This window comes from Massilia cellulosiltytica, from assembly GCF_047325105.1.
Classification (GTDB): domain Bacteria; phylum Pseudomonadota; class Gammaproteobacteria; order Burkholderiales; family Burkholderiaceae_D; genus Telluria; species Telluria orientalis.
Genome location: NZ_CP168562.1, coordinates 4749460 through 4804991, shown reverse-complemented (window position 1 = coordinate 4804991; position 55532 = coordinate 4749460). Strand labels below are relative to the sequence as shown.

The 55532-nt window shown below is 67.5% G+C and carries 54 protein-coding genes (2 of these 54 only partly in view); 26 read left to right on the top strand and 28 right to left on the bottom strand.

Features of this window, described 5'->3' with window-relative positions:
* Both ACEN9H_RS20925 and ACEN9H_RS20920 read right to left on the bottom strand, forming a co-directional pair.
* On the bottom strand, positions 1-438 hold the beginning of the coding sequence (locus ACEN9H_RS20925; RefSeq protein WP_371769996.1) for a YihY/virulence factor BrkB family protein. The gene continues 483 nt to the left of window position 1, outside the view; only the first 438 of its 921 coding nucleotides appear in the window; it begins with the start codon at positions 436-438; its stop codon lies off the left edge, out of view.
* A gap of 91 nt (positions 439-529) precedes the next feature.
* Entirely contained in the window at positions 530-1579 is a 1050-nt protein-coding gene (locus ACEN9H_RS20920; RefSeq protein ID WP_056127499.1) for an OmpA family protein, read from the bottom strand.
* A 550-nt stretch (positions 1580-2129) separates the two neighbouring features.
* On the opposite strand from ACEN9H_RS20920, the gene ACEN9H_RS20915 reads away from it, so the two are divergent.
* From ACEN9H_RS20915 to phbB, 5 genes are all read left to right on the top strand, one after another.
* A complete protein-coding gene (locus ACEN9H_RS20915; RefSeq protein WP_056127502.1) occupies positions 2130-2744 on the top strand; it encodes a winged helix-turn-helix domain-containing protein in 615 nt (204 codons plus the stop codon).
* A 167-nt stretch (positions 2745-2911) separates the two neighbouring features.
* Positions 2912-3670: a glutathione peroxidase gene (locus ACEN9H_RS20910; RefSeq protein WP_371762984.1), complete on the top strand. Its 759-nt coding sequence runs from the start codon at positions 2912-2914 to the stop codon at positions 3668-3670.
* Between the two features lie 21 nt (positions 3671-3691).
* Positions 3692-4558 carry a zinc-dependent peptidase gene (locus ACEN9H_RS20905; protein ID WP_413671943.1) on the top strand — a complete coding sequence of 289 codons (867 nt, stop codon included), beginning with the start codon at positions 3692-3694 and terminating at the stop codon, positions 4556-4558.
* Between the two features lie 84 nt (positions 4559-4642).
* Entirely contained in the window at positions 4643-5197 is a 555-nt protein-coding gene (locus tag ACEN9H_RS20900) for a hypothetical protein (RefSeq protein WP_056127511.1), read from the top strand.
* Between the two features lie 115 nt (positions 5198-5312).
* Positions 5313-6059 carry an acetoacetyl-CoA reductase gene (gene phbB, locus ACEN9H_RS20895; protein WP_413671942.1) on the top strand — a complete coding sequence of 249 codons (747 nt, stop codon included), beginning with the start codon at positions 5313-5315 and terminating at the stop codon, positions 6057-6059.
* Position 6060: 1 nt separating this feature from the next.
* Here phbB and ACEN9H_RS20890 read toward each other — a convergent pair whose 3' ends face one another.
* From ACEN9H_RS20890 to ACEN9H_RS20855, 8 genes are all read right to left on the bottom strand, one after another.
* Positions 6061-6417 (bottom strand): TraR/DksA family transcriptional regulator, encoded by a 357-nt coding sequence (locus tag ACEN9H_RS20890; protein WP_371769993.1) that lies wholly within the window; start codon positions 6415-6417, stop codon positions 6061-6063.
* A gap of 158 nt (positions 6418-6575) precedes the next feature.
* On the bottom strand, positions 6576-7094 hold the full coding sequence (locus ACEN9H_RS20885) for a hypothetical protein (protein WP_413671941.1): 519 nt from the start codon (positions 7092-7094) through the stop codon (positions 6576-6578).
* A gap of 17 nt (positions 7095-7111) precedes the next feature.
* The gene (locus tag ACEN9H_RS20880) at positions 7112-7963 is read right to left on the bottom strand and encodes a hypothetical protein (RefSeq protein WP_056127517.1); all 852 of its coding nucleotides are present in this window, start codon (positions 7961-7963) and stop codon (positions 7112-7114) included.
* 79 nt (positions 7964-8042) lie between these two features.
* A complete protein-coding gene (gene otnI / locus ACEN9H_RS20875; protein WP_371766198.1) occupies positions 8043-8819 on the bottom strand; it encodes a 2-oxo-tetronate isomerase in 777 nt (258 codons plus the stop codon).
* Positions 8820-8854: 35 nt separating this feature from the next.
* Positions 8855-10132, bottom strand: coding sequence for an MFS transporter (locus tag ACEN9H_RS20870; protein WP_413671940.1), 1278 nt, complete (start codon positions 10130-10132; stop codon positions 8855-8857).
* 75 nt (positions 10133-10207) lie between these two features.
* Positions 10208-10642 carry a MarR family winged helix-turn-helix transcriptional regulator gene (locus ACEN9H_RS20865; RefSeq protein WP_413671939.1) on the bottom strand — a complete coding sequence of 145 codons (435 nt, stop codon included), beginning with the start codon at positions 10640-10642 and terminating at the stop codon, positions 10208-10210.
* Positions 10643-11001: 359 nt separating this feature from the next.
* Complete coding sequence (locus ACEN9H_RS20860) at positions 11002-12435, bottom strand: DEAD/DEAH box helicase (RefSeq protein ID WP_056127531.1); 1434 nt, start codon at positions 12433-12435, stop codon at positions 11002-11004.
* Positions 12436-12800: 365 nt separating this feature from the next.
* Positions 12801-13580 carry an inositol monophosphatase family protein gene (locus tag ACEN9H_RS20855; protein WP_056128404.1) on the bottom strand — a complete coding sequence of 260 codons (780 nt, stop codon included), beginning with the start codon at positions 13578-13580 and terminating at the stop codon, positions 12801-12803.
* 170 nt (positions 13581-13750) lie between these two features.
* On the opposite strand from ACEN9H_RS20855, the gene ACEN9H_RS20850 reads away from it, so the two are divergent.
* The 7 genes from ACEN9H_RS20850 to ACEN9H_RS20820 all read left to right on the top strand — a co-directional run bounded on the left by ACEN9H_RS20850 (position 13751) and on the right by ACEN9H_RS20820 (position 20042).
* The gene (locus ACEN9H_RS20850) at positions 13751-14527 is read left to right on the top strand and encodes an RNA methyltransferase (RefSeq protein ID WP_413671938.1); all 777 of its coding nucleotides are present in this window, start codon (positions 13751-13753) and stop codon (positions 14525-14527) included.
* 79 nt (positions 14528-14606) lie between these two features.
* Positions 14607-15128 (top strand): twin-arginine translocation signal domain-containing protein, encoded by a 522-nt coding sequence (locus ACEN9H_RS20845; protein WP_413671937.1) that lies wholly within the window; start codon positions 14607-14609, stop codon positions 15126-15128.
* The gene (locus ACEN9H_RS20840; RefSeq protein WP_413671936.1) at positions 15125-16738 is read left to right on the top strand and encodes a GMC family oxidoreductase N-terminal domain-containing protein; all 1614 of its coding nucleotides are present in this window, start codon (positions 15125-15127) and stop codon (positions 16736-16738) included. The genes ACEN9H_RS20845 and ACEN9H_RS20840 overlap by 4 nt, the downstream gene beginning before the upstream one ends.
* A gap of 3 nt (positions 16739-16741) precedes the next feature.
* Positions 16742-17665, top strand: coding sequence for a lipase family alpha/beta hydrolase (locus tag ACEN9H_RS20835; protein ID WP_413671935.1), 924 nt, complete (start codon positions 16742-16744; stop codon positions 17663-17665).
* 50 nt (positions 17666-17715) lie between these two features.
* Positions 17716-18393 carry a TetR/AcrR family transcriptional regulator gene (locus ACEN9H_RS20830; RefSeq protein WP_056127546.1) on the top strand — a complete coding sequence of 226 codons (678 nt, stop codon included), beginning with the start codon at positions 17716-17718 and terminating at the stop codon, positions 18391-18393.
* The gene (locus ACEN9H_RS20825; RefSeq protein ID WP_413671934.1) at positions 18390-18929 is read left to right on the top strand and encodes a TIGR00730 family Rossman fold protein; all 540 of its coding nucleotides are present in this window, start codon (positions 18390-18392) and stop codon (positions 18927-18929) included. Before ACEN9H_RS20830 ends, ACEN9H_RS20825 begins: the two co-directional genes overlap by 4 nt.
* 258 nt (positions 18930-19187) lie before the next feature.
* Positions 19188-20042, top strand: a complete 855-nt coding sequence (locus tag ACEN9H_RS20820; protein ID WP_413671933.1) for a DeoR/GlpR family DNA-binding transcription regulator — start codon at positions 19188-19190, stop codon at positions 20040-20042.
* 296 nt (positions 20043-20338) lie between these two features.
* Here ACEN9H_RS20820 and ACEN9H_RS20815 read toward each other — a convergent pair whose 3' ends face one another.
* Positions 20339-22453: a hypothetical protein gene (locus tag ACEN9H_RS20815; protein WP_413671932.1), complete on the bottom strand. Its 2115-nt coding sequence runs from the start codon at positions 22451-22453 to the stop codon at positions 20339-20341.
* Between the two features lie 182 nt (positions 22454-22635).
* Between ACEN9H_RS20815 and ACEN9H_RS20810 the strand changes: the two genes are divergently transcribed.
* The 3 genes from ACEN9H_RS20810 to ACEN9H_RS20800 are packed head-to-tail and all read left to right on the top strand — an operon-like array spanning position 22636 to position 28786.
* Positions 22636-25695 carry a TonB-dependent receptor domain-containing protein gene (locus ACEN9H_RS20810; RefSeq protein ID WP_413671931.1) on the top strand — a complete coding sequence of 1020 codons (3060 nt, stop codon included), beginning with the start codon at positions 22636-22638 and terminating at the stop codon, positions 25693-25695.
* A gap of 14 nt (positions 25696-25709) precedes the next feature.
* A complete protein-coding gene (locus tag ACEN9H_RS20805) occupies positions 25710-27188 on the top strand; it encodes a glycoside hydrolase family 28 protein (RefSeq protein ID WP_413671930.1) in 1479 nt (492 codons plus the stop codon).
* Positions 27185-28786: a glycoside hydrolase 43 family protein gene (locus ACEN9H_RS20800; protein WP_413671929.1), complete on the top strand. Its 1602-nt coding sequence runs from the start codon at positions 27185-27187 to the stop codon at positions 28784-28786. Before ACEN9H_RS20805 ends, ACEN9H_RS20800 begins: the two co-directional genes overlap by 4 nt.
* A gap of 5 nt (positions 28787-28791) precedes the next feature.
* Here the strand turns inward: ACEN9H_RS20800 and ACEN9H_RS20795 are convergent, their stop codons facing one another.
* The 7 genes from ACEN9H_RS20795 to ACEN9H_RS20765 form a co-directional block, all read right to left on the bottom strand.
* Positions 28792-29892, bottom strand: a complete 1101-nt coding sequence (locus tag ACEN9H_RS20795; protein ID WP_413671928.1) for a diguanylate cyclase domain-containing protein — start codon at positions 29890-29892, stop codon at positions 28792-28794.
* Entirely contained in the window at positions 29889-32633 is a 2745-nt protein-coding gene (locus ACEN9H_RS20790; protein ID WP_413671927.1) for an EAL domain-containing protein, read from the bottom strand. The genes ACEN9H_RS20795 and ACEN9H_RS20790 overlap by 4 nt, the downstream gene beginning before the upstream one ends.
* Positions 32633-33073 carry a phosphate ABC transporter substrate-binding protein gene (locus ACEN9H_RS20785; protein ID WP_413671926.1) on the bottom strand — a complete coding sequence of 147 codons (441 nt, stop codon included), beginning with the start codon at positions 33071-33073 and terminating at the stop codon, positions 32633-32635. The genes ACEN9H_RS20790 and ACEN9H_RS20785 overlap by 1 nt, the downstream gene beginning before the upstream one ends.
* 1 nt (position 33074) lies before the next feature.
* The gene (locus ACEN9H_RS20780; RefSeq protein WP_413671925.1) at positions 33075-34313 is read right to left on the bottom strand and encodes a porin; all 1239 of its coding nucleotides are present in this window, start codon (positions 34311-34313) and stop codon (positions 33075-33077) included.
* A 234-nt stretch (positions 34314-34547) separates the two neighbouring features.
* Positions 34548-35066 carry a YgjP-like metallopeptidase domain-containing protein gene (locus ACEN9H_RS20775; protein WP_056127573.1) on the bottom strand — a complete coding sequence of 173 codons (519 nt, stop codon included), beginning with the start codon at positions 35064-35066 and terminating at the stop codon, positions 34548-34550.
* A 124-nt stretch (positions 35067-35190) separates the two neighbouring features.
* Complete coding sequence (locus tag ACEN9H_RS20770) at positions 35191-35553, bottom strand: KGG domain-containing protein (RefSeq protein ID WP_056127576.1); 363 nt, start codon at positions 35551-35553, stop codon at positions 35191-35193.
* A 100-nt stretch (positions 35554-35653) separates the two neighbouring features.
* Positions 35654-36685: an NADP-dependent oxidoreductase gene (locus ACEN9H_RS20765; protein WP_413671924.1), complete on the bottom strand. Its 1032-nt coding sequence runs from the start codon at positions 36683-36685 to the stop codon at positions 35654-35656.
* A gap of 146 nt (positions 36686-36831) precedes the next feature.
* On the opposite strand from ACEN9H_RS20765, the gene purU reads away from it, so the two are divergent.
* The 6 genes from purU (at position 36832) to ACEN9H_RS20735 (ending at position 41950) form a co-directional block, all read left to right on the top strand.
* Entirely contained in the window at positions 36832-37698 is an 867-nt protein-coding gene (gene purU / locus ACEN9H_RS20760; protein ID WP_413671923.1) for a formyltetrahydrofolate deformylase, read from the top strand.
* Positions 37699-37726: 28 nt separating this feature from the next.
* Positions 37727-38269, top strand: a complete 543-nt coding sequence (locus ACEN9H_RS20755; RefSeq protein ID WP_413671922.1) for a YaeQ family protein — start codon at positions 37727-37729, stop codon at positions 38267-38269.
* A 90-nt stretch (positions 38270-38359) separates the two neighbouring features.
* Complete coding sequence (locus ACEN9H_RS20750; RefSeq protein ID WP_413671921.1) at positions 38360-38734, top strand: DUF2946 domain-containing protein; 375 nt, start codon at positions 38360-38362, stop codon at positions 38732-38734.
* Between the two features lie 40 nt (positions 38735-38774).
* Positions 38775-39221: a copper chaperone PCu(A)C gene (locus ACEN9H_RS20745; RefSeq protein ID WP_413671920.1), complete on the top strand. Its 447-nt coding sequence runs from the start codon at positions 38775-38777 to the stop codon at positions 39219-39221.
* 10 nt (positions 39222-39231) lie between these two features.
* Positions 39232-39672, top strand: a complete 441-nt coding sequence (locus ACEN9H_RS20740; protein WP_371766217.1) for a YcnI family protein — start codon at positions 39232-39234, stop codon at positions 39670-39672.
* Between the two features lie 7 nt (positions 39673-39679).
* On the top strand, positions 39680-41950 hold the full coding sequence (locus ACEN9H_RS20735) for a TonB-dependent receptor (RefSeq protein WP_413671919.1): 2271 nt from the start codon (positions 39680-39682) through the stop codon (positions 41948-41950).
* Here the strand turns inward: ACEN9H_RS20735 and ACEN9H_RS20730 are convergent, their stop codons facing one another.
* Both ACEN9H_RS20730 and ACEN9H_RS20725 read right to left on the bottom strand, forming a co-directional pair.
* Entirely contained in the window at positions 41951-42721 is a 771-nt protein-coding gene (locus ACEN9H_RS20730; RefSeq protein ID WP_371769972.1) for a head GIN domain-containing protein, read from the bottom strand. It abuts the gene before it with no gap.
* A 556-nt stretch (positions 42722-43277) separates the two neighbouring features.
* Positions 43278-45875, bottom strand: coding sequence for a glycoside hydrolase family 3 C-terminal domain-containing protein (locus ACEN9H_RS20725; RefSeq protein WP_413671918.1), 2598 nt, complete (start codon positions 45873-45875; stop codon positions 43278-43280).
* 195 nt (positions 45876-46070) lie between these two features.
* Here ACEN9H_RS20725 and ACEN9H_RS20720 point away from each other — a divergent pair, with 195 nt between their 5' ends.
* Positions 46071-47192, top strand: coding sequence for a type IV pilus twitching motility protein PilT (locus ACEN9H_RS20720; protein ID WP_413675614.1), 1122 nt, complete (start codon positions 46071-46073; stop codon positions 47190-47192).
* 6 nt (positions 47193-47198) lie between these two features.
* Here ACEN9H_RS20720 and ACEN9H_RS20715 read toward each other — a convergent pair whose 3' ends face one another.
* A complete protein-coding gene (locus tag ACEN9H_RS20715) occupies positions 47199-48047 on the bottom strand; it encodes a LysR substrate-binding domain-containing protein (RefSeq protein WP_413671917.1) in 849 nt (282 codons plus the stop codon).
* 99 nt (positions 48048-48146) lie between these two features.
* Here ACEN9H_RS20715 and ACEN9H_RS20710 point away from each other — a divergent pair, with 99 nt between their 5' ends.
* The 3 genes from ACEN9H_RS20710 to ACEN9H_RS20700 are packed head-to-tail and all read left to right on the top strand — an operon-like array spanning position 48147 to position 49394.
* On the top strand, positions 48147-48455 hold the full coding sequence (locus ACEN9H_RS20710) for a carboxymuconolactone decarboxylase family protein (RefSeq protein ID WP_056127613.1): 309 nt from the start codon (positions 48147-48149) through the stop codon (positions 48453-48455).
* A gap of 10 nt (positions 48456-48465) precedes the next feature.
* The gene (locus ACEN9H_RS20705) at positions 48466-48861 is read left to right on the top strand and encodes a tautomerase family protein (protein ID WP_413671916.1); all 396 of its coding nucleotides are present in this window, start codon (positions 48466-48468) and stop codon (positions 48859-48861) included.
* Positions 48858-49394, top strand: a complete 537-nt coding sequence (locus tag ACEN9H_RS20700; RefSeq protein WP_413671915.1) for a DUF4865 family protein — start codon at positions 48858-48860, stop codon at positions 49392-49394. Before ACEN9H_RS20705 ends, ACEN9H_RS20700 begins: the two co-directional genes overlap by 4 nt.
* Here the strand turns inward: ACEN9H_RS20700 and ACEN9H_RS20695 are convergent.
* The 7 genes from ACEN9H_RS20695 to ACEN9H_RS20665 form a co-directional block, all read right to left on the bottom strand.
* Positions 49384-49599 carry a hypothetical protein gene (locus ACEN9H_RS20695; protein ID WP_371769966.1) on the bottom strand — a complete coding sequence of 72 codons (216 nt, stop codon included), beginning with the start codon at positions 49597-49599 and terminating at the stop codon, positions 49384-49386. The genes ACEN9H_RS20700 and ACEN9H_RS20695 overlap by 11 nt on opposite strands.
* 22 nt (positions 49600-49621) lie before the next feature.
* The gene (locus ACEN9H_RS20690) at positions 49622-50632 is read right to left on the bottom strand and encodes a DUF3667 domain-containing protein (protein ID WP_413671914.1); all 1011 of its coding nucleotides are present in this window, start codon (positions 50630-50632) and stop codon (positions 49622-49624) included.
* Positions 50633-50717: 85 nt separating this feature from the next.
* Positions 50718-51989 (bottom strand): c-type cytochrome, encoded by a 1272-nt coding sequence (locus ACEN9H_RS20685; RefSeq protein WP_413671913.1) that lies wholly within the window; start codon positions 51987-51989, stop codon positions 50718-50720.
* On the bottom strand, positions 51986-52714 hold the full coding sequence (locus ACEN9H_RS20680; protein WP_413671912.1) for a c-type cytochrome: 729 nt from the start codon (positions 52712-52714) through the stop codon (positions 51986-51988). The genes ACEN9H_RS20685 and ACEN9H_RS20680 overlap by 4 nt, the downstream gene beginning before the upstream one ends.
* An 83-nt stretch (positions 52715-52797) precedes the next feature.
* Positions 52798-53163, bottom strand: coding sequence for a c-type cytochrome (locus ACEN9H_RS20675; RefSeq protein ID WP_413671911.1), 366 nt, complete (start codon positions 53161-53163; stop codon positions 52798-52800).
* Positions 53164-53165: 2 nt separating this feature from the next.
* Positions 53166-53843, bottom strand: a complete 678-nt coding sequence (locus tag ACEN9H_RS20670; RefSeq protein WP_371766231.1) for a 3'-5' exonuclease — start codon at positions 53841-53843, stop codon at positions 53166-53168.
* A gap of 13 nt (positions 53844-53856) precedes the next feature.
* Positions 53857-54360, bottom strand: a complete 504-nt coding sequence (locus tag ACEN9H_RS20665) for a ProQ/FINO family protein (RefSeq protein WP_056127639.1) — start codon at positions 54358-54360, stop codon at positions 53857-53859.
* A 590-nt stretch (positions 54361-54950) separates the two neighbouring features.
* Here ACEN9H_RS20665 and rpoD point away from each other — a divergent pair.
* On the top strand, positions 54951-55532 hold the beginning of the coding sequence (gene rpoD / locus ACEN9H_RS20660) for an RNA polymerase sigma factor RpoD (protein WP_413671910.1). Its footprint extends 2142 nt past the window's final position; 582 of the gene's 2724 nt are visible here — the first part of the coding sequence; its start codon is at positions 54951-54953; its stop codon lies beyond the right edge, outside the window.

Sequence of the window (55532 nt, the reverse complement as noted above, 5' to 3'; positions counted from 1 at the left end):
CAGCAGGCGGGTGCGGATGGTGTCCCACCAGGTGGCGTCCTTCGGCGGCGGGACGTCCCAGATTTCATCCAGGCTGTCCTTGAGTTCCGCGAACGCACTCGTCGCACCGATCAGCAGCAGCACCGTCGCGATGATCGTGGCCAGCTTGCCGCTTTCCTTGTTGCGGGCACCGGCCAGGATCGCCTGGATGGTTTCCGCGCCCTGGGTGCCGACGAGGCCGCGCAGCTCGTCCAGCAGCTGGCCTTGCGCGGCGTCGGTGCCGTAGAAGAAGCCGGCGATCGCGATGACGAGCACGAGGATGGGAGCCAGCGAGAACAGCGTGTAGAACGCGAGGGCGGCGCCTTTGCTCGATGCGCGGTGGCCCAGCCATTCGGTCACGGCGCAGCGCATCACATGGACGACCTGGCGGGAGAAGGGGATCCAGTTTTGTACTGCCATCAGGTAACCTCCAAAAAGACGAACGCGCCCGAAGGCGCGTTCAGGGGCCTACGCCCAGCGCTAGGCGGGGACGGGGCCCCGCGTTGTCGCGTTATTGCACGCGGCGCTCGATGGTGATCGGCTCCACTTCCACGCGGCGGTTCGGTGCCAGGCAGGCGATCAGCTCCGAACGTTTCTTCTGGTGGCAGTCGGTCACGACCGGGTTCTGCTCGCCCTTGCCGTAGGCCTTCAGGCGGTTGGCGTCGACGCCCTTGGCGATCAGGTACTCGCGCACGGCGTTGGCGCGGCGCTCCGACAGCTTCTGGTTGTACTTGGTCGAGCCCAGGCGGTCGGTGTAGCCGTTGATGTCCACGTCGGTGATCGACGGGTCGGCCTGCAGCGCGGCGGCGATGTCGTCCAGCTTCGGCTGCGGCGACGAGAGGGTGGCGCTGTCGAAGGCGAACAGTTCGCTGGCCGACAGGGTCACCTTCTCGAAACGTGCCGGCGGCGGCGGCGGCGGAGCGGCCGGTGCCGGGGCCGGTGCCTCGACGACCGGAGCCGGGGCAGGCGCCGGTGCCGGAGCCGGAGCCGGGCGCGGCGGCGGGTTGAAGGCGTAGTTCAGGCTGAACGTCGCGTACTTGGTGTTCGCGCGCGAGAAGCCGAACTCGTCGTCGTCGCGCAGGTGGGAACGCACGTCGCGCACGTCGGCCTGCAGGGACCACTGCTCGTTCATGCTGACCTGGAAGCCTACGCCGGCCTGGTAGTACGGCGACCAGCCGGACACGTTACGGATCGGATTGCTCACGTGGTCGCGTTCGCCGCCGACGCCGATCAGGAGGTACGGGCGGAACGTCTTACGCGACAGCATCAGCAGGGCATCGACGCCGACGAGGGTCTGGCGGTAGTTGACATTGTTATCGTCGACGCGCGCCTGGGTGGCGCCGATCTGGATGTCCCACAGAGGATGGACGGCCTTGCCGAACTTCAGCCCGCCGCCCCAGTCCTTCTTCGACGTCCCGAAATCATGGTCGGGCTTGATGCCGACGATCGTCGGGGCGATGTACCACGACGGATTGATGACCTCAGTGGTGTCCTGAGCCAGGGCCGTTCCGGCGGAGCACAGGATGGCGGCGGCCAGAGCGATCTTCTTCGTATTATTCACAGGTAACTCCCATAAGTTGTAAAGGTACTTGACATCGCATGGCTTGCAGTGATGTTGATGTCAAGCTTACAAGTCGGCCATTTTTCGGGTCAGTGCGCTAGCGCACCTAACAGCCGGTTGCTGTGGCGATTTTACAACGTAGCCATTTATGCCATGATTGCGGTTTGTTTCAGGATGTTACGAACTGCGCGATAACCGTCGCTTACTTCATGCAACGTCGCCCTTCGTGCATTCACGCTTCCTTTTATTACGGGATTGTCATGTCACGCGGTCAGGTCGATACCGCTTCGATTGCAAGCCGTACAGCCGGTTCCCGTTGAGCCTCACCAATTTGTCGCGCGTCAATACGCGATCGAGTTTCTCTTGCTTTTAGGGATGAATAACTTTTCAGAAATTTTTAGAAATGTTGGATGGCGCACAGACCGGGCATGGTGAGGCAGGCAATCTTGTACCCAGTTAAGCGGAACCGGCGTGTTGTCAGGTGGTCATACACGAATACGGCGGTCCGGGCCATACACAGAACATCGTCCTTTTCACGGAGTAAACCAATATGCATGCAGCGACTCACCACAATGCGGTACAAGGCGAACTCAACGCGGTGCACACTTCCACTAACTCTGCACTGATCGAACGCGTCCCACCGCAACCGACCGAGCGCGCTCCGATTTCGCTCGCGCCGATCGAGCGGGTGCGGTCGACGTCGGCTACCCAGCGCCGTATCGAAAACATGCAGAAGCTGATCGGCGAGCTGCAGACCCACGAGATGCTGGCCGACGAAATCGCATGGTTCCTCAAATTCTCGCCGTCGGGCGCCCGCAAATACATCCGCGACCTGCGCGAAGCCGGCGTCATCGAACTGGCCCGTTACATCGAAGGTACCGCCACCTACCTGGGCAAGGCCGTGTACCGCATTTCGCCGGATCCGGATCGCGTCAAGGCCTTCCTGGGCGCCATCTGCCAGCCCAAGCGCGAAGGCGCCGCCCCGCGCAAGGAGCGTCCGGGCCTGCGCGAGCAGAGCATGGCCGGCACCGGCCGCCACTTCCACATCCTTGCCGACGACACGCATTACGCGATCCGCGTCAACCGCAGCCCGGTGACCCGCGATCCGCTCGTCGCCGCACTGTTCGGCCCGCCTCCGAGCCAGGTCGCCAAAGAGCGCGTCTGAGCGCGCTGGCGTTGACGGCGGCCGCGTGACGTGCCGCCGTCAGCTGCGCCACCCCGCCGCGAGGCCGGGTGGCGCTGTTTTTTTGCAGGATTCCAATTGAAAAGGCGACAAGCGCGCTCATATGCCGGGTGCGGCACCCCGACCGCTTACCCCATCAAGGAGACTCCATGCTGCCGAGTGCCGAATCGCTGGAAGGCCAACCCGTTCCCCAGGTGACGTTCAAGGCGCGCCCCAATGACCAGTGGCGCGACATCACGACCGATGAACTGTTCAAGGGCAAGACCGCCGTCGTGTTCGCCTTGCCAGGCGCCTTCACGCCGACCTGTTCCTCGGCACACCTGCCGCGCTACAACGAGCTGGCACCCGCCTTCCGCGAGAACGGCGTCGATGAGATCGTCTGCATCTCCGTCAACGATGCCTTCGTGATGCAGTCCTGGCAGGCCGGGCAGGAGGCGGGCAACATCACCATGATCCCCGATGGCAACGGCGACTTCACGGAAGGCATGGGCCTGCTCGTCGACAAGCGCGACCTCGGCTTCGGCAAGCGGTCGTGGCGCTATTCGATGCTCGTCAAGGACGGCATCATCGCCAAGGTGTTCATCGAGCCGGACAAGGAAGGCGATCCGTTCGAAGTGTCGGACGCCGACACCATGCTGCGCTACCTCAACCCGGACGCCACGCCGCGCGAACCCGTCGTGATGTTTTCCAAACCCGGCTGCCCGTTCTGCGCCCGTGCCAAGGCCGTGCTGAAGGCGAACGGCATCGTCTTTACGGACATCCCGCAGGATGCGAAGATCACTACCAGCGTGCTGCGCGCCGTTTCCGGCGCCACCACGTGGCCGCAGGTCTTCATCGGCGGCAAGCTGATCGGCGATGCGGAGGCCGTCGCGGCGTATTTCGCGCCGCGCGCGCAAGAGGCCCAGTAACGCCGGTATCGGGAGAACACGATGGAAGCCGCTATCGTCTGCGCCGTGCTCGCGCTCGGCGTGCTGTTCGCCTGGCTGCTGCCGCGCTGGCGCCTGCGCCGCGTGCTGGCGCGTCCGCTCACCGCGGCCCAGCTCGGCATCATCGAGCGCAACGTCGACCAGTACCGGGGCATGCCGCCCGACCTGCGCGCGCAATTGCAGCGCCTCGTCAAGCAGTTCCTGCACCAGAAGACGTTCGTCGGCTGCGCCGGGCTCGAGGTGACGGAAGAGATGCGCGTGACGATCGCCGCGCAGGCGTGCCTGCTGCTGCTGAACCGGCCCAGCCGCGTGTATCCGGGCCTGCACGCCGTGCTCGTCTACCCGGGCGCCTTCCTCGTGCCGCGGCGCGAGCACGACGCGGCCGGCGTCGTCACGGAAACGCGCCAGGACCTGCTGGGCGAATCGTGGGGCGACGGGCGCGTCGTGCTGTCGTGGGAACACGTGCGCCGCGCCGGCCTGGCGGCCGAGGGCACGCACAACGTCGTGCTGCACGAGTTCGCGCACCAGCTCGACAGCGAATCGGGCAGCAACAACGGCGCGCCCTTCCTCGGCAGCCCGGAGCGCTACCGGAGCTGGTCGGAAACGCTGTCGCGCGATTTCGCGCTGCTGCGGCGTGACGCCTACTGGGGCCAGCGCGACGTGCTCGATCCGTACGGCGCCACGAATCCGGCCGAGTTCTTCGCCGTGGCGACGGAGAGTTTCTTCGAACAACCGTACGAGCTGGCCGCGCGCCATCCGCAACTGTATGCGGAGTTCCAGGCGTATTACCGCGTGGATCCGCGCGACTGGTTCCCCGCGCCGGCACCGGAACCGGAGCACTACGGCATGGTCTACGGACAGTGGCGCTAGCGGCTCCGCTGCGTGCGCTCGCGTACAGAGACCGAGCCCAGCGGGAGGCATCATGGCCACACCTTTATATGCAGGAGGTCATCCATGTCCACGATCATTGCAGGGCACTTCCAGCTGCAGGATGACGTCGAGCGGGCGCGCCGTGCCCTGATCGACGCCGGGTTCCCGAGCGAACGCATCAGCGGGTTCTACCTGAGCCAGCCGGGCCAGCACGACCTGACGCCGATCGGCGGCGACAACATCCACTCGCCGGGCGCCAAGGAATCGCCGGAAGGCGTGGCCCAGGGCGCCGGTGCCGGTGCGGCGGTCGGCATCGTGGCCGGCGCCGCGACGGCCCCCGTGACCGGACCGCTGGGCCCCGTGGTCGGCGGCCTCCTGGGCGCCCACGTCGGCTCGCTGTTCAGCTTTACGAAGATGAAAGATCCCGGCGAACGCGAGGAAGGCGGCCGCGCGCCGATGGAAAACCGTCCGGCCGGCATGCTCATCGCGGTCGCCTTCGACGATCCCGGCCTCGAGTCGCGCGCCGTAGATCTGCTGCGCGGCCTGGGCGCCCACCACATCGAGCGCGCCAAAGGCAATATCGTCGATGGCGACTGGGCCGATTTCGATCCGGCGTCGCCGCCCGACATGATTCACTGAGTCCGCGCCCCCGCGTCTCTTTGCGTTTCGTCAACGACGTCTTTGTCCGTCCCCCTAGACTCGATGTTTCGTGCTGCGCACCCGGCGCGGCAGGTTGATGAAGGACGACGAAACCATGCACGACAACAAAGTAGCCTTGGTGACTGGAGGGATGGGGGGACTGGGCACGGCGATCTGCCGGCGCCTGCAGGCGGAGGGGTTCCGCGTGGCGGCAACCTATTCGCCCGGCAATGCCACGCCTGACGCGTGGCTGGCCGCCCAGAGAGACGAAGGGTACCGATTCACGACGTATCGCGTCGACGTCACCGACTACGGCGACTGCGAATGGATGATGCAGAAACTGCTGGCCGAAATGGGCCGGCTGGACGTGCTGGTGAACAATGCCGGCATCACGCGCGACCGCAGCCTGCGCAAGATGACCCTGGAGGATTGGCAGGACGTCCTGCGTACCGATCTCGACAGCGTGTTCAACATGAGCAAGCAGGCGATCGAACCGATGATGGCGCAGCAATTTGGCCGCATCGTCAATATCTCGTCCGTCAACGGCCAGCAGGGCGCCTTTGGGCAGGCCAATTACTCGGCCGCCAAGGCCGGCATGCACGGCTTCACGAAGGCACTGGCGCTGGAGATGGCGCGCCACGGCGTCACCGTCAACACGGTGTCGCCCGGCTATCTGCGCACGAAGATGGTCGAGGCCGTATCGGCCGAGGTGATGAATGGCAAGATCCTGCCGCAGATCCCGATGGGGCGGCTGGGCGAGCCGGACGAGATCGCCGGCCTCGTCGCCTATCTGGTGTCGGAAGACGCCGGTTTCATGACGGGCGCGAACCTGGCCATCAACGGCGGGCAACACATGTATTGAACTAGCGCCGCTCGGCCCGCGTCTGGCAGTCGATGCACAGGCGCGCCTCCGGCCGGGCCAGCAGGCGCGACGCGCCGATCGGCTGGCCGCAGTCCTCGCAATAGCCGTAGCTGCCGTCCTCGATCCGGGCGAGCGCCTGGCGCAGCTGGCGCATCTCGGCCGAGTGATGGCCGGCCGCTTCGCGCGACAGGTCGTTCAGCAGACGGACGGTGGCGCGGTCCAGCGGCGACGTCTCCACATCTTCCACAGGCAATTCTCCCGCGTCCGGGCGCGGTTCCTCGATGCTGGACAGCGCGGCAAGACGCTGCTCCAGCATGGTCTTGAGCAGCGCCAGCTGCTCGGGTGTGAGGGGTTCCATGGTCACACGACAGCGAAGACGTGACGACAGGCGCCGGAAGCGGCGTGCGGAATGGCGTTCATGGATGTCCCCTCGTTCGTGTCGTTGGAAGCCGCGCGGCGGCGATTTCAGTGTAGCGCGGAACGAGGGGCGTGGATACCGCCGCACGGCGGCCGCATTCAGGCCGACGAGGCGGGCAGGGACGGCGCGTTGTCGATGGCGACGATGTCGAGCTGGGTCTTGAGCCCGTCGAGAGCCGCGAGGATGGGGACGACCTGGCCCGTGCTGGCGGCCGCGGCCAAGCCCAGCAGGCGCGCGACGAGCGTGATGCCGTCGCCGATGCGGGTAATGCGCTTGATCTTGTCGGCGGCGTCCACCGTCAGCTGGATCAGGTGCGCTTGCGGCTGGCCCAGCGCCGACACGACGCATGCGGCCGCCTCCGCATACAGCCGGTTGGCGCGCTGGCGCAATTCCATCTCGGCGTTCAACAGCGCGCGCGCGGCCATCTGCTCCGGTTCCGGCACGTCCTGGCCCTGGTGGCGGCGGATGTCGCGCATGACGCGCTGGTGGATGCTGTCCGCGCACGCCGACAGCTTGTCGGCCAGTTCCTCGACCTGGTGCGCGGTCGACAACGCCTCGGCCGGGCTGGGCGGCGGCGCGGCGGGCGCAGCCTGTTTCGGTTTCTCGTCGTTTGCCATGATCTCTCCTCGTGCGCTCAATCGGACAGGGCGTCGCGCAGTTTCGTCAGGTCGCGCGCATAGACGGCCAGCAACTTGCGCACTTCGTCGCCGTGCAGGTTATTCAGGTTTTCGCGCAGTTTCTGGTGGCCCAGGGCGACCTTCGTCAAACCCTGGAGGGCCAGGTCATAGCGTTTGTCGACCAGCTTGTACTCCGTCGACTTGTTGAGATAATGGACCTTGGCCAAGGTCACGAGCATGCGGTCGGACGTCTTGGTGGAGAAGGGGATTTCGACGTCGAAGATGCCGAGCACGGTCTTCTTTTCGTTGTCGTTGGTCTTCGCGTACAGGCGGGTCAGCTCGATCATGGCCTCCAGCAAGACTTGCACATCGGCGTCGCCGTCGCGCACCATCGTCTCGACGCTGCGGTTCTGGTAGCCCGATGCAATCACCCGCGTCAGCAGCCGTGTCAGGCCCGTGTACGCGGCGATCTGGCGCTGCTGCAGGCCGGATTCCGCGTTCGCCTTGAGACCATTGCCGAGGTCGTCGATGCGGTCGGACAAGTCGTAGCGTGCGTCGCCCGCCAGCACGCTCAACGTCTGCATGTACAGCACGACGGTCTTCTGGATGCTGACGAAGTCGTCGTACACGGCGCGCCGGCGCGCATCGTTTTCCTTCGCGATGCGGTCGGCGGCGGGAGAGAGGTACGGTTGTTCGCGCTCGTAGGTGTCGCGATAGCGGCGCGACAGCTCGCCATAGCCGCCCAGTTTGGCCGACGCGTCGGCGAATTGCCGCACCTCCGCCAGGCTCACGGGGCCGGTACTGGCGCAGCCGCCGAGCACCAGGGTGGCGGCGAGGACGATCAGGGTAAAACAGCGTCGCAGGTCCATGGGTCCTTTCTGGACGGCAAAAGGCCGGCCCGAAAAGCCCTCATTCTTTCAAACTGGCGGATGCTGTTATTGCCAATGCTCAAGTCAAGGCCGTGCGCCAACCCAGGCCGGCCACGGTATCGCCCAGCGGGATGTATTCGCAGCCGACCCAGCCGTCGTAACCCAGCGCGTCGAGCGTGCGGAACAGGAAGGGGAAATTGATCTCGCCGGTGCCCGGCTCATGGCGGCCCGGCACGTCGGCCAGCTGGATGTGGCGGATCAGCGGCATGCGTTCGCGCAGCGTGTTGGCAAGGTCGCCCTCCATGCGCTGCATGTGATAGATGTCGTATTGCAGGAACAGGTTCGGCGCGGCGGCTTCCGCGATGATGGCGGCGGCCTGCGCACTCTTCGTGAGGAAATAGCCGGGGATGTCGCGGTCGTTGATCGGCTCGATCAGCAGGTCGATGCCGTGCGGGGCCAGCGCGGCGGCGGCGAAGCGCAGGTTGTCGACGAACGTCGCGTGCGCGCGCTCGGGGGCGACGTTCGGCGGCAGCTTGCCCGCCAGGCAGTGCAGGCGCTTCACGCCCAGGTCGAGTGCGTATTCCAGCGCCAGCTCGACGGTGTCCTGGAATTCGCCCACGCGGCGCGGGTCGCACGCCATGCCCCGTTCGCCCGCCGCCCAGTCGCCGGCCGGAAAATTATGCAGCGCCAGTTCCAGTTGGTAGCGTTGCAGGCGGCCGGCGATCTGCTCCGCCTCGAAGGCGTAAGGAAACAGGAACTCGACGCCGTCGAAACCGGCCGCGCGGGCGGCGGCAAAGCGTTCCAGGAAGCCGAGCTCGTTGAACATCAGGCTCAGGTTGGCGGCGAAGCGGGGCATGCGAATTCCTCTTGGCGATGAAACAACCCGCTATCCTAAACCATCGTGCCGGCCGGCGCAGCGCGCAGCGCGCGCATCGGCGTGAACAGCCAGGCCAGCAGCGCGGCGCCCACGAGGAACAGGCCTGAGCCGCCGAACAGGGTCGCCAGGGAGACGCGGCTGGCGATCCAGCCGGCCGCGACGGCCGCCAGCGGCGCCAGGCCCATAAAGATGAACATGAACAGGCTCATCGTCCGGCCCAGCAGTTCGCGCGGCACGCGCTGCTGGATCCACGTGAACACGGCGACCTGCACGAACCCGCCCAGCACGCCGATGGCGACGTTGATCAGCATGCCCTGCCAACTGGCGGTGACCAGGCCCAGCGGCATCAGCAGGACGCCGGCGATGCCGTCGATCAGCAGCAGGGTCATGCCGAGGTTGCCCGCACGCCGTTTCCCGGCGATGCCACTCGCAGCCATGCCCAGCAGCGCGCCGGCGCCGTGCGCACCCATCAGCAGACCCAGCGCGGATGCACCGTGCAGGCGGCTGCTCGCCAGCAGCGGCAGCGCGACCTGCATCACGCCGCCGATCACGCAGGCGCACAGGCCCCAGTAGATGAAGCACGTGCGCATCATGGTGTCGCGCCACACGGCCGCGAGACCGTCGGCCACGGACTGCAACACCGGCTGTCTGGCGGCCGGCGCGAACGGGCGCGGCTGGACCTTGGCGAGCGTCCAGGCGGACAGGGCGAAACTGATGCAGTCGAAGCCGAACGCGAGCGCCAGGCCGCGCATGTGCTGCGGACCGTCGCTGCCGTCGCCGGCCAGCGCGAACAACAGGCCCGCCAGCAGCGGCCCGGCCAGCATCGTAATCTGCCGCAGTCCCATCATCATGCCGTTCGCGGCCTGCAGGTGCTGCGGGGCGACGGCGTGCGGCAGCATCGACGTGCCGGCCGGAATGCTGAACGCCGATGCGAGCGACAGGCCCAGCGCCAGCGCGAGCACGACGGGCAGGTGCGCCTGGCCGGTGTAGACGAGGACCGCGAGCACTGCCAGCAGCACCGTGTTGACGTGCTTGGTGAGCATCAGGATGCGCTTGGGCGAGTGGCGGTCGACGAGCGCGCCGCCGAACAGGATCAGGATGGCGCGCGGAATGCCCATCAGCGCGACTGCCATGCCCAGCGCGACGGCATCGCCCGTCAGCTTGAGCACGAGCCAGGGCAGGGCGATCAGCGTGAACTGGTCGCCGAGGGTGGAGATGACGCCGCCGCTCATCAGCCAGGTGAAATTCCGGTCGCGCAGCAGGGCGGTGCGCGGGTTCGGTGCGTCTTGCATGCTCGTCTCCTTGTCGTTTTTCGGGCGTGCGCGGGCCTGGCCGGCACGCCATCGTGTTGGTGGTACGAGGGTGGATCAGCGCTGGATGCCGGCGAGCTGCGCGAGCAGGTCGGACGTCGCGCGCAACTGGTCGCCGGACGGTGCGCCCAGCATGGCGCGGCTGATGTTGTCGACGACGGTCGTCGCGTTCGTCACCAGCTCGTCGCCGGTCGGCGTAATCAGCGCGTAGCCGACGCGGGCGTCGCGCGGGTCGCTCTGGCGCGTGACGAGGCCGATCTTTTCCAGCGGCAGCAGGGAACGCGTGACGCCGGACGCGGTCAGTCCCAACCGGTCGGCCAGGTCGACACGGCGCAAACGCCCGCCCGGTGCGCGCTGCAAGTGCAGCAGCAACTGATAATCGGCAAAGCTGATGCCGTGATGGCCGCCGAGGGCGCTGTCGAGCCGGCGCGCGAGCGTCGCCCAGGCCCGCGAGAGGCGCAGGCAGAATTCGGTGGTGAGACTGTCGGACATGATGACTCCTGGTACTTAATGGTTACTTGATTCGTCAAGTATATGGAGAATGTCGACCATTGGCAAGTACTTGAGTGCACAAATAAATTCGGGGTCAGGTCCAAATTTTTTGCAACTTCGGGGTCAGAGCTCATTTTGGTGGATGATCTTCGAAGCAAGTTCTGCCGACTGACGCCGATTTACTCATGGGCGCAACAGGCGAACCGCACGAATTCTTGGCTTGCCGGACATTGATCGAAAAAGTGCTCTGACCCCGAATTTCGGCGAAAATGTGCTCTGACCCCGAATTTGGGCTTTTGTTTGGGGTAAAAAAAGACCGGGAGCTGGTCCCGGTCTTTGTTGGTGAGCAGTGCTAAGTGTTAGCGTTCGCCGCCCGAACGCGCTGCGGATGCCGGACGCGGGCCGCGGCCCTGGCTGCGACCGCCGCCGTTGCCGCCGTTGCGGTTGCCCGGCTGGCCGGTGCGTGCGCCGCCGCCGCTGTTGCCACCATTGCCGCCGTTGCCGCCATTGCGTTGGCCCGCGCCCTGTGCGCGCGCCCCGCCCGCGCCATTGCCGGCGCCACGGTTGCCGCCTGGGCGGCCGCGGTTCGGATGGCCCGCCACGCCGCTGCGCAGCTGGATCGGTTGCGGCTTCGCCGTCGGGTCCGGTTCGAAGCCCGCGATGACCTGGCGGGGCAGCGTCTGCTTGATCAGCTTTTCGATGTCCTTGAGCATCTGGTGCTCGTCGACGCAGACGAGCGACACCGCTTCACCGGTGGCGCCGGCGCGGCCCGTGCGGCCAATGCGGTGCACGTAGTCTTCCGGCACGTTCGGCAGGTCGTAGTTCACAACGTGCGGCAGCTGGTCGATGTCGATGCCGCGCGCCGCGATGTCGGTGGCGACGAGCGCCGTCAGGCTGCCGTCCTTGAACTCGGCCAGCGCCTTGGTGCGTGCCGACTGGCTCTTGTTGCCGTGGATCGCCATCGCGCCGATGCCGTCCTTGCCCAGCTGCTCGACGAGTTTGTTGGCGCCGTGCTTGGTGCGGGTGAACACGAGCACCTGTTTCCAGCCGTGCGTCTTGATCAGGTGCGCCAGCATCGGGTGCTTCTTGTCGCGGTCGACCGGGTGGATCTTCTGGGCGATGACTTCCACGGTCGAGTTGCGCGGCGCGACCTCGATCATGGCGGGGTTGTCCAGCAGGCGGTCGGCCAGGCCCTTGATCTCGTCCGAGAACGTGGCCGAGAACAGCAGGTTCTGGCGCTTCGGCGGCAGCACGGCCAGCACTTTGCGGATGTCGTGGATGAAGCCCATGTCCAGCATGCGGTCGGCCTCGTCCAGGATCAGGATCTCGATCTTGTCGAGCTTGATCGTGCCCTGGGCGACGTGGTCGAGCAGGCGGCCCGGCGTGGCGACGAGGATGTCGACGCCGTTCGCCAGCAGCTTGATCTGCGGGTGGATGCCGACGCCGCCGAAGATCACGGCGGAGTTCAGGTTCGTGTGCTTGGCGTACATGCGCACGTTTTCCTCGACCTGGGCCGCGAGTTCGCGGGTCGGGGCGAGCACGAGGGCACGGATCGGGCGCTTGGACGTCTTGCTGGTCAGCGCGGCGCCGAACTTGTCGGTCGACAGGCGGTGCAGCACGGGCAGCGTGAAGCCGGCGGTCTTGCCGGTGCCGGTCTGGGCGCCTGCCAGCAGGTCGCCTCCGCCCAGCACGGCGGGGATCGCCTTGGCCTGGATCGGAGTCGGTGCGGTATAGCCCGCTTCAGTGACGGCGCGCACGATGGCGTCGGACAGACCGAGAGTATTGAATGACATAGTTATCTGGTAGGGATCGGCCCGTCGTTTCTCGTGTTCCCACGGAAACGCCAGTCCAGCCGATCGGTTTACACACTCAGGGCGGCCGGTACTGGTGCCGGGCGCCAAGACGCGAACGTGATGACAAACGTCAACGATCACGCGACATTATAGTTAAATATGTTTCGCTATGGAAATTTTAGCGCGGCCTGTGTCGTTTATGACAGGACCGGTGGAAGCGGGGGCGCGGCACCTCGTGGGTGCCGGAGGCAATCTTGACAGGCCGACAACGCCGCCTGCGGCGGGAAAGCCGCGCGGCCAGCAAGGCCCGCGGCATTCCCCGGACTTACACAGGGCGTATTTTACGCGAAACGGCGGGAGGCCGCTCAGGCGAAGGGCTTCAGCAGCGCGACCATGCCGGCGAAGACCTTCGGGCCGGCGGCGATGATGTCGCCCTTGTTCAGGTATTCCGACTCGCCGTCGAACTCGCCGACGATGCCGCCCGCTTCGGTCACGAGCAGCGAACCGGCGGCGATGTCCCAGATTTTCAGGTTCTTTTCGAAGTAGCCGTCGACGCGGCCGGCGGCCACGTTGGCCAGTTCCAGCGCGGCCGAGCCGCTCGAGCGCAGGCCGTGGCAGCGCGGGGCGACGACTTCGTACATGCGCAGGTATTCGGCCAGGTCGCGCGGCTCGGCGCCGTGGCCGGAGCCGATCAGGGCCTTGTTGATGCGGTCCGGATTGCGTACCCGGATGCGCTTGTCGTTCAGGTAGGCGCCGGCGCCCTTGGTGGCAGTGAACAGGTCGTTGCGGACCGGGTCGTAGATGACGGCCTGCGTGATCACGCCGCGCTGTTGCAGTGCGATCGAGATGCAGTAGTTCGGGTAGCCGTGGAGGAAGTTGGTGGTGCCGTCGATCGGATCGATGATCCAGACGTACTCGCTGTCGTCGTTCAGGTTCGCGGTCGGGCCCGATTCTTCGCCGAGGATGGCATGGTCGGGGTAGGCTTTCAGCAAGGTTTCGACGATGGCCTGTTCCGACGCCTGGTCGATGTCGGTCACGAAGTTATTGTGGCTCTTTTCGCTGACGGTGATGCGGTCGAGGTCGAACGATGCGCGGTTGATGACGGTCGCGGCGCGGCGGGCGGCCTTGATGGCCGTGTTGAGCATGGGATGCATAGAGGGCTTCCGTAAAAAAATGCTGACGCCCACCGCGCAACGGCGCCGTGAACGATCTGAACGAGAAATAATTAAAGAGCAAAGCGGTGCCGAAGCCGTTAAAATCGCGAGCTTCTTGCCCGCATTTCAACGCCCGTCACCGCGCGATGGCGTTATTTTAAATGAACCCGACCGAAACTGTCTCTTCTCTTTTCAAACGTCTACGCTTCGTGCTGGTGGAGACGAGCCGCGCCGGCAACGTCGGCTCGGTGGCGCGCGCCATGAAGACGATGGGATTTTCCGACCTCGTGCTCGTCGCCCCGCGTTGCAACGACCCGTTGCACGATCCGGAAGCGGTCGCCTTCGCCAGCGGCGCCCTCGACGTGCTCCAGGGCGCGCGGATCGTCGATTCCATCGCCGAGGCGCTGGACGGCTGCAATTTCGCGGCGGCGGTATCGGCCCGCCTGCGCGAGTTCTCGCCACCTGTATGGACGCCGCGCGAATTTTCCGCGCACGCGGCAGGGACGCAAGACCTGCAGCCAGCGCTCATCCTCGGCAACGAGCGCTTCGGCCTGCCGAACCAGATCGTCGAGCAATGCAACGTCCTGATCAACATTCCGGCCAATCCGGAGTATTCGTCCCTGAACCTGTCCCAGGCCGCGCAGGTGCTCGCATACGAATGCCGGCTGGCCGCGCAGGGCGATAATGCTCAACTGAGCCGCACGCAGGAAGGCATCGGCTTCCACGGCGAGGCGGCGAGCGTCGCGCAGATCGAGGGCATGTACGCCCATCTCGAAGAAGCACTGGTCGCGATCGGTTTCCTCAACGCGAGCAACCCGAAAAAGCTGATGCCGCGCCTGAAACGCCTGTTCGCGCGCACGCAGCTGGAGACGGAAGAAGTCAATATCCTGCGCGGCATCGCGCGCCAGGTGATGAAATCCACGGGGCGGGACTCCTAGACGGCTTGCTCTAGTCCGAATTGGTCGCCTGACCTGTTCTTTCGCTTACACTTTGAAAAAACACATACAAAGGGTAGGCATGGAGACAACCCGCAGAACCTTCCTGAAGGCCGGCCTGCTGTCGGTGGCAGTCCTGGCCGCCGGCGGCGGCTGGTACCGGCACACGCATCCGGCGCCCCCGCGCGGCTTCGTGCTCGACGGCGAGGCGCGCGCCGCGCTCGACGCCATCGTCGCCGCGATCCTGTCCGGCGCCTTGGCGGATGCCCGCGCCGACCGGGCCCGTGCCAGCGTCGCGACGACGGCGCGCGTGCACCAGACCATCCTCGGCCTGCCGCTGCCGGCCCAGCAGGAAGTGCAGGACCTGTTCGGCCTGCTCGCGCTCGGTCCGGCGCGACGCCTGCTGACGGGCATCCCGGACGGCTGGGCCGCCGCGAAGGAGGCGGACGTCGCCGCGTTCCTGCAGGACTGGCGCCTGCACCGCCTGTCCCTGCTGCGCACGGCGTACGCGGCGCTGCACGACCTCGTGCTGGGCGCCTGGTACAGCGAGCCCGCGCACTGGGACGCCATCGGCTATCCCGGCCCGCTGAAGGAGCTGGCATGAGCGCGATTCCCGATCCCATCGTGGCCGGCCTCGCGCGCGGCTGGAAGGTCATCGACGGCGCGCGCGAGGAAAGCGACCGCGCGCTGGACGCCGACGTCGTCATCGTCGGCAGCGGCGCCGGCGGCGGCGTGACGGCGGAGATCCTCGCGCTGTCCGGCCTGTCCGTGATCGTCGTGGAGGAGGGCGCACTCAAGTCATCGAGCGACTTCAGGATGCGCGAGGCGGACGCCTACCCGACGCTGTACCAGGAATCGGCCGCCCGCAAGACACGCGACAAGGGCATCAACATCCTGCAGGGCCGCACGGTGGGCGGCTCGACGACGGTGAACTGGACGTCGAGCTTCCGCACGCCGCCGGCGACGCTCGCGTTCTGGCAGCAGCGCTTCGGCCTGTCGACGTACAGCGAGGCCGGGCTGGCGCCGTGGTTCGCATTGATGGAAGCGCGGCTGCACGTGGCCGACTGGCCCGGCGCGCCGAACGAGAACAACGACCTGCTGCGGCGCGGCGCGGAGAAGCTCGGCATCCCGACGGGCCTCATCCGCCGCAACGTCAACGGCTGCTGGAACCTCGGCTATTGCGGCATGGGCTGTCCGACGAACGCGAAGCAGTCGATGCTCGTGACGACGATCCCGTCCGCGCTGGACCACGGCGCAATCCTCGTCACGCGCGCCCGCGCCGAACGCCTGGTAATCAAAGGCGACCAGGCCGACGGCCTCGATTGCACGCTGCTCGACGCGGGCGGCCTGCACGCCACCGGACGCCGGCTGCGCCTGCGCGCCCGCCACTACGTGCTCGCGGGCGGCGCCATCAACACGCCCGCGCTGCTGCTGCGCTCGAAGGCGCCCGACCCGAGCGGAAAGCTGGGCAAGCGCACGTTCCTGCATCCCACGCTCGTGTCGGCGGCGCTGTTCCCGCAGCGCGTGGACGGCTACGCGGGCGCGCCGCAGACGGTCTATTCGGACCACTTCCTGCACACCCAGGCGATCGACGGCCCGCTCGGCTTCAAGCTCGAAGCGCCGCCGCTGCACCCCGTACTGCTGGCGACGACGATGCAGGGCTTCGGCCGCGAGCACGCCGAGATGATGCGCCACTTCCCGCACCTGCAGGGGATGCTGGCGCTGCTGCGCGACGGTTTTCATCCCGAGTCGCAGGGCGGCGCCGTGGGCCTGAACGGGGACGGATCTCCGATCCTCGACTATCCGCTGAACGACCCGCTGTGGGACGGCGCCAGGCGCGCGTTGCTGACGATGGCCGAGATCCAGTTCGCGGCCGGCGCCAGCGGCGTGCAGGTCGCGCACGAACGGGCGCCGCGCTACGCCAGCTGGAACGAGGCGAAGGCCGGCATCGCCGCGCTGCCGTTCGAGCGCCACCTGACGCGCGTCGTGTCGGCGCACGTGATGGGCGGCTGCGCGATGGCGGACCGCGATGGCGTCACGGGGCCCGATGGCCGTTACCGTGGCCTGGCCAACGTGTCCGTGCACGACGGCTCGCTGTTCCCGACGTCGATCGGCGCCAATCCCCAGCTGTCGATCTACGGTATCACGGCACGCCTCGCCAGCGACCTGGCGCAATCCCTCACGGGCCGGCCGGCCGCGCGGCCGCAGGCGTAAGACATGCCGGCCAGCGCCCGCACCCTGCTGCGCCTCGTCCTGCTCGTGCAGCTGGCCGCGGCGCTGCTGGTCGCGTGGGCGCTGCTGCGCCGGGGCGTCCCGGCGTGGGGCGCGCTGCTGGCGGGGGCCGGCGCCGTCGTCGTCGTGCGCCTCGCGATCAACATGAACAACTTTGTCATGGCGGCGCGCGCGGCGAGCCACACGCCGCCCGAGTACCGGCTCGGACCGGCGGCACGCCTGCGCATGCTGGCCGAGGAGTTCCGGGCCAGTATGCTGGTCACGTCCTGGCACGTGCCGCGCGGCTGCGCGCGCATGTCCCTCCACCTCGACAGTGGCCGCGTGCCCGTGCTGCTCGTGCACGGCTACGGCTGCAACAGCGGCTTCTGGGCGCACCTGGAACCGCTGCTGGACCGCGAGCGCATCAGCCACGCCACCATCGACCTGGAGCCGGTCGCGGGCAGCATCGACGATTACGCGCCGCTGATCGAGGCGCGCGTGCAGGCGCTGTGCGCCGCGACGGGCGCCGCGCAGATCGCCATCGTCGCCCACAGCATGGGCGGGCTGGCGGCGCGCGCGTGGATGCGCTCATACGGGAGCGCGCGCGTGGCCAGGTTGATCACGCTCGGCACGCCGCACCACGGCACGGTGCTGGCGAACTTCGGCCTGGGCGAGAACGCCGCGCAGATGCGGCGGGACAGCGCGTGGCTGCGCGACCTCGCGGCGGGCGAGACCCAGGATGTCCGTGCGCGCATCGTCTCCATCTACACCTACCACGACAACATCGTCGCGCCGCAGGATTCGAGCATTCTTCCGGGCGCGCGCAACATCGCATTCGGCGGCGTGGGCCACGTGGCGCTGGGCAGCAACCCCCGCGTGCTGGCCGAGGTGTTGCGCGTTCTGCGCGAAGTGCAGCCGGCCATGGCCTGAGGGTCCGGTCGATGATATCCTTGCACGTGAGTCCACCCACACTTGTTTCCATGCAACAGAAAGCCCCGCGCCGAACCCGCGAACGCATCCTCGAGCTGTCGCTGCGGCTGTTCAACGAATTCGGCGAACCGAACATCACCACGACCGTGATCGCCGACGAGATGAACATCTCGCCGGGGAACCTGTACTACCACTTCCGCAACAAGGACGACATCGTGAATTCGATCTTCGTCCAGTTCGAGGCGGAGATCGAGCGCATGCTGACCGTCCCGGCCGGCCGCCGCTCGAACATGGAAGACGTGTGGCTGTACCTGCACCTCATGTTCGAGTTGATCTGGAAGTACCGGTTCTTCTACCGCGACCTGAACGACCTCCTGTCGCGCAACCGCAAGCTGGAACTGCACTTCAAGGCGATCCTCGCCCACAAGATCAAGGTCGCGCGCCAGCTGTGCGAAGACCTGCGCAGCGAGGGCTCGCTGGAAGCGGGCGACGCGCAGATCGGTGCCATGGCGACGAACATGGTCGTCGTCGCCACGTACTGGCTGTCGTACGAATACGTGCGCAATCCGCGCAAGTACAGCGAGCAGCAGGCCATCGCGGACGCGCTCGCGCGCGGCTGCTACCAGGTGCTGTCGATGCTGGGGCCTTACCTGCGCGGCGAGACGCTCGCGCTGTTCCAGCGCCTGTCCGACGACTTCCTCGCCAAACTGCCACCGGAAGCGCCATGAAATCCATCGCCGTCTATTGCGGCGCCTCGCTGGGCGCCGATCCTGTCTATGCCGACGCCGCCCGCGGCCTGGCGCGCGCCCTCGTCGAGCACAACATCGGCCTCGTCTATGGCGGCGGCAAGGTGGGCCTGATGGGCGTGATCGCCGACGAAGTGCTGCGCCTCGGCGGCGACGCGACGGGCGTGATCCCGAAGCACCTCGTCGAGCGCGAAGTGGGCCACGCCGGCCTCACGCGGCTGTTCGTCGTGAAGGATATGCACGAACGGAAGGCGATGATGTCCGACCTGGCCGAAGGCTTCATCGCCATGCCGGGCGGGATGGGCACGCTGGAAGAACTGTTCGAGATGGTCACGTGGGCCCAGCTGGGCATCCACGCCAAGCCCATCGGCCTTCTCAACGTGAACGGCTTCTACGACGGCCTCGCGTCCTTCATCGACCATCTCGTCGGCACCGGCTTCGTGCGTCCCGCGCACGCGGAGTCGCTGGTACGCGACGCCGACCCCGACGCGCTGATCCGCCGCCTGCGCCAAGCCTGATCCGATCGCTCGATGTTTGCGGAAACATTGACCGTTTCCTGATCGCTCAACGAGCGAATCAGGGTGTATTCCTGCGCCCTGAAATGATATCGATCGCGCGTCCCTAACATCATTGTTGTGCGCTATCATATTTTGGCAGCAGCACAAGGCGATTCGGCTTGCACGATGAACGCGATACGCGTCGATCCCGATCCACCACGACAACGGGGCCGCCGCACGCCGGATCGATTTCGATTTCGATATCGAGAAGGAGACACCATGATCAACAAGCGTCGCAACCGCCTGCTCAAACTGCTCGACGAGCGCAAGGCGGCCACCGTGCACGAGCTGGTCGAATCGCTGGACGCGTCGCCGTCCACGATCCGGCGCGACATCAGCTGGCTCGCCGCCCGCAACCTCATCCACCGCACGCGCGGCGGGGCCGAGACGACCCCGCGGAAGAAGCGCCTCGGCGGCCTCGCCAACGACACCTTCGCCGACAACCTGCGCGCCAACGCCGCGCGCAAGTACGCCATCGCCCGCCACGCGGCCGCGCTGTGCGAGGATGGCGAGACCATCATCATCAACGGCGGCACGACGACGTTCATGATGGCCGACTTCCTGGCCGACCGCAGCCTCAAGATCATGACCAACTCGTTCCTGATGGCCGACCGGCTGCTGGCGACGAGCCAGAACGAAGTGCTGATCCCGGGCGGGACGGTCTACCGCGACGAGAACGTCATCCTGTCGCCGTTCGACAACGATGCGACGGGCGACCAGTACGCGTCGAAGATGTTCATGAGCGTGTCCGGGCTGTCGATGCTGGGCCTCGTCGAGACCGACCCGCTGTTGATCCGCGCCGAACGGCGCCTGATCGGCCAGGCCGAGAAGCTCGTCGTGCTGGTGGACAGCTCCAAGTTCGCGCGCCGCGCGGGCCTGATCCTGTGCAACCTGAAGCAGGTGCACACGGTGATCACGGACAGCGGCGTCGCCGACCTGTCCGTGCAATGGCTGGAGCAGGCGGGCGTGAAGGTGATCGTTGTCGAGCCGGAGACGCCGCCGGCGCAGGATTGCATTGCGTTGGATGGGGCGCAGTTGGGGCTGCACGGGAGCATGTGCGCGATGCTGGCCTAGCTGCGTCGTCCCCGGACTAGGCGTCTCCCTTGGCGGAGGCCCAATTTGCACGCGTTATCGCGGCGAGCAAAACTTGGGGGGATAGCGCCAGTGGCGCTATCCCGCCTGCGCGCTAGTGTCCGGAATATTGTTCTCAAGAACCGTCAGAAACAGCATCGTCATTCCCGCGCAAGCGGGAATCCATACTGAGTATGCTGACTACGTTCTTCATTTCCACCTCATTGGCTACAAAGAGTCGACTTCGAGCAGTCAGCATGGGTTCCCGCTTTCGCGGGAACGACGGGTTTTGAGCTAACTTAAGGCAGCGGCATCAACCCTTCCGCCCGCACGACCCACTTCCCACCGTGCGGAAACCCGGGCGCCGCCCCGGCCGGCGCGCCATCCCAGCCGCCCGCCATCATCGCGACGGCGGCCAGCAGCGCGCCGTTGCCGGGCAGGTAGACGGGCAAGTCCGTGTTCGGATTGTGCCCGGCGGCCGTGTAGCCGTTGTTCGGCACTCCCGTCTTCATCAGCACGTCGACGGCCGTCTCCGGACGGCCCAGGCGCGCCGCCGTCATCGCGATCATCGGATAGTCCCAGCCCCAGATCTTCGCCTTCCAGTCCCATTGCGCGAGCACGGCGTCCAGCGTGCGGTCCATGACGGCGCGGTCGACGCCAGCGCCCGGCAGCTGGCCCAGCGCCATCAGGAACGACGGGTGGTCCTGGCGGCTGGCGACGTCGTCCCACGTGTCCGGGACCGATTCGAGCGCGACGTATTTGCCGTCCTTGACCGGGAGGGCGGACAGGTGCCGGCGCTTTTCGTCCCAGTCGCTGTTGCGCGGCAGGCCGAGGCGCGTGCGCCAGGCCTGCGCGATGTCCAGCGCCGTCGACCAGTACGACAGTTCGTACGCCGGGTTCATGCTGGCGGCCGGATCGTGGATCTCCTGCGCGATCCACAGCGGCGGGCCCAGGACCCAGCGCTTGTTCCTGTCGTCCCACGCGAGCATCGACGCCATCGCATCGGCCGTCGCGAACACGAGGTCGCGGTAACGCTGGAGCGTCGCGGGCGTGGGGGCGGCGCGGTACAACAGTTCCGCGAGGTGGATCGGGTGCGGCTGGTTCCACACGATCAGCGGATTGCCGCCGGGGCTCTCGCGCCCCTGCGGACTCGTCATCTTGGGCCAGCGCGCACCCTGCAGCCCGCGCGCCGCCGCGACGGCGCGCGCGGCGGGCAGCGTGGCGCGGAACCAGTCCAGCGCCCGCGCCAGGTACGCCGGGCGGCCCCACAGCGCGAAGTGCGCCGTGTGCCACCAGATCATCTCCGTGTGGTGCTTGCCGTACCACGTCGACGTCGTCAGCCCGCTTTCCTGCGGCGGAAAATCGCCGCCCGCCTGGATCGCCGTGAGGTATTGCGACAGCACGACGCGCCGTTCCAGCTCGGCCGCGCGCGGGTCCGTGCTGCCGCTGAAATCGACGGCGCCGCCGCTGCGCCAGAACGCGGGCCAATGCGCGGCACTGCGCGCGAAGACGTCCGCCGCATCCGGCGCCGGCTTGTCCGGCGCATACGCGAGCGTGAACTCGAGCACCTGGCCGGACTTCGGCCGCAGTTCGAACGTGTGCGGCGCAGGTGTCGCGATGGTCACGGGCATCGAGGCGCGCAGCGCCGCGCCGTAGCGATAGCCGTCGCGCGCATGCGCCAGCACGAGGGTGTCGGCCGTGCGCGTCACGATCGTCGTCGTGTGCGACGCCGGCTGCGACCAGTCCAGCGGCGGATTCTGCTTGATGCCGCCGACGTAGCCGCGCGGAAGCGCGAACCGCACGGCCAGGCCGCGCGCGAGCAGCGTCGATTCGATGCGCACGGCGAGCGTGTCGCGCTCCGGGTCGACCGCCGTCGTCACGACGACCCGTTCGCCGTCGATGGTGTACGCGCTCGTGAGCACGCCGCGCCACAGGTCGAGGCGCTGGTCGATCGCGCCCACGTCCGCCAGCGCGAGCGGTTTGCCGTCGCGGTGCGTGTAGGCGATGGCGAGCTGGCCGAGCGGCTGCGGATGCGGATTCTCGCGCAGCCAGGCGGCGGCCGGCACGTCCATCCGCGTCGGATAGTCCACGGTCTTGCCGTGCGCCGTGTACGCCTTGTTCGCATCGGCGAGCTTGTACCCGTGCGGATTCGGATCTTCGTGCCACGCCCACCGCGCCTGCGTTTCGAGGCCGATGCCATTGGCGCGGTAATGGTCGGCGAAGGTCTGCAGGCCCGTCACGTCGGCGGTGAAACAGAAGCGGCCATTGCCGACGCTGAGCGGCGCCCACGGATCGGGCGCCGTCAGGTGCGGAGAATGACGCGTGACGAGGGCCTGGCGGTCGATGCGGTCGGCCGCGCGCGCGGGCAGGACCGACACAAGCAGCAGCAGGGCGGCGATGGCAAAGGCGGGCATGGTGTCTCCAGGGATGCGACAGCCGATGATAACTGCCTGCCTTTCCCCTTGTTTTCCCATTTTGATCACGTTTTTGACCAGATTTCCTTTCGGTCAGTCCACTGAGCGGTCGCCGATTGACCCTGTTCGAGGCGGCTGTCTACCATCTTTACGCCCATCGATAATCCATAAGGAAAAACGGCATGAAGACGAGACGCAAGCAAAAGCGGGCCCGCGCCCACCACACAACAACGATGTCCGCGTTACTGATCGCGGCAAATCTCGGTTGCCACGCGAACGCGCAGGAGGCCGACGCACCGAAGCCCGAGGAGAACAAAGTCGTCGTGACCGGCTCCCGCCTGATCAGCCGCGGCTTCCTCGCCCCGACGCCCGTGACGACGGTCGACGCGCAGGAACTGAAATTGACCGGCACGCAGAACCTCGAGGTGATGCTGTCGGATACGCCGCAGTTCACCGCGAACCAGCTCAGCAGCCCGACGGCGAACACGGTGCAGCCGGGCCAGCCGTCCGGCACGTCGACGCTCAACCTGCGCAACCTGGGGCCGACGCGCAACCTGGTGCTCGTGAACGGCCGCCGCTTCGCCATCACGGGCCCGGATTTCACCACCGACGTCAACACGATCCCGGCGGCGCTCGTGAAACGCGTGGAGACGGTGACGGGCGGCTCGTCCGCCGTGTACGGCTCGGACGCCATCTCCGGCGTCGTCAACTTCATCCTGCGCGATCATTTCGAAGGCGTGGAGATCAACGCGCAGAGGAGTATCGACCAGCCCACGCGCACACCGAACGATTCGGTCGACCTGACCGTGGGCGGCAATTTCGGCGGGGGCAAGGGCAATGTCGTCGTCTCCGTCAACTACATGGACCGCGACGGCTTTACGCGCGGCGAACGTGGCGGCTGGGCGCTGCCGTCGCTGGGCGATGGCTGCGTGACGGCGGCGTCGTGGTCGTCCACGCGTCCCGGCACGCCGCTCGCGGTGCCGGCGGGGCAGACCTGCGTGACGGCGGGCGGGCGTCCGGGCCTGATCTTCAGCGGCTCGTCGAACGTGCCGACGGGACGCATCGGCAACCTGCCCGTCGTCGGTTCCGCCGCGTCGAATCCGGCACTGAACGCCGCGCTCATCGCGGCCGGGCTGCAGAACATGTCGACGCTGGGCGCCATCTTCGACCCGACCGGCAGGACGGTGCGTCCGTACGCGGCGCCGGGCGATGCGTACGATCTCGGGCCGCTGTCGTACATGGTGACGCCGCAGAAGCGCTGGATGAGCAATGCATTCGCCCACTACGATTTTAGCGAGCGCGCCACCGGCTACATGGAGGCTCACTTCAGCAGCAATTCCGCGAGCGTGCAGATCGGCCCGACGAGCGCCAGCGGCAACTTCCTCTTCAATACGAACAACCCGTATCTGAGCTCGCAGATGCAGGAAGTCCTGCGCCAGCTGGACCTGCGCGAGACGGGCACCACGCGCGTCACCAACGGCACGTCGTCGCTCACCACCACGCCGGGCGACGGCCTCGCCGTGTTGAACTACAACCGCCGCTTCTCCGACCTGGGCGGACGCGTGGCGGACACGGACCACCAGGTCTACCGCATCGCGCTGGGCCTGCGCGGCAGCCTGCCGGACGTGTCGGAACGCTGGCTGCGCGACCTGAAGTACGACGTGTACTACACGAAGGCGCGCACGACGGAGACGCAGGACCAGGCGGGCTCCATCTCGCTGAGCCGATTCCAGAACGCGATCCTGGCGCAGAACGGCGCGGCGCCCGTGCTGAATCCGTTCGGCCAGAACCTGACCGAGGCGTCGGCCAATGCGATCTCGGTGGCGTCGAAGTCGAAGATCACGGCGGAGCAGAACGTCCTGGCCGGTAACGTGGCGGGATCGCTGATGGACGTGCCGGCCGGCGCCATCGACTTCTCGACGGGCTTCGAGCGCCGCTACGCGTACAGCGCCTACAGCCCGGACGTGTTCCTGTCGTCCGGCGACGTCTCGGGCTGGAACGCGGCCCGCGCGACGAAGGGCTCGACGACGGTGAAGGAAGTGTACGGCGAGGTGCGCGTGCCGCTGCTGGCCGACAAGCCGTTCGCGAAAAGCCTGTCCGTATCGGGCGCGTTCCGCCGCTCCGATTACGACGTCGCGTCGGTCGGCAAGGTGTGGACCAGTTCCATCGGCGCGGAATGGGCGCCCACCCGTGCGCTGACGTTCCGCGCGCAGAAGCAGAAATCGATCCGCGCCCCGAATGTGGGCGAGTTGTTCGGCGGGCAGGGCACGAACGGCCCGACCGCGACCGACCCGTGCTCGAGCCGCGCCCCGCTGGCGCAGCAGACCCAGGCCGTGCGCGTGCTGTGCGAAGCGACGGGCGTGCCCGCGAACCTCGTGTTCGATCCGGCCGTGCAGCCGTCGCCGTTCATCACGCAGGTCGTCGGCGGCAACCCGGACCTGTCGGCAGAAACGTCGCACACCGTCACCGTCGGCGCCGTGTTCATGCCGCCGTCCGTGAAAGGCCTGCAGCTGAGCGTGGACTGGTACCGCATCACCGTCGACGACGCCATCTCGACCCTCGGCGGCGGCGGCATCCAGTCCGTGCTGGACCTGTGCTACAACACGATCCGCAACGCGTCCAGCGTGTACTGCCGCGCGATCAACCGGGATCCGATCACGGGCCAGATCGCGGCACCGACGTACGTGATGACGACGAACGCGAACATCGGCGGCATCGCGACGCGCGGCGTGGACCTCGCGGGCCACTACAATTTTACGAGGGACGGCATCCAGTGGACACTCGATTCCAACTGGACGTACGTGAACGAGCTGACGTTCACGCCGATCCAGGACCTGCCCGGGCTGAAGAACCGCTGCGTGGGCACGTGGGGCGGCACGTGCGGCCAGCCGGTGCCGCGCTGGAAGGGCACGACGCGCGTCAGCATGAAGCGGGGACCGCTGCTGCTGTCCGCCCGTGCACGCTATACCGGCCCCGTGACGGTCGACTCGTACGCGCTTGCCGCGAACCCGCCCGCGCTGGAATCGCTGACGAATCCGAAGATCAAGTCCTATACTTGGCTCGATTTGACCGCCGGCTGGGAATTCAGCCGCATGGTCAACCTGACCGGCGGCGTGCGCAATGTGCTGGACAAAGACCCGCCGATCCTCGGTTCCGCGCAGCTGCCGGCGAATAACACGATCCCGGCCACGTACGACACGCTCGGACGCCAGCTGTTCGTGACCCTGAACGTGAAACTGTGAAGGAGACCCGCAAGATGACGGACCGACGTACCCTGCTGCAGGCGGCGCTGCTGGCGCCATGGCTGCTGCCCGCCGTCGCGCGGGGCGCGACGTGCGCGACGGCGGGCTGGGCCGACGCGCTGCGGCGCGACCTGGACGCGATGGCGGACGAGCTCACGCGCACCCTGTGCCCGTGGCCCGTGCCGGACAAGGTGTTCGTGCCGGAGGCTTACGGCCTGCGGCCAGGAGAACCCGCGACGGCCGCGATCCGGCGCGCCGTCGACGCCTGCGCGGCGGCCGGCGGCGGCATCGTACGGCTGGCGCAGGGCGACTACGTCAGCGGCACGATCGACCTGCGTTCCGGCGTGATGCTGGAAGTGGCGGAAGGCGCGCGCCTGCTGGCCAGCACGGACTTGAAGGACTATCCGGAGCGGCGCGCGCGCCGGCCCACGGTCCAGGACAGCAATATGGGAATGAACCAGTCGCTGATCTTCGCCGAGGGCTGCACGCGCGTCGGCGTCCGCGGCAAGGGCATCATCGACGGGCGCGGCACGCCGGACAACTTCCCGGGCCAGGAAACGACCGGCGCCACGCCGGGCCGGCCGTTCCTCATCCGCATGCTCGATTGCAGCCAGGTCGTCATCGCGGACATCCGGTTGAAGGATTCGCCGTGCTGGATGCAGAACTACCTGAACTGCGAGGACCTGATCGTGGACGGCATCCACGTCGAGAACCAGGCGAACCACAACAACGACGGCATCGACATCGACGGCTGCCGCCGCGTCATCGTGCGCAACTGCTTCATCAGCGCCGAGGACGACGCCCTGTGCTTCAAGGGCGCGAGCCAGCGGCCGATCGACCAGGTGCTCGTCGAGCACTGCCGCCTGTACAGCACCTGTAACGCGCTGAAGTTCGGCACGGATTCGCAGGGCGATTTCCGCAACGTGCTCGTGCGCCACGTGGAAGTGGGCGGGCCGGCGGCCGACATGCGCGCGATGAAGCGCCGCAAGGCCGACGGCGGCATCTCGTGGGAAACCGTCGACGGCGGCACGGTCGAACGGGTGCTCGTGCACGATGCGCACATCGTGCGCGCCGAGAGTCCGCTGTTCCTGCGCCTGGGCGACCGCGGGCGCGTGCGGCCGGAACAGGCGCGCCCGCAGCCGGGCCGCCTGCGCCGCATCGTGTTCGACCGCATCACGGGCAGCGACAACGGCAAGCGCGGCTCGTTCTTCACGGGCGTGCCCGGCCACGCGATCGAGGACGTGCTGCTGCGCGACGTCGACCTGCCCATGACCGCGACGACCGAGCCGGCGATACGCCAGCAGGACATCCCCGAAGCGCCCGCCGAGTATCCGGACCCGCACATGTTCGCACCCGTGATGCCCGCCTACGGCCTGTGGATTCGCCACGTGCGCCGCCTGACCTTGCAGCGCGTACGCTTCACCACCGCCGCCCCCGATCCGCGCCCGATGCTGCTGGCGGGCCCCGACGCCGACTCCCCCTGCACACCATGAAATCAATCGTCTTCCTGCTGGCCATCCTGCTGGGCACCGCGCACGCGGCGGAACCCGTGCAAACCTACCGCAACCCGATCCTGTACGCCGACTATTCCGATCCGGACGTGATCCGGTCCGGCGACGATTACTGGCTCGTCGCGTCGAGCTTCCACTTCTCGCCAGGCCTGCCTGTGCTGCGCTCGAAAGACCTCGTGCACTGGACCATCGCCGGCCACGTGCTGCCGCGGCTCCCGTTCGACCCCGCGTACGACATGGTCCCGCCGTACACGCTGACGGACAGCACGTCGAAGCCCGTCACCGGACAGCGCTATGCCCGCGGCGTGTGGGCGCCGTCGCTGCGCGCGCATGCGGGCAAATTCTACGTGTACTGGGCGACGCCGGACGAGGGCATCTTCATGAGCACGGCGAATCACCCGGCCGGGCCGTGGAGCGCGCCCGTCGCCGTCGTCGCCGGCCCGGGCTACGAAGATCCGTGCCCGTTCTGGGACGACGACGGCAAGGCCTACCTCGTCCACTCGAAGGTCGGCGCCGGGCCGCTGATCCTGCATGCGATGAGCGCGGACGGCACGCGCGTGCTCGACGCAGGCAGGACGATCGTCGAGGACAAGGTCAACCTGCCCACGCTGGAAGGGCCCAAGGTCTACAAGCGCAACGGCTATTACTACATCTTCGCGCCCATCGGCGGCGTGGGCCACGGACCGCAGGCCGTGCTGCGCGCGCGGCGTATCGACGGGCCGTACGAGGCGCGCAAGGTGCTGCTGCCGGGGAATGGCATCGAGGGGCCGCACCAGGGCGGCTGGGTCGAAACGCCGTCGGGGCAGGGCTGGTTCATCCACTTCAACCGCACGGGCGCGTTCGGGCGCGTCGCGCACCTCCAGCCGGTCGTGTGGAAGGATGACTGGCCGGAGATGGGACAAGCCGGCCTGCCCGTGCTCGAGGGACCGGTCCCGGACACGGGCCGCAGCGCGCCCGCGGACCGGCTGCAGGACTCGGACGAATTCGCCGCGCCGGCGCTGGGCCTGCAATGGTCGTGGAACCACAATCCGGACGACGCGCACTGGAGCCTCGCGCAGCGGCCCGGCTATCTGCGCCTGCAGGCCAACGAGGCGAAATACCTCGTCGGCGCGCGCAACGTCCTCACGCAGATCCTGCAGGGCCCCGCGTCCGAGATCACGACGCGGCTGGAACTGCAAGGGCTGGGCGAGCGCCAGCGCGCGGGCCTCGTGCTGTTCGGCGTCGGCGTGCCGTGGGTCGGCGTCGTGCACGAGGATGGCAAGGACTATGTGACGGTGGCGAACGGCGGCGTGGAGACGCGGGTGGGCAAGGTCGACGGCAAGGCGATCGTCCTGCGCGCGGCCGTGGCGGAAGACCAGACCGTGCGCTTCTCGTATGCGCGCGACGGCAGCGGGGACTTCCATGCGGCCGGCACGCCGGTGAAGCTCGCGCCGTTCTCGTGGTGGAAAGGCAGCCGGCCCGCCGTGTTCACGTGGATCAAGGGCGACACCGACGCGCCGCGCGAGGGCGGCGGCCCGCGGCCGATCGTGCGCGATTACGTCGACGTCGACTGGTTCCGCGTGACCCGGTCCGGACGCTGACGGGGTCAGGCCTCGATCACCCGGTTGCGTCCCGCCACCTTGGCCGCGTACAGGGCCTTGTCGGCGCGGTTCACGGTCTCGGCGATGGGCTCGTCGGGGTGCCAGATGCTCAGGCCGGCCGAGAAGCTGACGCGTTCCGTGGCGCCATCGCAGGGCTCCAGTGCGGCCACGCGCGCGCGCATGCGCTCCAGCACGGCGCGGGCGTTGGCGGGCGTCGTGTTCGGCAGCATCAGCAGGAATTCCTCGCCGCCCCAGCGCGCCAGCGCGTCGCCTTCGCGCAGCTCGGCGCGCGTGGCCTGCGCGAAGTCGCGCAGCACGCTGTCGCCCGCCGCATGGCCGAAGCTGTCGTTGATCCGCTTGAAGAAGTCGATGTCGAGCACGGCGATGCAGGTCGGTCCGCGCGCGGCGTCGCGCCGGCGCTCTTCCTGCGCCAGCAGCTCGTTCATGTGGCGGCGGTTGGCCAGCTTGGTCAGCTCGTCGATGGTGGCCAGCGTGCGGATCGTGTCGAGCGCCGTCAGCAGCTCGTCCTTCTGGGTCTTCAGGCGTGCGCGCAGCTTGCTCATTTCGCCGGTCAGCAGGGTGACCGCAAGCGAGGCGACCGCCACGAACACGAAGTTCACGGCTTCGGCCGCCGGCGGAAAATGCAGCGGATCATGCGCTGCGTGCCACCACATCGTGCCGCCCATGACGGACAGGTTGAAGGCGGTCAGCATCAGGGTCTGGCGCGGACGCAGGGCGAAGACGCAGAACACGACGATGACCGGCAACCCCACCAGGGTCGCGCCGCGCAGCGGCCCGGCGATCGAATAGCCCCAGACGTGGCAGCTGATGCTGAAGATGCCCTGCAGGCCCGCCAGGATGGTCGGCGCGAGCCCGATGCGGGTGCCGATGCGCACCAGCGGGTAGAACACGGCCACGCCCGCGGCCACGTAGAGGCAGATGGCACGGGCCTGCGGCTGTCCCGCGAGCGCGGCGGGGCCGAACAACATGCCGATGACGATCGTGTACATGATGGCCGTGCCGGCCCAGTATTGCAGCATGCGGTGCAGCTTGCGGTCCGCGCCGAACAGCATGCGCGCCGCCTCGTGGCGGGTGATCATGCTCATGACCCCGCCAGTTGCGCAACGTCGCGCGGCTGGCGTTGTTGGGCCTGCAGCATCTCCGTGATGCGCTCGGCCGGCACCGGAGGGCTGAACAGATAGCCCTGCATCTCGTCGCAGTCGTTCGCCAGCAGGAAGTCGCGCTGTTCGACCGTCTCCACGCCCTCCGCGATCACGCGCAGGTGCAGGCGGTGTCCGAGCGAGATCACGGCCAGCGCGATCGCCTGGTCGTCCGAGCTGGAGGCCAGGTCGCGCACGAACGACTTGTCGATCTTGAGCGTCGAGATCGGGAACGATTTCAACGCGGACAGGCTCGAATAGCCGGTGCCGAAATCGTCGATCGACAGCGTGACGCCCATCTCCTTCAGTTCGCGCATGCGTTCGATGGCCTGGTTCAGGTCGCGCATCAGCAGGCTTTCCGTCACTTCCAGGTCCAGCGCGCAGGGCGGCAGGCCGGTGTCGCGCAGGGCGCCGGCGATGCGGTCGACGAGGCGCTTTTCCTCGAACTGGCGCGCCGACACGTTCACGGACACCGTGAGCGGATCCAGCCCCGCAGCGCGCCATAACTGGGCCTGGCGGCACGCGGTTCGCACGACCCATTCGCCCAGGCCGACGATCAGGCCCGACTCCTCCGCGAGCCCGATGAAGCGCATCGGCGGCACGATGCCGTGTTCCGGATGGCGCCAGCGGATCAGCGCTTCCACGCCGAACAAGCGGCCCGTGCGCAGGTCGACCTTCGGCTGGTACAGCAGGTGGAAGCGCCCCGCGGGGGCTTGCAACGCGGGTGCCTGGCCATCGGTGGCGTCGTGCGTCTCGTCCGCCAGCGTGGTGTCCAGCGCCCGGCGCATATCCTCCAGCATCACGAGTTTGGCCTCGACGCTGGCATTCATCTCGCGCGTGTAGAACTGGAAGTTGTTGCTGCCCAGGTCCTTGGCGCGGTACATCGCGGCGTCGGCGTTCATCATGAGGGTCTTCGGATCCTCGCCGTCGCGCGGGTACACGACGACGCCCATGCTGCAACTCACGCGCACGGCCTGGTCGCCGATCTGCACGGGTTCCGTCACGGCTTGCCGGATCTTTTCCAGCACGGGCGTGAGCGCGAGCGGGCTTTCGCCGGCGTCCGGCAGCAGGATCACGAACTCGTCGCCGCCCAGGCGGCCGAGGGTGTCCGTGCGGCGCAGGCAGGCCTCCATGCGGCTGCCCACGACCTTCAGCAATTCGTCGCCGGCGTTGTGACCGAGGCCGTCGTTGACGAGCTTGAAACCGTCCAGGTCGACGAAGGCGAGGGCGAGATGGCCGCCGTTGCGCTGGGCGTTGCGTACGGCTTGGTCCAGGCGGTCGCGGATCAGGCTGCGGTTCGGGAGGCCGGTCAGCTCGTCGTGGTGGGCCATGTGGCGGATGCGTTCCTCGGCCAGCTTGCGCTCCGTGATGTCGCGCACCATCGCGACGGCGCCGCCTTCGACGGGCACGATCTGGCGCTGCAGCCAGCGCCCGGCCGTCGGGCCGGAGGCCGCCTGCCACTCGGCCTCGATGACGCGCTGTTCGAGCACCACCTGCACGAGGTGTTCCCACATGCCGTTCGTGCGGTAATACGGCAGCGCATCGCCCAGCAGCTGGCCGCGCAGCGCCTCGCTGGCGATGCCGGTGAAGAGTTCGGAGCGGCTGTTGGAGCCCTCGACGAGGAAGTCGACGATGGTGCCGTCCGCGCCCGTCACGCTGCGCAGCACGAAGAACGCGTCCGGGCTCGCTTCCGACGCGGCCGCATAGGTCTGCTGCGCCTGGCGCTCGCGCCGGCGCGCCTTGGCCACCTGCCACGACCACGCGCTGATCATCGCGACGACGGCGACGAGCAGCGAACTCGCGGCCGTCGCGCCGACGAGGTAGGTGCCGTAGTGCTGCTCATACTGCGCCATCTGTTCGCTGTCGGCCAGGCCCACGACGGCCGTGAGCGGGAAGCCCGCCAGGCGGCGCGCGCCCGCATAGCGTTCGATGCCGTCCGGCGCCGTCGGCTGCGGGGCGAGGGCTTCCTCCCCGATGCCGTCGAGCGCGATCGGCTGGCCCCACGACACCTTGTCGCCGATGCGCACGGCGCGCGCGACACCGTCGCTGCCGACGAGCGCCAGCAGGCCCAGTTCGCCCCCGCGCGAGCGTTCGTACGAGCTGGTGAAATACGCCGGATCGACTTCGACGATGGCGACGCCGGCGAAGCGCCCGTGGCCATCCTCGATGCGGCGCGTGAAGTGCAGGTGCGGCTCGGAGCGGGTGGCGTCGCCGACGGTCTGGCTGACGAATACCCCGTGGCCGCTGCCGTTCGCGTGCACGGTGAAGTAGGGCGCGCGCGACACGTCATGCGCCGGCATGGACGGATTGCTGTCGACGATGGCGCCGTCGCGGTCCGCCACGCTGACCTGGAACACGAGGCCGGGCGGCAGCAGTTCCTCGGCGCGCAGCGTGGGCAGGGCGGCGTGGGTGCCGTTCAGTTCGACGGAATACTTGATGACCTTCAGCGTCTGGTCGATGGCGTTCAGGTTGCGCGCGACCTGCGCCTCGTACGTCTCGAGCTGCTCGCGCACTGCATCGCGCGCCGCGTCGACCGCCGCGCGCCGTTCGGTTTCGATGAAGTGGAACGTCGCGACCCAGATCGCCAGCAGCGGCAGCACGGCGAACAGCGGCAGCGCAAAATGGGTCTCGAGGGCCCGCGCGAGCCAGCGCGGACGGCAGCGGTCGGAGGCGGCGGGCGACGTCATCACTGCACCACGAGGACCGCGCGCACGCTCGCGTCGAGCGCGCTGCGTTCGATATAGCCGATCGCTTCCGGGTCGTCCGCGACCTTGCGCCGCACGGCCGCGCTGTCCGCCAGCTCGGAGGGCGGCCGGCCGCGGCCCGTGAAGACCAGCTTCGACCAGTGCGCCTTCATGAGCGCGGGGGTCTTGTTCGTCACGCGCGCATAGAACTCGTCGCGCGTCGGCGCGCCGACGCGCAGGTCGAACGGCACCGCTTCCGAGCCGTCCGGGAAGCGCACGGACTGGCCGAGGAAGATCGCGGCCACCTGGTCGGCGCGCAGCGTGGCGAGGGGATTGCGCGCGGAGACGATCACGACGAGGTCGGCCGCCGTCGCCGGTGCGCCGGCCAGGATGCCGCACAGCAGGGACGTGCCCAGCAGGCGGGAATACTTGAGCGTCGCCATGCTAGTACACGAAGTCGAGTGCGACGCTGGCCACGTGGACCGGGTGGCCTGGCACGAAGCGCGTCGTCGGGTTGATGAACGTGCCGCGCGAGCCTTCCTGCGGCGTCACACGGTCGTATTGCAGCTTGAGGGCCATGTTCGTGCGCAGGTCCCAGCGCACGCCCGCGGCCTGCGACGTCTGTTGCGGGATCGTCCACAGCAGGGTGTTCAGGCCGGCGTTCAGCGCGGCCGCTGCCGGCGCCAGCGCCGGCGGCAGGGCGGCCACCGGCAGGCCGGGATCCGTCGTCGCGCCGGCTGCGCGCACGCGCGCATACGTCGCGTACGGCGTGAACGCCCGCCAGCGCCTGCCTGCGCTGACGTAGGCGCTGCGCGTCGAGCCCAGGAAGGAATGGCCGACCGTACGGCCCGCTTCGGCCATCACGAACCACGAGCCCGGGTCGTAGTTCACGCCGATATTCGCGAGCATCATGCGCTTGTGGTCCATCTCGTAGCGCCGCGTCAGGTCCCGGCCGACGGGGCCGAACGCGTCGAACGCGTCGAACAGCCCGGCGCCGATGTCGCTGGAGATCTCGGCGCTGACCACGTTGGCGCGCACGCTGAGCGCACCCCAGTCGCTCGTGTTGGACATGCCGACGCCGCGGCGCCCGTACACGTGCAGCGGCTCGATCAGCGACACGGCGCTATGGCCATAGAACACCTGCGACGCATTGCGGACCGGTCCCACGCCCCAGCGCAGGGTGGCGTCGATGCCGTCGCTGCTCGTCACCGGGAGGACGTCATAGCCTTCGACGGGCGGGCGCACCCACGGATACGCATAGCCGACCTTGCGGTAGTCCGCGGTCAGGAAGACGGGCAGCGCGATGCGGCCGACGCGCAGCGCCAGTTCGGGCGTCGCCTGGTACTTGATGTTGGCCCATTCGACGCGCGGCCGGTAGGTGTTGTCGAGGCCTTGTTCGCTGACCACCTGCAGCACGGCCGACCAGTGGCGCGCGAGCGTGGCGTCGAGCTGCACGCCGAGGCGGCTGTCGACGTCGGTGCTCCAGCGGCGCGTGGCGCCGGCACCGTTGGCCTTGAAGACGGACGACGTGTAATCCGCCTCGCGTTCGCTCGCGTGCACGACGCCCAGCGTACCGAAGCCGGATATGCGCCAGTCCGGCTTGTCCTGGGCGCGCGCGGCACCGGCGGCGGCAAGTCCGGACAGCGAAAGAAACAGGAATTGGGCGAGGCGTTGTTGCTGCATGGGTCTCGTCGGGATCGGCCGAACGGCCGGAATTCATTCAGCCTGCGCGGACGGCAGGCACCGGGCGCAGGAAGCGCCGATCTCGACTTTAATCGGTGTGCATGCGGAAGTCGACAGCTTTTGGTCCGCGGCGGCCGATGTTCAATATCCTGTTGTGCTACGGCAACGAGGGATGGTGGTCATTTCGGCCATCCATGATGCTTGATACAACTTGCGGGGAGCGCTCGGGATCGCTCACGCCCACAGCCGTTCGCCGCCCAGATCCAGCTGGGTGAGATAGAGGCGCACGTCGAATTCGAACTGGTGGTAGTCCGGCTCCATCCAGCAGCACAGTTTATAGAACGCCTTGTCGTGGTCTTTTTCCTTCAGGTGCGCCAGTTCGTGCACGGCGATCATGCGCAGGAAGGCCGGTGGCGTGTCGCGGAACACGGTGCCGATGCGGATCTCGTGCTTGGCTTTCAAACGGCCTCCCTGCACGCGCGAGATCGCGGTATGCAGGCCAAGGGCCTGCTGGACGATGCCGATCTTGCTGTCGTACGCCACTTTCGAGACGGGCTCGGCGTTGCGCAGGTACTCGTCTTTCAGATCCTGCACGTAGCCGTACAAGGCCTTGTCGGTGCGGACGTCGTGCGCGTCGGGATAGCGCTGGCGCAGGTGGTCGGCCAGGCGGTTGTCGGCGATCAGGCGCTCGACCTGGGACAGGATGTGCGCGGGATACGCAGCCAGGTATTTGAGATGGGAAGCGGTGGACATAAGCCTGGAACTGTAGCACGTCCATGTTCCAGGCGCATCTCCCGGCAATGCGATGAGCGACCGCGCCCGGCACGGCGGCGCGGTCGGCGCTTGCGCGCTGTGGTGAGGGGAATCTTCCCGAAGTTCAAGACTCCTTGCTGCCCTGGCGGTTGCCCGCCTGGGTGCCCGCCTGGTTGCCCGATTTTGCGGCGGCGGCGGCGCGGTTGGCCGATTGCCGGCTTTCCCCGCCCTTGCGGCCGATGTCGGCCATGTGGGCGCGGTTGCGGCTGACCACTTCGCCGCCTTTCTGGCCCGCCCGGCGCGCTTCTTCCGAATCGAATTCGTGCGCCGTGCCCTTCTGGTGAGCGGCCTGGCCGCCCTTGCTGGCGATTTGACGCTGCTGGTTCTGGTCCATCGCAGCGAAACCGCGCTTGGCCGGCTGGCTTTTCTGCTCGTTGCCGCCGGCGTCGGCCGCGCTCTTGTGGCCGCCTTCCTTGCTTGTCGCCATATCGATCTCCTTGTGCCTGAACTATCAACGAGCGTTCATGGATGCGCTCGTGCGGTTAGAGAGGCAGGGGATCAAATGGTTCCGGCGGCGTGCGGTTGGTTCAATGTGCGTCGTCCGTCACCTTCAGCACCAGCTTCCCGAAGTTCTTCCCTTCGAACAGCATCGTGAGGGCGTCCGGGAAGTGATCGAGGCCTTCGACCACGTGCTCGCGGCTCTTGATCGCCCCTGCCTGCAGCCAGGCGCCGAGGCGTTGCACGCCTTCCGGATAGCGCGCCGCGTAGTCGAACACCACCATGCCTTCCATGCGCGCCCGGTTCACGAGCAGCGACAGGTAATTGGCCGGGCCGCGCACGGGCGTCGTGTTGTTGTACTGCGAGATCGCGCCGCAGATCACGATGCGCGCCTTCAGGTTGATGCGGGCCAGCACGGCGTCGAGGATGTCGCCGCCCACGTTGTCGAAATAGACGTCCACGCCCTGCGGGCAATGTTGCCTGAGTCCCGCCGGGACATCGCCCGCCTTGTAGTCGATGCACGCGTCGAACCCGAGCGCCTCGACGACGTAGCGGCATTTGTCCGGCCCCCCGGCGATGCCGACGACGCGGCAACCCAGCTGCTTCGCCACCTGGCCGACGGTCGCCCCGACGGCGCCCGCCGCGGCCGACACGACGACGGTCTCTCCCGCCTTCGGCTGGCCGATGTCCGTGAGGCCGAAGTAGGCGGTCATGCCGGGCATGCCCAGCACGTTCAGCCAGGCCGGCAGCGGGGCGAGCGCGGGATCGATCTTCATGGCCGCGGCCGCCTTCGCGTCGACGGGGCCCGTCCAGTACTGCTGCACGCCGAAGCTGCCGGTCAGGGTGTCGCCGACGGCCACGTGCGGCGAGTTCGACGCCTCGACGACGCCGATCCCGCCCGCGCGCATCACTTCGCCGATGGCGACGGGACGGATATACGACTTGCCTTCGTTCATCCAGCCGCGCATGGCCGGATCGAGCGACAGGTAGAGCACACGCACGCGCACCTCGCCGTCCTGCAGCGGCGCGAGAGCCTCCTCGGTCAGCTGCCAGTCGGTGGGCTTGGGCATGCCGACGGGGCGGGCGGCGAGGCGGAATTGGCGATTCGTTGTCATTTGCATCTCCTGTTGAAACCGGGGTCAGAGCCCGGTTTTAGGCAATTTCTTTAAATCGGGCTCTGACCCCGGTGTGGGGGAAATGCCGGGATGGCAATCCATGCGACAATGGCCGGGCTCAGTCAACCTCAACCATTCTGAAGTTTTTAGCAATGTATCCAGAATATATCCTGACCTTGTCCTGCCTGGACCACCGCGGTATCGTGCTGCGCGTCTCGGGCTTCCTGGCCGAACATGGCTGCAACATCATCGACTCGGCCCAGTTCGGCGATCCGGAATCGAAGCTGTTCTTCATGCGTATCCACTTCGCGCTGGAAGACGACGCCATTTCGGACGAATTGCTGCGCGCCGGTTTCGGCTCGCTGTGCGGGGACCTGGGCGCGGACGGCGCACTGCACGACGCCGGCGCCAAGCCGCGCGTGCTGATCATGGTGTCGAAGATCGGCCATTGCCTCAACGACCTGCTGTTCCGCTACCGCAGCGGCCTGCTGCCGGTGGAGATTCCGGCCATCGTGTCGAACCACATGGACTTCTACCAGCTCGCGGCCAGTTACAATATCCCGTTCCACCACTTGCCGCTCGAGGCCGGTGCCAGCGAATCGGCCAAGCTCGCCCAGGAGGCGCGCATCATCGACTTGCTGGATACCCACCGCATCGACCTGGTCGTGCTGGCGCGCTACATGCAGATCCTGTCGCCGGGGCTGTGCGATGCCTTGAAGGGCAGGGCGATCAATATCCACCATTCGTTCCTGCCCAGCTTCAAGGGCGCGCGTCCGTATGCGCAGGCGCATCGCCGCGGCGTCAAGCTGATCGGTGCGACGGCCCATTTCGTCACGGGCGACCTGGACGAAGGCCCGATCATCGAGCAGGACGTCGAGCGCGTCGACCACGCCATGCGCGTGGAGCAGCTGACGGCCATCGGCCGCGACGTCGAGAGCGTCGTGCTGGCCCGTGCGGTCAAGTGGTTCGTGGAACACCGTATCCTGCTGAACGGCGACAAGACCGTCGTGTTCAGCTGAACCATAAAATAAAAGGCAACACTCGAGCATGGCCCTGAAAGCAACGATTTACAAGGCAGACCTGAACATTGCGGACATGGACCGCAACTATTACCAGGAGCACGCGCTCACGATCGCGCGGCATCCTTCGGAAACCGACGAGCGCGTGATGATCCGCCTGCTCGCCTTCGCCTTGCACGCCGACCCGGCGCTCGCATACGGCAAGGACTTGTTCGACGTCGAGGAGCCCGCACTGTGGCTCAAGGACCTCACCGGTGCGATCGACCTCTGGATCGAGGTCGGCCAGCCCGACGAACGCCGCCTCATGAAGGCGGCCGGCCGGGCCGGACACGTGGTCGTGTACTGCTACAGCGCCACCAGCAACATCTGGTTCAAGGGCCTGGCCAGCAAGCTCGAACGTACCAAGAAAATTTCCATCATCAACATCCCGGCGGAAACGAGCGCCCAGCTGGAGCAGATGGCCCAGCGTTCGATGCAGCTGCAATGCACGATCCAGGACGGCCAGGTGTGGCTGACGGACGGCGAGCGCACCGTGCAGGTCGAGCGCGAAGTCCTGATGGCCGAGCGCTGATCGACTGGACAAAATGTCACAGGGGCCGCGTGCGCCAGATCGTGCATCCGCGGCTATAATCGGCACATGTCGACTATGCCGATTCGTTCGATGACAAAGCGCCTGCGTTTCGTGTGGCTGGCACTGTTCGCCGTGCTGCTGAACGCGCTCGCGCCGACGGTCTCGCATGCGCTGGCCGCCAGCCGGCCGACGATTCCGCTGGACGTCTGCAGCGTGGACGGCGGCGCCTCGTTCGCCGCCGCGGCCGCGCTGCTGGTGCAGGACGAGCATGCCGGCATGCGCGTCCTGGACGATTGCGGCTATTGCCTCGCCCACGCGGGCAGCCACGGCCTCCCGCCGCCCGTGCACCCGCCGCTCGCGCCCATGGGCGGCGCGGAAGCCCGTCCCTTCCTGTTCCATCACGCGCCCCGCCCGCTGGCCGTCTGGCTGGCGGCCGTGCCGCGCGGTCCGCCTGTCTTTGCCTGACTCTTATTTCCCTTCGCTCCATTTTTTGTCAGGTAAAGTCATGTTCAAACCATTCCTCGTGCTGGCCGCGGCCAGCCTGTTCACGTCGTCCGCCGCGTTCGCCCAGGTGACCGTCGGCGACCCGTGGATCCGCGCCACCGTGCCGGCCCAGAAGACGGGCGGCGCCTTCATGCAGTTGCGTTCGCCCAAGGCCACGCGCCTCGTCGACGTGCAAAGCCCCGTCGCGGGCCGCGCCGAAGTCCACCAGATGGCCATGGAAGGCCAGACGATGCGCATGCAAAAGGTCGACGGCATCGACCTGCCGGCCGGCCAGAGCGTCAACCTGTCGTCCGGCGGCTACCACGTCATGCTGTTCGACCTGAAGCAGCAGCTCAAGGAAGGCCAGCAGGTGCCGCTGACCTTGACCTTCGTCGGGGCCGACAGGAAGCGCGAGAACGTCACCGTGCAGGTGCCGGTCAAACCGCTGACTTACACCGCTGCTCACTGACGGAGGCCACATGAAAGCTCTCTGGATCGCTGCCTTGCTCGCGGCGCCGCTGGCGCACGCCCATATCACCGTCGCTCCGGCCACCGCGCCGGCGGGCGCCCATCAAACGCTCGTGTTCAAGGTCGGCCACGGCTGCGCCGGCAGCGCGACGACCGGCATCACGGTGCAGCTGCCGGAAGGCGTCACGGCGAAGCCGATGCCCAAGCCGGGCTGGACCATCACGCTGGCCCCGCGCGAGATCAACTGGCGCGGCGGCCCGCTGCCGGACGCGTACTACGACGAGTTCACGCTGCAGGCCAAGCTCCCCGAGGCGCCGGGGCGCCTGGTGTTCAAGGTCGGCCAGCAGTGCGAGAAGGGCCGCGTGGACTGGGCCGACGTCGCCCCCGAATCGAAGACGCCCGCGCCGGTGCTGGAAGTGCTGCCCGCCGCGATGCCGATGCACCATCACTGAGGTGCCCATGCGATTCCAACATCATCGCCTCGCGCTCGCCGCGCTGGCGTGCCTGGCGACGCACGTCCATGCGGACGACACGCACCTGGAAACCGTGGTCATCACGGGCGGCCGCCCCACGTCGCTGCCGGCGCAGATCCCGACGACGATCGAAGGCATCACGGGTGCCCAGGTCGAGGACCGGATCAACGCGGTCGACAGCGAAGACGCGCTGAAATACCTGCCCAGCCTGAACGTGCGCAAGCGCTACACGGGCGACTACGACCACGCCGTGCTCGCGAGCCGCGCGTCCGGCACGGGCAACAGCGCGCGCTCGCTCGTGTACGCGGACGGCATCCTCCTGTCCAACCTGCTCGGCAACGGCGCCACGTACACGCCGCGCTGGGGCCTCGTCACGCCGGAAGAGATCGAGCGCGTCGACGTGCTCTATGGCCCGTTCGCGGCCGCGTATCCGGGCAATTCCGTGGGTGCCGTCGTCGACTTCCAGACCCGCATGCCGACGAAGCGCGAAGCCCACGTCAAGCTGTCCGGCCATTCGCAGGGCTTCAACCTTTATCGCACGGATGACCGCTACGACGGCTGGCAGGGCAGCGCCTCGCTGGGCGACCGCAGCGGCGCGTGGTCGTACTGGATCGACGTGTCGCGCCTGGACAGCGATGCGCAGCCCATCGGGTTCGCCAATAAACTGCTGTCGGCCGGCGTGCCGGGCGGTGGCGGCATCCCGGTGACGGGCGCCGTGGCCGGCCGCAATCCGTCGAACAGGGACTGGTGGCTGATCGGCGCGACGAGTCAGACGCACACGGTACAGGACCACGCGAAATTCAAGCTCGCGTGGGACATCACGCCGCAGCTGCGCGCCAGCTACACGTTCGGCTGGTGGCGCAACGAGGCGAAGCGCGTGGCCGATTCGTATCTGCGCGATGCGGCGGGCAACCCGGTGTACACCGCAACCCGCGTCAACATCGATGGCCGCGCGTACGACGTCCGCGCGTCCGACTTCGCGCCCAGCCGCGCCACGCTGGAACACGCGATGCACGGGCTGTCGCTCAAGCGGCACAGCCGCGACGCGTTCGACTGGGAGATCGCCGCCAGCCTGTACGACTACGCGCGCGACCTCGTGCGCACGCCGACCGTGCTCGTGCCCGACGCCGACACGAACGGCGCGGGCCAGGTCACCGACATGCACGGCAGCGGCTGGAACACGCTGGCGCTGAAAGGCATCTGGCGGCCGGAAGACCACACGGTCGAATTCGGCCTGCAGTCCGACCACGCGAAGCTGCGCACGCGCGTGTTCGGCAGCGCGGGCGACTGGCTGCATGCGGGCGACGGCCGCCAGGTCTCGGTCTTCAACGGGAACACGTGGCTGGAAAGCCTGTATGCGCAGGACAACTGGCGCATCGGCGACGCGTGGCGTGCGACGGTGGGTGCCCGCTTCGAGCGGTGGCGCGCCTATGGCGGCGAATTGTCGAACGCTGTGCTGGCGGCGCCGCTGGGCTTCCCGTCACGCAGCGAGACGGCATGGTCGCCGAAGGCCGCGCTGGCGTGGCGCGTCAGTTCCGACTGGACCTTGAAGGCCTCGACGGGCCGCGCCGTGCGCAACCCGACGGCGGCCGAGCTGTTCCAGGGTTCCGTCGTCGACAATGCCATCGTCAACAGCAATCCGAACCTGAAGGCCGAGAAGTCGTGGACGAGCGAGCTGTCGGCCGAGACGCTGAACGACAAGGGTTCGCTGCGCGTCACGCTGTTCCGCGAAATGACGCGCGACGCGCTGTATTCGCAGCCGCTGCTCGTCGCCGGCGGCACGACGGTGAACACGGTGCAGAACGTGGGCCGCATCCGCACGAACGGCCTCGAAGTCGCGGCGCAGGCGGACGACGTGGGCGTGAAGGGACTCGACCTGACGGGCAGCGTCACGTTTGCCGACTCCATCATCACGGAGAACGCGGGCTTCCCGGCCAGCGTGGGCAAGTGGCAGCCCCGCGTGCCGCGCTGGCGCGCGACGATGCTGGCGACGTGGAAGGCGAACGACCACTGGACCGCGACGCTGGGGGGGCGCTACAGCGGCCGCCAGTACGGGACGCTGGACAACAGCGACCCGAACGGCGAGGCGTACATGGGGGTGTCGGACTACCTCGTGTTCGATGCGCGGGTGCGCTACCGGTTCGACCGCCACTGGAGCGCGGCGGTCGGCGTGGACAACCTCAACGACCGCACCTACTGGGCGTTTCACCCGTACACGCAGCGGACCGTCGTGGCCGAGGTGCGGTGGGACCTGTGATCAACGGGGAGAGGCGCCCAGGCGCTTCACGTTGCCCGAGCCGACCACCGAGCGGGTGACCTGCGGATCGCCGTAGTAATTGACGTCGCCGGAACCGGCCACGGTCAGGCTCAGGCTGTCGCGCACCCACAAGGTCGCGTCGCCGGAGCCGGCCACGGTGACGCTGGCGTTCTCGGTCCGCACGTGGCCCAGGTCGACGGTGCCCGAGCCGCCGATCGAGATCGACGTGCTGCGCGCCGTGCCGTCCAGCGCCTGCAGGTTGCCGCTGCCGCCGAGGGCGACGTTGACGGATTCGCCTTCCAGCTTGCGGACCTTGATGGAACCGGAGCCGCCCACGTCGAAGCGCACGCGGCTGCCGCGCACGACGTCCGCATCGATATTGCCGGAGCCGCCCAGCGCGAGACGGTCGATGTCGCGCGCCTGCACGACGACTTTCAGGTTACGGGTGCGCAGGTTCGCGTTGCGCTTGGCGCGGATCTTCAAGGTGCCGTCTTCGACGACGGTTTCGATCAGCGGCAGCAGGTTGTCGTCCGCCTCAACCGTCACGCCTTCGCGGCCGCTGCCGCTCTTGATCTCGACGTTGCCCGGCAGGGACATCGCGAGACCGCTGAAGTGGGCGACGTCGCGTGCCTGGCTTTGCACGCGGCCGCTGCCCTGCACCTGTTCGCTCCTGCTCCAGGGCCAATCGCCCGCTTCGGCCTGCGGGGCGAGGGCGATGCAGGCGAGGGCGCAGGCGGCGAGGAGGAAACGGCGGGTTTGATGGTGGGTCATGGTGGTCTCCCTGATGTGCATGGATGGTGTCGATGTGCACATCGTATGCGGGAGGCGGCGGGCGGGGTACCGGTTTGCGACAAAACGCATGAAAGCCGGACCGGAATGCACGCAGGCGGGGTGAAACGCGCAATAAATACGTCGTCCCCGCGGAGGCGGGGACCCAATTTTGCACGAGCTATCGAAACGCGTGCAGAACTCGGGTCCCCGCCTGCGCGCACTGCTGTCCGGAATAATTTTTACCGTCGAAAACAGGCCCGCCATAGGGAAAAACCGTCGTTCCCGCGAAAGCGGGAACCCATGCTGACTGCTCGAAGTCGCCTCTTTGTAGCCGACGAGGTGGAAATGAAGAACGTAGTCAGCATATTCAGCATGGATTCCCGCTTGCACGGGAATGACGATGCTATTTCTGACGGCTTTTGAAAACAATATTCCGGACACTAGTGCGCGCAAGCGGGGACGACGGTGCTTAATTTGCACGAGCTATCGAAACGCGTGCAGAACCTGGATCCACGCCTGCGCGGGGACGACGGTGCTCAAGTAGCGGGTCAGACGATTACTTCGGTAGACCAAATACCGTTCCGGTTACCGTCAGCGCCGCCTTGACCGTCTGCGCATGCCCCGGCTGCCCGCCGCCCAGGTACACGGTGTACGCCCCCGGCACGACCTTGCGCGCGCCGGCCGCGTCGACTTGCGACAGGGCACGGGCATCCAGCGCCAGCGTGACGCGCTGGCGTTCCCCGGCCTTCAGGTGGATGCGGCGGAAGCCCGCGAGGGTCGGGTTGGCGGCATCGCCCGGCTTGGCCACGTACAGCTGGACGACCTCGTCGCCGTCGCGCTTGCCCGTGTTGGCCACCTCGACGTCCACGTTCACCGGGCTGCCCGCCGCGACGGACGGCGCCGACAGCGCCGGCGTACCGTAGCGGAACGTCGTGTACGACAGGCCGTGGCCGAACGGGTACAGCACGTCGCCCTTGAAATAGCGGTAGGTGCGGCCGTCCATGCGGTAGTCGGTGAAGGCCGGCAGGCCGTCCACGCCGCGGTAGAACGTGACGGGCAGGCGGCCCGCCGGGCTGTAGTCGCCCGCGATCAGGCCGGCGACCGCGTGTCCCCCTTCGCCGCCCGGATACCAGGCCTGGACGATGGCCGGGACGTGCTTGTCGGCCCAATTGACGGACAGGGCGCTGCCGCTCATCAGCACGAGCACGGTCGGCTTGCCGGTGCCGGCGACTTGTTCCAGCAGGCGCTCCTGCGGCGCGGGCAGGTCGAGGTTCGTGCGGTCGCCGCCCGCGAAGCCGGGCACCTGCAGCTTCAGTTCCTCGCCTTCCAGGTTGGCGGACAGGCCGGCCACGAACACGACGAGGTCGGCGCGGCGCGCCAGGTCGACGGCTTCGCGGCTGGCGTCGATGGGCGTGCTCCACACGAGTTTCTGGTCGCCGCGCGCGCCGCGCTGCACCGCCTCGATCCGGATCGGATAGGTTTTACCCGCCTGCAGCTTCGCCTTGCCCGCTTCGATCGAGGGCGAGTCCGTGACGTCCCACGCATCCACGATCTGCTTGCCGTCGACCCAGATCCGATAGCCGGCATTGCTCAGGTAGCGCAGGCTGTAGTCGCCCGTGCGCGGCGCCTTCAGGTAGCCGGTCCAGCGCGCGGACGCATTGTGGCCGCCTTCCTGCCACGCGGCGCGGGCATTCTTTTCGACGGCACCCTGCGCGGTGCCCGCCAGGTCCGGTCCCTCGAAATGCTCGGCCTTCAGGCCCGGCGTGCGGCACGCGGCGTCGACGCACAGGTTCGCGTCCGGCACGGGCGGTTCCGCCGGTCCGACGAGGCCCGTGCCCGGCGCATATACCACCTTCGCATCGGGGAAGCGGGCGCGGATGCCGGCCAGCACCGTCACCGGATGCGACGGCTGGCCGTTGTAGTTGCCGACCAGCGCATCCTCGCTGTCCGCGTTCGGGCCGATGACGGCGATGGTCTTCGGCGTCTTCTTCAACGGCAGCAGGCCGTCGTTCTTCAGCAGCACCATCGCCTCTTGCGCCGTCTTCAGCGCGACGGCGCGGTGGGCCGGGGTGTCGTTGTCGGTCGGCTTGATGGCGGCGTACGCCTGCGGCGGGTTCGCATCGAGCAAGCCCAGGCGGATGCGGTATTCGAACAGGCGCACGAGCGCGCGGTCGACGACGGCTTCCTTCAATTCGCCCTGGCGCACGGCGTTGACGATGGGACCGGCCTCGGTCGTCATCTTGTTGCGGTAGTCGCCGCAGATCAGGTCCATGCCCGCGCTGAACGACGCGGCCACGGCCTGCTCGGGCGTCTTCGTGTAGTGCAGGCTGTCGTCGCGGTAGATGTTGGCGGCCGCGCCGCAGTCGGACACGACGAAGCCCTTGAACCCCCAGGCGCGGCGCAGGTGCTGTTCCATCAGGTCGTCGCTGGCGCACGCGGGGATGCCGTTGACGGCGTTGTACGCGCACATGACGGACGCCACCTTGCCCTCCGTGACGGTGGCGCGGAACGCCGGCAAATACGTGTCCTCGAGGTCGTGCGGGGACGGGTGGACGTCTTCGCGGTGGCGGTTCGATTCCGGCCCGCTGTGCACCGCGAAGTGCTTGGCGGTCGCGATGGTCTTGAACGATTGCGCGTCGTCGCCCTGCAGGCCGTGGATGAAGTTGATGGCGATGCGCGACGTCAGGTACGGGTCTTCGCCATAGGTCTCCTGGCCGCGGCCCCAGCGCGGGTCGCGGAAGATGTTGATGTTGGGCGACCACACGGTGAGGCCGCGGTACCAGTCCGTGCCGCCGTCCGGTGCGCGCGTGGCGAGGTATTTGGCGCGGAACTCGGTCGCGATGACGTCGCCCACGTCGTGCATCAGCCCCTCGTCCCACGTCGCGGCCATGCCGACGGCCTGCGGGAACACGGTCGCATAGCCGGCGCGCGCGACGCCGTGCAGGCCCTCGTTCCACCAGTTGTATTTCGGGATTTTCAAACGCGGGATCGCGGGGGCGTCGTTGCCCAGCTGTGCCGCTTTTTCCTCGAGCGTCATCTGGGCGACGAGGCCGGCGGCGCGGGCCGCGGGATCCTGCTGGGCCAGTGCGGGTGCCGTGGTGAGCAGGGCAGCCAGCGCCAGCGGCGCGAGCGCAAACGGGATGTGGCGAGTCATCGTAGTCTCCTGTTATAAATTTTCGAAGATGCTAACACGGAAATGTCGTGCGCTAACAATCGAAACGATGTGGCGGCCAAGGCACGCTCGAAGCTTGGTGTTAGAAAAAATATCTTTCCAGTTGGAATTTTGACAGGATGCCGGTTTTATAATGAATGGATCGCTCATCCGAGCCCGTTTGCCATTCGACGCATGATGGAATACCACCAGTCCTCGCAGATTCCCACCCTGTCGTATATCGAAAACGAAGACCATCCGGTGTTCGGCACCCTGGTCGAGCAGATATTGCACCTGCTGAATTCGAAGCTGGTGTTTTCGGACATCATCATCCACCAGAACAGTCCGTTGATGCTCCGGCAGCCGAAGGGTCTCGTCGCGGTGACGGACTCGCCCATCACGAAGGAAGAGCTGGAAGAGTTCTTCGACGTCATCGAGCCGAACTGGGCCGAGCGTATCGCCGACCGCGCCTTCGACCGCTCGATCGACCTGCACACGGCGCGCATCCGCGCCAACTGCTTCAGCTTCCAGGGCAAGAAGCGCCTGGGCTGCGTGATCCGCCGCTTCCCGAAGGAGCCGCTGGCGCTGGACACGCTCGGCCTGCACGCCGACGAGCGCGAATTCGCGCGCCTGACCAGTGGCCTCGTGCTGATCATCGGCGACACGTGTCAGGGCAAGTCGACGACGATCGCGTCCATGCTCGACGAGATCAACAAGCAGCGCTCGGGCCACATCATCACCATCGAGGATCCGGTCGAAACCCTGATCCCGCAGCGCAAATGCATCATCACGCAGCGCGAGGTGGGTGTCGACGGTGACGTCGAAAGCTATTACCTCGGCGCGCTGGACGCGCTGCGCGAGCGTCCGGACGTGATCGTCATCGGCGAGATCCGCGATGCGCAGACCGCGCAGGAAGCGCTGGCGCTGGCCGAATCCGGCCCGCTCGTGCTGGCGACCTTGCACGCGCGCTCGACGGAACTGGGCCTGCAAAAGATGCTGCGCCTGCTGGGCAATTCGGAAGCGCAAAACCAGGCCCTCGCGCACGCGCTGCGCGGCGTGCTGTGCCAGGCGCTGCTGCCGTCGAAGCAGGGCAACCGCTACCACCTGGCCACGGAATGCCTGACCATCAATCCGGCCGTCGCGACGATGATCGAAGAGGGCGACCTGGGCGCCATCCGCGCGCACATGAACGCGGGACGCGGACCCGGGTGCCACACGATGAACAGCGTGCTGGAAGCGCTGCTGGCCACGCACGTGGTCGGCGTGGACGAGGCGCGCGCGGCGACGACGGACCGGATCGGGTTTGCGGAGATGGTGTGACGGGCGTCAGCCCACGATGTGTTCCTTGATGAGTGCGGCCATGCGCTTGCAGGCCATGGAGGGCGTCGCCGCGCCGCTGTACAGCGCGAGCCGGATGGCGGGCAGCGCCGGCAAGCCATCGAGCACGTGCACGTCGCCCGGCAATCCCAGGCTGGTCCGCACCGTCACGCCGAGCCCCGCCGCGACCGCGGCCCAGATGCCCGCCAGGCTGGCGCTCGTGTAAACGATGCGCCAGGGGATGCCGGCCCGGTCGAGCGCGTCGGTCGCCGCCTTGCGCATCAGGCAGGGCGCCTGCAGCGCGACGAGGCGCACCGGTTCGACGGCGGGGTCTTGCGTCGCCGGCCCGATCCAGCGCATGGGATAGTCGCCCAGCAAATCCACGTACGGCAGGTCCACGCCCGTGTGCCACGCGAGCGCGAGGTCGATCTTCCCGGCCTGCAGTTGCGCGATGAGTTCGCTGTTGCGGGCGATGACGGCTTCGATCTGCAAGTCCGGATGGCTGCGCATGAAGCGGCCGAGGACATTCGACAGCAGGCGTTCGCCGAAATCTTCCTGCAGTCCCAGCCTGACCGTGCCTTCGAGGTCCAGGCCGGCCAGCGCCGTGCGCGCCTCGTCGTTCAGGTCGAGAATGCGGCGCGCATAACCGAGCAGTGTTTCGCCGGCCGCCGTGAGTTCCAGGCCGCGCCCGGATTTGCGCAGCAGGTCCGTGCCGGCCTGTCCTTCCAGCTTCTTCATCTGCATGCTGATGGCCGACGTCGACCGTCCGAGCCGGTCGGCCGCCTTCGCGAAGCTCCCGAGATCCACACCTTCGCAAAAGCTGCGCAGCGCGTCCATGTCGAAATTCGTGCGGCCCATGATCATCCCGTTTTGGTGAAGTGTCACTTCAAATATATTCGATTTTCGAAATTATCGTGCGCTTCTATCATGGCCTGGTCAACCAAAAAGGAGCAAACGATGACGACTTTGACAGGCATGGGCCGGCGGGCCCTCGGTGCCGTTCCCGCGCTGGCCGATCTCTCGGACCGCGTGCTGTTCGGCGAAGTGTGGGAGCGGGACGCATTGAACAAACGGGACCGCAGCCTCGTGACGGTCGCCTGCCTGGTCGCGCTGTGCCGCGACGGGCAACTGCCGTTCCACCTGCAGACCGCGCTCGACAACGGCGTCACCCGGGTCGAGCTGGAAGAAGTCGTGACGCACCTGGCCTTCTATGCGGGCTGGCCCGCAGCCGCCACCGCCGCGCGCCTGCTCGGCGATCTGAAGTGAGGAGGCCGTCATGCCCTTCGTCCGCATCTCCCTGCGCCGCGGCAAACCGCGCGACTACCTGCGCGCCGTATCCGACGCCGTGCACCAGGCGCTCGTCGACGCCTTCCGCATCCCCGTCGCGGACCGCTTCCACGCCATCCACCAGCACGACCCTGAGGAACTGATCTTCGACCGCGATTACCTCGGCGGCCCGCGCAGCGACGATTTCGTCCTCGTCTGCGTCACCGGCGGCAAGCCGCGCGACGCCGAGACCAAGCAGGCGTTCTACCGGCGCCTCGCCGACCTGCTGGCCCATTCGCCCGGGCTGCGGCCGGAAGACCTGATGGTCATCGTCCAGACGACGGACTACGCCGACTGGTCGTTCAGCAACGGCATCGCGGCGCCGCTGGCGGAGCAGAAAACATGATCGCCATGCAGTACCGCTTCCCGCTGCCCGCCGATTACGACATGGGGATCATCGACCGGCGCATCGCGGACAAAGGCCACCTGATGGACGGCTTTCCAGGGCTGCTGTTCAAGGCCTATCTCAGCGCGCGCAAGACGGGGCCGGCGCACGACAATGCGTACGCGCCGTTCTACGTCTGGAACACGGTCGACGGGATGCACGCGTTCCTGAACGGCCCCGGATTCGCGGGCGTGGCGCAGGCGTTCGGCCGGCCGTCGGTGGCGACGTGGCTCGTGTGGCAGGCGCGATGTGCGCCGGGCTTCGAGCATGCGCGCTTCGCGTCCGTCGAGCGGCGGACGATTCCGCCCGGGGCCGACCTGGAAGCGTTGCGCAGGGCGGAGACGGCCGACGGCGGCCGCGCGCTCGCGGTGGTCGTCGGCTACGAGCCGGGGACGTGGACGCTGGTGCGCTTCCGCCTGTGGGACAGCGAGCCGGTGGCCGACGCCGCGACGCTGGTCTATGCGGTCGGCCACGTGTCCACGGCTAGCCGATGACGTTCATCTCGCTCTCGTCTTCCGTATAGCGCACGGGCGCCAGCCCGTGGCTGGCGATGAGCGCCTGCACGGTCGTCGGGCCTGTGGGCTCGATGCCTTCGTGCGCGAGGACCTGGTCGAGCATCTCCGCCTCGCTGATGCGGCCGGGCGTGGTGAATTCCAGCGGTTCCTCGTTGTTGCGGTACCAGACGCGATAGTTCGGCATATCGTTCTCCTTGTGATGGGGGTTACCCGTGCCGGAGGATCGCAATGATCTCGGCCCCGACGACGAGGCTGCAGATCACCGTGACATGCACCGTCATCAGCACGAGGGATCGCCCAACGGCGGCCAATCTGCCGCCGCCGTAGACAGTATGCATCGCGGCGGGCACATAGGCCACGATCCACGCGACGGGCAGTAGCTGCACAATATCCCAGGCCGACACGAGGGCGAAGTTCCCTTGGGCCGCGCAGGCGATCAGCCAGCCCAGATTGCCCGGTATGACGATCATCACGCTGGCGAGCACGAATGCAAACGCCGTGGTGTGCAGGGCGAAGACGAGATGGTCGCCGTAGTGGCGGCGCGAGCGCCACCAGATCAGCTTGAGATAACCGGCGAACAGCGGGAGCGCGCCGATCAGCATGTAGGGCAGGTTGGCCAGGAAACCGTGGTTGACGATGTCGGCCTGTTCTTCCGGCGCGGCAGCCATGAAGCGCTGGGCGTTCTTTGCCCATGTCCGGTCGACACTGCCGAGCGTCATGAGCGCTTGCCCCACCGTGTGCGTCCCACTGTCCGACCTGCCTTTGATGGACAGCGCCGCGACAGGGAATGTACCGTCGTCTCTCGCCAGACCGGGCATCGCGTGGCTGTAGGTGGCGCCGAACGACCGGTCGTCGAACGTGACTTGGGGAAGGTCGACGCCATACAGTTTGATCAGCCCGAACATCACCAGGCTCAGCGTCAGATACAGGCGCAAAGGGTCGATGTAGGGCACGCGCCGTCCGCGCAGGAAATCCACCGTCAATTGACCCGGCCTGGACATCAGCAGGCGCAGCGTACGCCATAACCTGCCTTCCAGCGCCACGTAATGACCGATGAACTCATGGATGAACTCCCCCGCCGACGGCGAGTGGACGGTGAGTGTCTCGCCGCACAGGGAACAAAATCGATCCCGGGCGTTGGCCTGGCAGTTGGGACAGCGGCGTGGCGCGTTGTGTTCCGCGCCGTGGTGATGCACGATTTCAAGGCTGGGTTTCAAACGGTCTGACTCCTCGGGCAATATCCCCGCAAGGTTACACGACCGATGCCGATGCAAAATGCGTGAATTCTCACGCGGCCGCGGCTCAGTCCAGCGGCACCGCCCGCCACCGGTTGACTTCCGGCGGCGTGACGTCCGGTGCCGCATTGCCCCAGCTATTCCGTACATAGGTCACGACAGCCGCCACCTCCGCGTCGTCCAGCAGGGGACTGTACGGCGGCATGCCGAACGGCCGCGGATTCCCCACGGTCGTGGGCGGGAAGCCGCCGTTCAGCACGATGCGGATGGCGTTCACCGGATCGATCATCGTCAACGCGCCATTGCCGGCCAGCGGCGGATACGCGGGATGACCGGCGACGCTCGTGCCGCGGCCGTCGCTGCCGTGGCAGTCGGCGCAGTGGTGTTCGTACAGCTTCCTGCCCGCCTTCATGATCTCCTCGGGCGGCGGCGTGATTGGCCGCCGCGGCGACGGATCGGCCGGCAGCGATTTCAGATACGTCGCCATCGCCCCCGCATCCGCATCGGTCAGGTATTGCAGGCTTTGTCCCACGACTTCCGCCATCGGCCCGAACACGGCGCCGCGCGGCGCGACGCCCGTCCGCAGCAGCTGCACGATGTGCGCCTGGTCCCAGTTGCCGAGACCCGCCTCGTTGTCGGCGTCCAGTGCGGGCGCGTACCAGCCGACGATCGGAATGTGGCCGCCGGACAGCCGGGAGCCCGTCGCGCCGAGGCCGTTGCGCGGGCTGTGGCAGGCGCCGCAATGGCCCAGGCCTTCGACGAGGTAGGCGCCCCGGTTCCACTCGGCGCCTTTCGATGGCTGCGGCGCGTACACGCCCGGCTTGAAATACAGCAGGCGCCAGCCGGCCAGCACGATCTGGCGGTCGTACGGGAAGCGTAATGCGTGCGCGCGATTTTGCTGGTTCACGGGCGCGAGGCTGCGCAGCCAGGCGTACAGGGCGTCGGCGTCGTCGCGCGTGACCTTCGTCGTGTTCGTGTACGGGAAGGCCGGGTACAGCAAGCGTCCGCCTTTCCCGATGCCGTTGTGCAGGGCATTCCAGAAATCGTCCGCGGTCCAGGCGCCGATGCCCGTCTGCGCATCCGGCGTGATGTTCGGCGCGTAGACGGTGCCGAACGGCGTGGCGAGTCCCCGTCCGCCTGCATACGGCGTGCCGCCGCGCGCGGTGTGGCACGCCATGCAGTCGCCGGCGCGGGCGAGATAGGCGCCGCGGGCGATGTTGGCGGGTGTGGCCGCCCACGCTGCCTGCGCGCGCGACGGGATGAATTCGGCGCGCGGCCACGCGACGAACACGGCGGCCAGCGCCGCCACGACGAGGACCAGGATGACGACGCGCTTCATGGCCGCCGCTCCGGTTCGCTGCCGCATGCGAGCGGCATCGGGTGGTTCACGTCGGGCGCGGGCGTGGCATCGTCCGGCACCGGTTCGCTCGCGAGCCAGCCCGAGATGGCGGCCACGTCCGCCAGCGACAGGCGCCCGGCGATCGTCGCCATGCAGTCGGGGACGTGGGCGCGGCGGGTGCCGTTCCGCCAGGCGCCGAACTGGGCGTTGATGTAGTCGCGCGGCAGGCCCAGCAGGCCCGGGATGGCGGGCAGGGCGCCCGTCAGGCGCTGGCCGTGGCATGCGATGCAGGCCGGCACCTTCAACGTGGCGTCGCCGCGCGTGACGAGTTCATGGCCCCGTTCCAGCTGGCCCGCCGGCAGGCTGGCGCGCGCCAGCACGGGCGTGGGCACGTGCTGCGTCGAGAACCATGTCGCGATCTCGCGCAGGTAATCGTCGGACATGTGCTCGACCATGTAGGTCATCAACGGGTACTGGCGGCGCCCCGCGCGGAAGTTCTGCAACTGGTTGTACAGGTAGCCGGCCGGCTTGCCGGCGATGCGCGGGTAGTAGTTCGGACCCGACGCCGGCTGCGGCGCCGGCGCGGACGCGCTGCCGTGGCACGACGTGCACGCGGCCACGCGGCGTTCCAGCGTGTCCGGTACGGCTTGCTGGGCCCGTGCCGGCGCCGCGTGCAAGCTTGCCAGCAATAGCAATGGCAACAGCGGGGCGGGGCGCAAATACATGACGTTCCTGTGGTCGACGAGAAAGTACAAGCGGCATGATACCGCGTCGACTTGAACTTCACGCAATCTTTTGAGAATGTTAACTAGCGCGCGTCCTGGAACGTGCGCAGGTAAGCCAGCAGCGCGGCCATCTCTTTTTCGTCGTGGATGCCCCAGAAGCGCATCTTGGTGCCCGGTACCATCTTGTCCGGATCGCGCAGGTAGGCGGCCAGCGTGCGTTCATCCCACACGATGCCCGCTGCCTTCATCGCATCGGAATATTTGAAATCGGGCGTGCTGCCGGCGCGGCGGCCGAACAGGCCGTTCAGCTGCGGCCCGAAGCCGCCGTGGGCGTTCGGACCGATCTGGTGGCAGGACGCGCACGGCTTGAAGACGGTCGCGCCGTCGACCGGACCCTCGTGGCGCGAGCAGCCGGCCAGCAGGAGCAGCAACACGACGAGCCGGCGCATGCTCAGGTGCGCGGCTTGGGTTGCGCGGCCCGCCGCGGCCCGCCGGCGACCGGCTTTGGCGGCAGCGGGGGCGGCGGATTCGCGCGCCAGTGGCGGTAGATGCGCAGGGCGACGTGGGCGTCGTCGGCCGCGTACAGGATCTGCTTGTCGGACAGGCGCGGCAGGGCCCAGTTGGTCGTCGTGATCTTGCGCGATTTCTGCAGGCGCTTGCCGAAGAAGCGCGCGACGGCCGTCTTCGCGCCCAGCGCATTGCGCTCGCCGCGGCGCAGGGCCGTGGACAGGTCGAGCACGTTGCACGTCTCGATGCCCAGCTTGGCGCGCAGGCGGCGCAGGTCGTCGCCGAGGCCGAAGCCGACTTTCAGGATGGCAGGCGATTCCAGCACGGCGCGCAGCACGTCGACGCCAGGCGGCGTATCGGCGGGAGCGTCCGGCGCGCGCGGCTTGAGCGTGCCGATCTGGAACAGATAGGCGTGCCGGTCGGTGGCGAGCTGGACGAGATGCGGTCCCGTCGATTGCTCGCCCTTCTGGAACGTGGGCTTGGATTCGGTGTCGAAGCCGATGACGTCGGACGCCAGCAGCGCGGACAGCGCGCCGTCCGCATCCTGGCGCGTGCGTACGAGACGCACGTCGGCCAGGGTGATGCCTTCGTAAGGGGGGAGGGCGTCCTCGGCCTCGCTCATCCGTGCTGCCGGATCAGCGTTTCGCGAACTTGGAGGCCAGCTGTTGCAGCTTTTCCTGGCGCTTGCGGTCGGCTTCCACCTGGGCGGCGGCATCGCGCTCGGCCTTCTTGCGCTCGGCTTCCTTCTTGAAGCGTTCCTGCAGCATTTCCTTGGCGTGCTGGCGGTGCGTGTCCGTCACCTCGGCGCCCGGATTGCCGTCCAGGTCGTAGCGCACGGTGGCTTTTTCCATCGCGCGCAGGTAGCGCATCGAGCCCGTGTGGATGCCCAGCGCGGCGCGCATCGTCTTGCGGTTCAGGCCGGGCAGGCGGGCCAGCACCTGCTTGTCGATGCCGATCGCCAGCGGCAGGCAGTCGCGGAAGGCCTTGAACTGTTGTTGCAGCTGCTTGAGCAGGGCGCGGGGCGACTGGGCGGCTTCCGGGGCCGCAGCCGGCGCGTCATTCGCAGGCGCGTCGGGCGTGGCGGGGGTGGCGTTTTCGGTGGCCTCGGGGAGCTCGGCGACAGGACTCATCGTATTCATTGACTTCATGGTAAGAACGGGAAGCGGAAGGATAGCATGGCCGCGCCGCGCGCGTGCCGCTCAGCCATGTAAAGCATCGTTTTATTGAGTAGATGACGGTGATTTCATGCATGTACAGCGGCGCGCGGGCAAGAAATCGTGTATGATCCGCCCCTTTCCTTGCGCACGGTTTGCGCCGACGCAGCCAGGGTCAGGAAGAGGAAAAGGAAATATGCGTCTGAGTGATATCCCATATCGGATATTTCAATTATCGCTAAACATTTCCTTCGGGCATAATGCCTCCGTCTCCTCTATTTCTCCTCTGGAAAATAGATTCAAGCCCGTTGTCTGACGGGCTTTTTTTCGTTCCGACATGCTAACCCGCGATTTCGACCACGTTCCGTTCCGCTTGAACCCACTGTGCACGCGCGCCGCAGCCTGTCCCGGCTGCCCGGGGCGCCCGCCGGGCAGCGGCAGGAGTGCTTGATATCCGGGCCTTCGTCCCTAGTTAGGGCCTTCCCCCTCATCCCCGCCCACAAGGACCGCCCCGCGGACCAGGTGGGTTATTGACTTCGCAGGCACTGCGCCACGCCTCGACTGGAGAAAGTTATATGAAAAACACCGCCAAGACCCTGACACTGACAGCGAAGAAAGCGCCGGCCAAGAGCACGGCCCAGCTGTCGGTGCCGAAGACCGCGACCTCGTATTTCCTCGAAACGGAAGCGGCAGCCAAGGTGACGGTGGTGAAGACGCGTTCGCGCCTGGCGTCGCTGAAGGCAGTGCAGGCCGAGGAAGCGTCGCGTCTGCAGCCGGAACAGTTCGACGACGCCGCCGCCGCGGACGAAGCGCAGGCCGAGGCCGTCGCTGCCGACGTGCAGGCAGCGGAAGACGTTGCCGAGCCGGTCGCCGAGGCTGCCGAGCCCGTCGTCGCGCCCGTCGCCGCCGTGGCCTTCGATGAGACGGACGACGTGATCCCGACGCCGACCGCGCCCGCCGCGCCGCCGGTGATCGTCAAGAAGCGCGTCTCGCGCCTGGCCGCGCTGAAAGCCGACGCCGCGCCGGCCGCCGTGGCCGTTCCTGAACCGGTCGCCGCCGCGCCGCAGGCGCCGGCCGTTGCCGCCCCCGGCGCCGAGCCGGCCGCCCGCGTCGTGCGCACCCGCACGGCGCGCCGCATCGAGCCGTCCGCCGCGTCG

Excerpts from the sequence above, each read along its gene's own strand:
- ACEN9H_RS20915 (WP_056127502.1), top strand. The coding sequence starts at position 2,130 with ATGCATGCAGCGACTCACCACAATGCGGTACAAGGCGAACTCAACGCG.
- ACEN9H_RS20910 (WP_371762984.1), top strand. The coding sequence starts at position 2,912 with ATGCTGCCGAGTGCCGAATCGCTGGAAGGCCAACCCGTTCCCCAGGTG.
- ACEN9H_RS20905 (WP_413671943.1), top strand. The coding sequence starts at position 3,692 with ATGGAAGCCGCTATCGTCTGCGCCGTGCTCGCGCTCGGCGTGCTGTTC.
- ACEN9H_RS20900 (WP_056127511.1), top strand. The coding sequence starts at position 4,643 with ATGTCCACGATCATTGCAGGGCACTTCCAGCTGCAGGATGACGTCGAG.
- phbB (WP_413671942.1), top strand. The coding sequence starts at position 5,313 with ATGCACGACAACAAAGTAGCCTTGGTGACTGGAGGGATGGGGGGACTG.
- ACEN9H_RS20890 (WP_371769993.1), bottom strand. The coding sequence starts at position 6,417 with ATGGAACCCCTCACACCCGAGCAGCTGGCGCTGCTCAAGACCATGCTG.
- ACEN9H_RS20885 (WP_413671941.1), bottom strand. The coding sequence starts at position 7,094 with ATGGCAAACGACGAGAAACCGAAACAGGCTGCGCCCGCCGCGCCGCCG.
- ACEN9H_RS20880 (WP_056127517.1), bottom strand. The coding sequence starts at position 7,963 with ATGGACCTGCGACGCTGTTTTACCCTGATCGTCCTCGCCGCCACCCTG.
- otnI (WP_371766198.1), bottom strand. The coding sequence starts at position 8,819 with ATGCCCCGCTTCGCCGCCAACCTGAGCCTGATGTTCAACGAGCTCGGC.
- ACEN9H_RS20870 (WP_413671940.1), bottom strand. The coding sequence starts at position 10,132 with ATGCAAGACGCACCGAACCCGCGCACCGCCCTGCTGCGCGACCGGAAT.
- ACEN9H_RS20865 (WP_413671939.1), bottom strand. The coding sequence starts at position 10,642 with ATGTCCGACAGTCTCACCACCGAATTCTGCCTGCGCCTCTCGCGGGCC.
- ACEN9H_RS20860 (WP_056127531.1), bottom strand. The coding sequence starts at position 12,435 with ATGTCATTCAATACTCTCGGTCTGTCCGACGCCATCGTGCGCGCCGTC.
- ACEN9H_RS20855 (WP_056128404.1), bottom strand. The coding sequence starts at position 13,580 with ATGCTCAACACGGCCATCAAGGCCGCCCGCCGCGCCGCGACCGTCATC.
- ACEN9H_RS20850 (WP_413671938.1), top strand. The coding sequence starts at position 13,751 with ATGAACCCGACCGAAACTGTCTCTTCTCTTTTCAAACGTCTACGCTTC.
- ACEN9H_RS20845 (WP_413671937.1), top strand. The coding sequence starts at position 14,607 with ATGGAGACAACCCGCAGAACCTTCCTGAAGGCCGGCCTGCTGTCGGTG.
- ACEN9H_RS20840 (WP_413671936.1), top strand. The coding sequence starts at position 15,125 with ATGAGCGCGATTCCCGATCCCATCGTGGCCGGCCTCGCGCGCGGCTGG.
- ACEN9H_RS20835 (WP_413671935.1), top strand. The coding sequence starts at position 16,742 with ATGCCGGCCAGCGCCCGCACCCTGCTGCGCCTCGTCCTGCTCGTGCAG.
- ACEN9H_RS20830 (WP_056127546.1), top strand. The coding sequence starts at position 17,716 with ATGCAACAGAAAGCCCCGCGCCGAACCCGCGAACGCATCCTCGAGCTG.
- ACEN9H_RS20825 (WP_413671934.1), top strand. The coding sequence starts at position 18,390 with ATGAAATCCATCGCCGTCTATTGCGGCGCCTCGCTGGGCGCCGATCCT.
- ACEN9H_RS20820 (WP_413671933.1), top strand. The coding sequence starts at position 19,188 with ATGATCAACAAGCGTCGCAACCGCCTGCTCAAACTGCTCGACGAGCGC.
- ACEN9H_RS20815 (WP_413671932.1), bottom strand. The coding sequence starts at position 22,453 with ATGCCCGCCTTTGCCATCGCCGCCCTGCTGCTGCTTGTGTCGGTCCTG.
- ACEN9H_RS20810 (WP_413671931.1), top strand. The coding sequence starts at position 22,636 with ATGAAGACGAGACGCAAGCAAAAGCGGGCCCGCGCCCACCACACAACA.
- ACEN9H_RS20805 (WP_413671930.1), top strand. The coding sequence starts at position 25,710 with ATGACGGACCGACGTACCCTGCTGCAGGCGGCGCTGCTGGCGCCATGG.
- ACEN9H_RS20800 (WP_413671929.1), top strand. The coding sequence starts at position 27,185 with ATGAAATCAATCGTCTTCCTGCTGGCCATCCTGCTGGGCACCGCGCAC.
- ACEN9H_RS20795 (WP_413671928.1), bottom strand. The coding sequence starts at position 29,892 with ATGAGCATGATCACCCGCCACGAGGCGGCGCGCATGCTGTTCGGCGCG.
- ACEN9H_RS20790 (WP_413671927.1), bottom strand. The coding sequence starts at position 32,633 with ATGACGTCGCCCGCCGCCTCCGACCGCTGCCGTCCGCGCTGGCTCGCG.
- ACEN9H_RS20785 (WP_413671926.1), bottom strand. The coding sequence starts at position 33,073 with ATGGCGACGCTCAAGTATTCCCGCCTGCTGGGCACGTCCCTGCTGTGC.
- ACEN9H_RS20780 (WP_413671925.1), bottom strand. The coding sequence starts at position 34,313 with ATGCAGCAACAACGCCTCGCCCAATTCCTGTTTCTTTCGCTGTCCGGA.
- ACEN9H_RS20775 (WP_056127573.1), bottom strand. The coding sequence starts at position 35,066 with ATGTCCACCGCTTCCCATCTCAAATACCTGGCTGCGTATCCCGCGCAC.
- ACEN9H_RS20770 (WP_056127576.1), bottom strand. The coding sequence starts at position 35,553 with ATGGCGACAAGCAAGGAAGGCGGCCACAAGAGCGCGGCCGACGCCGGC.
- ACEN9H_RS20765 (WP_413671924.1), bottom strand. The coding sequence starts at position 36,685 with ATGCAAATGACAACGAATCGCCAATTCCGCCTCGCCGCCCGCCCCGTC.
- purU (WP_413671923.1), top strand. The coding sequence starts at position 36,832 with ATGTATCCAGAATATATCCTGACCTTGTCCTGCCTGGACCACCGCGGT.
- ACEN9H_RS20755 (WP_413671922.1), top strand. The coding sequence starts at position 37,727 with ATGGCCCTGAAAGCAACGATTTACAAGGCAGACCTGAACATTGCGGAC.
- ACEN9H_RS20750 (WP_413671921.1), top strand. The coding sequence starts at position 38,360 with ATGACAAAGCGCCTGCGTTTCGTGTGGCTGGCACTGTTCGCCGTGCTG.
- ACEN9H_RS20745 (WP_413671920.1), top strand. The coding sequence starts at position 38,775 with ATGTTCAAACCATTCCTCGTGCTGGCCGCGGCCAGCCTGTTCACGTCG.
- ACEN9H_RS20740 (WP_371766217.1), top strand. The coding sequence starts at position 39,232 with ATGAAAGCTCTCTGGATCGCTGCCTTGCTCGCGGCGCCGCTGGCGCAC.
- ACEN9H_RS20735 (WP_413671919.1), top strand. The coding sequence starts at position 39,680 with ATGCGATTCCAACATCATCGCCTCGCGCTCGCCGCGCTGGCGTGCCTG.
- ACEN9H_RS20730 (WP_371769972.1), bottom strand. The coding sequence starts at position 42,721 with ATGACCCACCATCAAACCCGCCGTTTCCTCCTCGCCGCCTGCGCCCTC.
- ACEN9H_RS20725 (WP_413671918.1), bottom strand. The coding sequence starts at position 45,875 with ATGACTCGCCACATCCCGTTTGCGCTCGCGCCGCTGGCGCTGGCTGCC.
- ACEN9H_RS20720 (WP_413675614.1), top strand. The coding sequence starts at position 46,071 with ATGGAATACCACCAGTCCTCGCAGATTCCCACCCTGTCGTATATCGAA.
- ACEN9H_RS20715 (WP_413671917.1), bottom strand. The coding sequence starts at position 48,047 with ATGGGCCGCACGAATTTCGACATGGACGCGCTGCGCAGCTTTTGCGAA.
- ACEN9H_RS20710 (WP_056127613.1), top strand. The coding sequence starts at position 48,147 with ATGACGACTTTGACAGGCATGGGCCGGCGGGCCCTCGGTGCCGTTCCC.
- ACEN9H_RS20705 (WP_413671916.1), top strand. The coding sequence starts at position 48,466 with ATGCCCTTCGTCCGCATCTCCCTGCGCCGCGGCAAACCGCGCGACTAC.
- ACEN9H_RS20700 (WP_413671915.1), top strand. The coding sequence starts at position 48,858 with ATGATCGCCATGCAGTACCGCTTCCCGCTGCCCGCCGATTACGACATG.
- ACEN9H_RS20695 (WP_371769966.1), bottom strand. The coding sequence starts at position 49,599 with ATGCCGAACTATCGCGTCTGGTACCGCAACAACGAGGAACCGCTGGAA.
- ACEN9H_RS20685 (WP_413671913.1), bottom strand. The coding sequence starts at position 51,989 with ATGAAGCGCGTCGTCATCCTGGTCCTCGTCGTGGCGGCGCTGGCCGCC.
- ACEN9H_RS20680 (WP_413671912.1), bottom strand. The coding sequence starts at position 52,714 with ATGTATTTGCGCCCCGCCCCGCTGTTGCCATTGCTATTGCTGGCAAGC.
- ACEN9H_RS20675 (WP_413671911.1), bottom strand. The coding sequence starts at position 53,163 with ATGCGCCGGCTCGTCGTGTTGCTGCTCCTGCTGGCCGGCTGCTCGCGC.
- ACEN9H_RS20670 (WP_371766231.1), bottom strand. The coding sequence starts at position 53,843 with ATGAGCGAGGCCGAGGACGCCCTCCCCCCTTACGAAGGCATCACCCTG.
- ACEN9H_RS20665 (WP_056127639.1), bottom strand. The coding sequence starts at position 54,360 with ATGAATACGATGAGTCCTGTCGCCGAGCTCCCCGAGGCCACCGAAAAC.